The sequence below is a fragment of the Tannerella forsythia genome, from assembly GCF_001006485.1.
Taxonomy (GTDB): Bacteria; Bacteroidota; Bacteroidia; order Bacteroidales; family Tannerellaceae; genus Tannerella; species Tannerella forsythia.
In genome coordinates, this window is record NZ_JUET01000082.1 from 57,672 (window position 1) to 115,342 (window position 57,671).

Consider the following 57,671-nt stretch of genomic DNA (forward strand, 5'->3'; position numbering starts at 1 on the left):
TTAAAGGCCTGGTACGAAATCTGCAAACCGCCGTAATCGGCCAGTGTTTCGCCCAATGTAAATTTACCATTGGCATGCACGCCGGGGGCTACCTCGATGTTATCGAAGAAGTCGGACATGACTTTGGCACGCTCCTGGAACTTCTCGGCATCCGATGCCGTCCACCAGTCTTTGAGGTTGCCGTCCTTATCGAATTGACGTCCCTGATCATCGAAGCCGTGAGTCATCTCATGGCCGATCACAACCCCTATTGCCCCGTAGTTGAAAGCGTCATCGGCATTCATATCGAAGAACGGATACTGAAGAATCCCCGCAGGAAAGCAAATCTCGTTCGTGGTGGGATTATAGTAAGCATTCACGGTCTGCGGCGTCATATACCATTCGTCCCGATCGACGGGCTTCGCGGCCTTATCGAGCATCTCGCGCATAGCAAACTGCACAGCCCGTTCGATATTCGCAAAGTAAGAATCTTTTTTTATCTCAAGCGACGTATAATCTTTCCATTTGTCGGGGTAACCGATCTTCACATAGAACGCATTCAGTTTATCGATTGCTTTGGCTTTCGTCGAATCGCCCATCCAGTCGAGATTACGAATCCGTTCGGCGTAAGCATTCTGCAAGTTATGCACGAGGTTCACCATGCGCTCTTTGGCTTCGGGTGGGAAATATTTCGCTACATATAACTGTCCTACGGCTTCGCCCAGACAGTCATTGACACTGGCTTGTGCACGTTTCCAACGCGGTTGCATCTCGGTCTTGCCCGAAAGTACTTTCCCGTAAAACTCAAAGTTCTGCGCATAAATCTCGTCACTCAAGTAAGACGCAGCATGATCGATCGCTTTCCATGAAAGATACGATCGGATCGCATTCAATGGTTCTTCGGCAATCAGTTTATTCACCTCGACCATCGGCTCCTCTTGCGATACGGAAAGTTCTTTGATCTGAACATTCAGAGTAGCGAGGAATTTTGTCCAGTCAATGTTCGGAACCAGTTTCTGGAGTTCGTCGACCGTCATTTTATGATAGTTCGCATACGGATCGCGTGTTTTCACCTTGTCGAAATGTGATTTGGCCAGACGTGTTTCAATACGCATCACATCTTCCATTTGTCGTTGTGCCTGTTCGCCCGGAATCCCGAACAATTCGAACATCTTGACTACGTGGTTTTTGAATTCGTTGCGGATTTTCATTGTGCTTTCATCCTCTTCAAGGTAATAATCGCGTTGCCCGAGCGAGAGTCCGCCCTGATAAGTCGAAAAGATGTTCTTTTTACTATCCATCACATCCGCATCGACATACACGCTGAAAAACGGCGACATGCCCGACAGTTTCATCTCAGCCAGGAAGGTCGACAGTTCGGCTTTATCGTTGAGGGTTGCAATCTTATCAAGCCACGGTTTCAACGGCGATGTTCCGTCGGCATTGAGCTTGGTACTGTCCATGGCAATATTGTACAAGTCGCCGATCTTTTGTGCCACCGTACCGTGCTCATGTTCTTTTCCTGCAATTTCTTCGATCAGACTTTTCAGTTGCTCGCGGTTGTCTTCACTCAGTTTGTCAAACGAACCGAAACGCGAGTATTCGCCCGTGAGGGGATGATTTTTGATCCACCCGCCACAAGCATATTGATAAAAATCAGTCCCCGGATTGGCGGTTGTGTCCAGGTTTTCGATACGGATACCGGCATCGTCTGTCAAGGTAGCCATCTTCGGATTTGAATTACAAGCCATCATCAATGAAATTAATGCTACTGATAAATACTTCTTTTTCATGTTAAATTCATGTTAAATGTTTTCTTCGGGCAAAGGTATACAATTCTATAATCAACGGAACGTATATCGTTCTTTTTTTTGAGTGGCCTTTCCATATTCGATGACTCGGACAGGACAATGATGGATACATACCAGACATTGTGTGCAATTTCTGCCCCAGTGCGGCTTTTTATCGACCAGTGCAATATTCGCGGTAAGACACTGTGAAACACAAAGGGAGAAGCCTTATCATCCACGTCGAATCTGGAAAAAATCACCTACTCAAAGCGTCCCTTTGCCCACGTAAATACTTTCGGTTCCGTTTTGAAAAATTGCTTCGCTTTATCACGCATAGCAGTGTCAAGATAGTACAAGGTCGTATACTCGGCAGTCAACGTCTGCGCATCTTCGTTTAACCGGTAAACAAATAAATCCATATCAAGTGCCGCCATCACATCAAGAAAAGCAACATCGGTCGTATCAACATCCGGCAGAAGAAAGTCATCGACCGAGACAGGGCTATACAAGCCATCGTCAGGAAGCGGCTTCCAGTCTGTCGTAAAGAAATGAATACGACTATCGGATACGGGAGCCGAGACGGTGGTAACCATACAAATAATCCAGGTATGGTTGACTAATGGAAGGCGTCTCAGTTCAACAGTGCTTCGCCCGCTCGTCTGTATTTTCAGATAGTCGGGGGTAAGTTTCATCAATTGCGATGCGCCCTGCATCATGTTCTGCAGCTTGGCTTCTTTTCCTGCCCGGTACAGATTCACCAGATCCTTCCGCCACGCATCTTCCAACCCGATCGTATATTCATCCGGCATCTTCACAAACAGCTCGGCCATATCCTGCGCTCCGACACCTACTATTGTGCATGCTGCCAACAGCATACTTATTATCAATTGTTTCATCTTCCTTCTTTTTAACGAATGGAGGTTCAAAGGTAGGCATTTTTGCAAAAGAAGACAATTTTTTTTGTCATTGCTTTTGTTTGCACTACCTTTGCTTCTGCAAAGGTTTTTCGGTTCGTCATGCACGAAGTGAAATGAAAAGGGAATCCCGTGAGAATCGGGAACTATCCCCGTAGCTGTAAGTTCTATTTATGGAGCACAACCTCCGCCACTGGTGCAAAATCCGGGAAGGCGTGCTTTACGGAACAAGTCAGAAGACCTGCCTTTTGCATACAGAACGGACCACTTTCGGGTGAAAGAGCAACAATGGATAATAATAGAAATGAAAAAAAAATGGATTGTCTGTATCATGCTGATGTTATGGGCATCATGTCAGCAGACAGGCAAACGACAGACAGAGAAGAATACGGGAGATGCTACTGATAAAGAGCGAACGGAACAGATGCGCACTCGTTATGCACAAGGCTTCCGTATCACCTCTTCCGGTAAAATATGGCTTGTGGATATTCAAGACCCGCAAAAGGAAGAAGGCGCCTCATACCACTATGCTCTCGTCCCGAAAGCGGAAAAGGGACTACCGATTCCGGACAATTACGAGCCCATACCCATTCCTATAAGCAAAGTTGTTTGTATGACTTCGTTGCAACTATCGAATTTCATCAAGCTCGGCAGGCAGTACCTTGTGACGGGTATCACAAGCACACGCCATCTCTTCGACTCGAAGATGAACGAGCAGCTGAAAACAGGTCAAACACGCAAAATAGGAATCGAAGGGAATTTCGACACGGAGATCATCATCGGGATGGATCCGGAAATTATTCTGATCTCACCGTTTAAACGCGGAGGATATGAAGCCTTGAAAGAAACTGGCGTACCCCTGATTCCTCATCTGGGCTACAAAGAGCTGACCCCGCTCGGACAGGCCGAATGGATCAGATTGATCGGATTGCTTACCGGTTGTGAAGAAGAAGCGAACCAATGTTTCGACGAAATTGAACGAAAATACAATGAACTGAAGGCGCTGACAGCCCATGTTGAAAAGCGTCCCATGGTGTTCAGTGGCGAGATGCGGGGAGGTAATTGGTATGCTGTAGGCGGAAAAAGTTTTCTGGCACAGCAATTTCGCGATGCCGGGGCTGATTACTTTCTGAAAGACGACACGCATTCCGGAGGACTTACACTCGATTTCGAGGCCGTCTACAGTCAGGCTGAAGGTGCTCAATATTGGCGCATCGTGAACAGTTTTGACGGAGCATTTTCCTACGACGCTTTGCGTAAAGAAGACAACCGATACGCCGATTTCAACGCCTTCCGTAACAAAGGGGTTATTTACTGCAACTTACGCAAACAACCGTTTTACGAAAGCGCCCCTTCGCAACCGGAAGTCATACTGGCCGACCTGATCAGGGTCTTCCATCCCGATCTGCTGCCCGATTACGAACCGGTATATTACCAATTACTGAAATGAAGCGATACACGGTTCTCGTACTTATCTTCATCTCGGTATCGATCGTATTCTTTTTCTTCCTCAACCTCGTACTGGGTTCCGTACACATCCCCTTACGTTCGGTTTGGAACATTGTTTGCGGATCGGCGGAAGAACCCGTCGTATGGCAAAATATTGTCTGGAAGTCACGGGTACCTCAGTCAATTACGGCATTAGTAGCGGGAGCAGGACTATCCGTAAGCGGCCTGCAGATGCAAACCGTCTTTCGCAACCCGTTGGCAGGTCCTTCGGTGCTGGGTATCAGTTCAGGGGCAAGCCTCGGGGTAGCTTCGGTGATCCTGCTTTCGGGCAGTATCGGCGGCGTAGCATTGAGCAAATTAGGATACATCGGAGAGATTGCCTTGACCATCGCGGCTACGGCAGGCGCACTCTCGGTAATGACGCTGATCGTATTTGTCTCGCAAAAAGTCAAAGGAAGTGTGACTTTGCTGATTATCGGAGTGATGATCGGTTACGTTGCGAATGCGATTATCGGCGTATTCAAATACTTCAGTGTAGAAGAAGACATCCGCGCATACGTTATCTGGGGGCTGGGCAGTTTCGCACGTGTGTCGGGCAACCAGATGACGCTCTTCATCTACATTATGATCATATTGCTGCCACTGTCATTTCTGCTGATCAAAACCCTCAACCTGTTGCTTCTCGGCGATGGCTATGCCAAGAATCTGGGTTTGAATATCAAGCGGGCACGGTTGTATGTCATCTCCTGTTCGGGAATCCTTACAGCCATTGTAACAGCTTATTGCGGCCCTGTGATTTTTCTCGGGCTCGCTGTCCCCCATCTGTGCCGAGGTTTACTGCGTACCTCCGATCATCGCGTATTGATGCCCGCAGCCATACTTACCGGTTCATCACTGGCTCTGCTGTGCAACCTGATCGCACGCATGCCCGGCTTTGAAGGTGCATTGCCGGTCAACTCCATCACGGCGCTTATCGGTGCCCCGATCGTCGTGTATGTTCTTTTCAGCAAACGTAAAAACGAAATGAGCGAATGAAACAGACGACCATCAACATTCGGGATTTGAGTATCGGATACCCCGATAAACACGGCACGAAACTCGTGGCCTCCCATATTCAGGCCCAAATCAACAGTGGCGAACTGACCTGTCTTTTGGGCACGAACGGCGTCGGAAAATCGACCCTGCTCCGGACCCTCTCCGCTTTTCAGGCACCGATTGATGGGGAAATTGAAATCCTCGGCCGTCCGCTTTCGCAATATGACGACAAAAGGTTAGCGACGTTGATTGGTGTCGTACTGACAGAGAAGTGCGACATCCGCAACATGACCTCCGAGGAGTTGATCGGCCTCGGACGAAGTCCGTACACCGGTTTTTGGGGTACGCTGAAGAAGAAAGACAAGGAGGCGGTACAGGAAGCTATCGAGTTGGTGAATATCAGAGCACTTGCCCAACGCATGGTGCATACGCTGAGCGACGGAGAACGCCAAAAGGTGATGATCGCAAAAGCGCTGGCACAGGAAACACCCGTAATCTTCCTCGACGAACCGACGGCCTTCCTCGATTTTCCAAGTAAGGTTGAGATCATGCAGTTGCTGCATAATTTGACGCAAACGATTGACAAGACCGTTTTCATGTCGACCCATGACTTGGAGCTGGCTTTGCAGATTGCTGATAAAATATGGCTAATGGATAAAGTCAACGGTATCGTTACCGGTACACCCGAAGATCTTTCGCTCGAAGGCAAATTAAGCAGTTTCTTTTCGCGCAAAGGCATTACGTACGATACGGAGACAGGCTTCTTCCGTATCGACAATGTATTCCGTGCACAAATTCGCATCGAAGGACATGGAAATCGATACGCTATGGTACGCAAAGCTTTGCAGCGTAACGGTATTCTTGCACACCGTCATATAGATAGCGACACCTATATCAGGACGGACGGCGAATCATCCCGCAGATTCGTCATCCATCATCCCAACGGAAAAACGACGGAAGTACAAACGATTGAAGCGCTATTGGACGTGATCCGCTTGATTTTTCGATAAGCAGACAACGTAAAAAAACAGAGAATCTTAATCGGAACAGATTTTCTTGCTTTTCTTCCTCAAATACAACAGTAATCAAGTCATTTGTATTGTTTCTTCAACTTGTTAACGGCATTCTCTAGTGACTCGGTCGGTTCGATAATATTATATCCTCTCCAGAAATCCTCATCATAGAAGTTGCCCACTTTATCTGATAAAGAATGGCCGGATTTGAAGGATTCTTTGTAGGAGATTCGGGAAAAATCATCCTCTTTTCGATCGGTAACGACCATCTCGGAAAAAACCGTATAAGACGTCGAAAAAAGGCGACGCTTCCAGTCGCATTTAAAACGCACTTCATTACGCACATAATTCAGATAGCTACGTCCGTCATGCTGTTTGTAGGCGATGAGGAAGGTCATTTGCTCCGGCTTAAAACGCAGGCCGAAAGGCTTCTTGCGCAGCATGGCCCGAGTCGCTTTGGAACGGTCGTCCATGCTAAGGTTAAACTCTGCACGGGTGATTGCCATCGTTTCCTTATCGATATACAAAGAACCGAAATAAAGGGCATAAGGCAATAACAAACGCGGCTGAAAGTTCACTTGATGGTGAGGCCTGTTGTCTATCATAACCGGCTCTCCGAAACGAAACGAATAATTTTCCATCTCTGCCTTGTCCAGCAACAACTCCTTATTTTTTATCAGGTCAATATAAAGTGACATATTCGGCCCCCCCTCCAATTTAACAACCAACGTATCGCCCGCTCTCTGGCTAAGCAGCTTCCGCCCCTTGAAGACCCGCACTCTATCATACTCGAAACCAAACGCATAAGGAGTTTTAAATATCTGAACGACCGCTTCCGAAATATTGATATACCGTTTTCTTTTCTGAATCACTTCACGATAAAAGCCGGTCAGTAAATTCTCTTTTACCGGATAGTTCATTGCAATCTTATCTATTGCCTCCTCCACGATTCTGCGCGCATCGCCGCCCATCACCGTAACTTCAGCTAAAACGTTCGTATTCGGTATCAGGAAAATTTCAGCCTTCTCAACATCCTTCTTCGTAAGAGGATACAACATGTTAGCATATCCGATATGCGAAAATTCCAGATTTTTAGCCTGTAACGAATCTTTCACCTTAATCGAAAAATAACCATCGGCATTAGTGACTGTTCCGATATTCGTTTGTGGAATCGACACGTTGACCGACACCAGTTTTTTATTCGTCTGCTTATCCCTAACCACTCCATTTACTGTGATATAATTATTCTTGAATTCCTGGGCAAACAAAGAAACTCCGCCTGCGACAAAGAAAGCGCTCCATAAAATAAATCGAATGAAAGCATTTGTTTTCATAATTCCCATGTTGAATGATGCTCCTAAGATAGGAAAAATCCGGCAAACAGACCATAAGCAAAAATGTTAATTCTATTTAACCATCGACTAAAACGAAAAATCTCCGACAAAAGAGAAGAATCGAACACGCCGAAGTCTGCCGTATTCTGCGGAAATGCTTATCTTTGTCCGTTCAAAAAAACAAACCAAAGAATATCAAAAAATAAATATAAGACACATCGAAAAACGATACGAATGGATATATACGAAAAACTGGAACAGTTGAAGAAATTATTGGACGAAGGAGCGATTACACACGAAGAATATGAACGTGAGAAAGCAAAACTTCTCTTTCCGCCCGTTTCTTCGCCGGGACAACCTGCATGGGATTTGGGAATAGACGAACAGGCATTTGTAGGGCTAATGCATGCCTCGCAGTTTCTGTCGAGTTTCATCGTGCCATTGATCATTTGGTTACTGTATAAAGATAAAAGTGCAAAAGTAAACGAGGCGGGCAAGGAAATTCTCAATTTCGAAATCAGCTATACATTATATATTATTGTGCTATGTATAACGATCGTAGGCATTTTCATCGTCCCGGTCGTGGCCCTTGCTGCCTTTGTGATGATCATTATCGCTATCGTCAAGGTGCTGAATGGTGAAGCATGGAAATATCCGCTGACAATCCGTTTCCTGAAATAAACCGCACACCTGCACCTGTGGAGTAAAATGGAGAAGATGAAGAAATACTTGTTAGATATGACGGTGACATCGAACCAGCCGTTACACCATGATTATTGTTTGTTGAAATTGACGGCCGAGCAAACATTGCCCGAAATGATTCCGGGACAATTTGTGGATGTACGTGTTGACAACTCACCATCGACGTTTCTGCGTCGTCCGATTTCGATCAACTATGTCGACCGGATACAAAATGAACTGTGGCTGCTGATACGCCTGATCGGTGAAGGTACGCGGCGTATGGCGCGGTATAAAGCAGGCGAAACGGTGAATGTGCTGTTGCCTTTGGGGAACGGCTTCTCGGTACCGCAGAAACCGTCGTCACCCGAGCTGTTGCTGGCCGGCGGAGGAGTTGGGACGGCACCGATGCTTTACTTGGGTGAGTCGTTGAAGAAGGTTGGTTTTACTCCGGTATTCCTCCTTGGCGCCCGTTCGGGAAGCGACATCCTGCAACGCGAAGATTTTGAGAAGCACGGATCGGTATACGTTACGACCGAAGACGGATCGATGGGAGAAAAAGGATGGGTAACACAACATTCCATATTGAAAGAGAAAGCGTTCGGACAAATTTATACTTGTGGACCCAAGCCAATGATGATGGCTGTGGCGAAGTATGCGAAGACCTCCGGTATTCCTTGTGAAGTATCGCTCGAAAACAAGATGGCATGCGGTTTCGGCGTATGTCTTTGTTGCGTCGAGCGCACTACCGAAGGTAACGTATGTACTTGCACCGAAGGTCCGGTATTTAACATCAATCAATTGACATGGCAGATTTGACAACAACCATAGGAGGTTTGACATTGAAAAACCCGGTGATGACTGCTTCGGGTACATTCGGTTATGGGATCGAATACGCCGATCTGTTCGATATTGCGAGGCTCGGCGGGATAGTTGTGAAAGGTACGACACTGGAACTGCGCGAAGGAAATCCATATCCGCGTATGGCTGAGACACCGTCGGGGATGCTCAATGCCGTCGGGTTGCAAAACAAGGGAGCCGATTATTTTGTGCGTGAGATTTATCCGCATCTCAGCGAGATCGATACGAATATGATTGTCAACGTCAGCGGCTCGTCTATCGAGACGTATGTCGAATGTGCCCAAAAAATGGCAGCCCTTGAGCGGATTCCTGCCATCGAACTGAATATCTCCTGTCCTAATGTGAAGCAGGGAGGCATGTCGTTCGGGGTTTGCGCGTCGTCGGCTGCCGAAGTGGTGCGCGCGGTGCGCAAGGTTTATCCTAAGACACTGATTGTGAAACTCTCACCGAACGTGACCGATATTACCGAGATCGCTCGTGCGGCGGAGGCCGAAGGGGCAGATGCCGTGTCACTGATCAACACGTTGCTCGGTATGGCTATTGATGTAGAGCGTCGTCGCCCCTTACTGTCGACCGTAACCGGAGGATTATCGGGACCGTGCATTAAGCCTGTCGCTCTTCGGATGGTATGGCAAACAGCTTTGGCTGTGAGGATTCCGGTGATTGGTATGGGTGGAATTGCTTCGTGGCAGGACGCAGTCGAGTTTATGCTTGCCGGCGCAACAGCCATTCAGATCGGAACGTACAATTTCATTGATCCGACGGTTTCTGTTAATGTCATCGAAGGAATCGAGGCTTATTGCGACCGTCACGGGTTTGCCTCGGCTGCCGAGCTGGTCGGTGCATTGACCGTGGATTAAGACTTTATTCAAATGAGAAAAAATATTATTCTTCTTTTTGCGGCCACGTCATTATACGCCGGTGCGCAACATATTAGCATTCCCGATACAACCTTCAAAGCGTATCTGCTGGAAAACTTCGATACGAACAACGACGGTGAAATATCCGTCGAAGAGGCACGTACCGTGCGGAAAATTGAATGTACGGATAAACCGCTTACTTCATTGCAGGGAATCGAATATTTTACGGCTTTGGAAGAACTCGACTGTTCGTATGCCAACTATTTCCAACATGGCGGCCTTACCTCACTCGATCTCAGCCGGAATCAGGCATTGAAAAAGCTGCATTGCGATAATAACCGGCTCGATTCGCTCGACGTTAGCCAGAATGTGGAACTGACCGAACTGCATTGTCGGAATAATATGTTACGATCGCTGGATGTCAGTCGTCATAGAGTATTGGAAGAACTGCTCTGCGACAATAACCGTCTGACACAATTGCGACTTGACGATTGTCGTGCACTTGCTCTATTGCATTGCGGTACGAACCGCTTAGAATCGCTGGATGTAAGTTCGTGCCCGTCGCTGCGATGGCTGAACGGCGCGGAAAACCGGCTGACTTCGTTCGATGTGACACAGAATACCAATCTGGAGCATCTGTTTTGCAATAATAACATGCTGACAACTTTGGAATTGAAAAGCAATATCCATTTGTCGCAACTCTATTGCGGTCACAACAAACTGGATTCGCTCATTGTCTCTCACAATACGGCGCTGACTGATCTCGATTGCGGCAGCAACCGTTTAACGGTTCTCGATCTCTCCCGAAATACGGCGCTGACTGATCTGGAATGCAGCATCAACCGCCTGACAATATTAGACGTATCGCATAATGCGGCACTCAAAAATCTGTATTGCAATGCGATGCCATCACTTACTTCTGTCTACCTGATTAAAGACGCAGAGTATCAAAACCTGAGTTATCTGGCTGCTTCGGTGACGACCTATCGCGTAGATACGGAGACAGCAACGGCGGAGATTGAAACGTATATCGCTGCAACGGAAAAGACGAAGGAAGAAGAGATGACGAAAGCAGCTGAAGCTGCTGTAAAGAGCGGAGAAGAAGCATCCGCGGATCGTCCGCTTACCGCCCGTGAGAGGTATTACGATGAAGCCCGGCAGCAGGCCGAGTTGCGGAAACTGGAAGAAGAGAAGCGTATAGCGGAAGAACAACGCCGCACCGCCATACGGACATATAAGGGGAACATCACCGTACCCGATGCCGTATTGGCCGCTTTCCTGTTCGGACGGTATGATACGAATGGCGACGGTGAGTTATCGGGGGCGGAAGCACGTGCTGTCAAAACGATGGATTGCTCGCGACTGGGAGTGACGTCGGTCGAAGGACTCGAATATTTCTCATCGCTCGAAGAACTGAAATGTAGCGATAACCGTATCACAGTATTAGACATGAGTTACTTCCCGGCTTTGAAATCGCTGGATTGCTCCCGCAATAAACTTCACCGATTAGATGTACGTAGAAACCCGATGCTGACCGATTTGGAATGCTCCGAGAACAACCTTATCACACTCGATGTAAGCCATAATCCGTCGTTGAAGAGCTTGCACTGCAACAGTATCCGCCTTATCAAGCTGGAGATTGCTAAGAACCCTGCTCTCCGTGTGTTGAGTTGCCATAACAACCATCTGACGGCACTTGATATTACAAAGAACCAACAACTCGATACCCTGAACTGTGGGAAAAACAAATTGAAGATGCTTGTCGTATCGCAGAACAGCGGATTGAATTATTTGGATTGCAGTGCGAACCAACTGACGGTGATTGATGTGGTACGCAATCAGGCTCTGACCGGCCTGGTATGCAGTGAAAATCAGCTCACCTCGGTCGATGTTAGCCGTAATTCCGCACTCCGGATTCTCGACTGCGGACGCAACTCACTGGATCGTGTCGATGTTTCGCATAACGGAGCACTCATAGAATTGGCCTGCAACGGAAATGCGATCGATGAGTTGAACCTTGCGAAGAATCCCGCATTAGAGTCGCTCAATTGTTCGCATAACCGATTGAGTGATTTGGATGTCAGCAAGAATCCGATGCTCAAGCGACTGAAATGCATGGGCAATGGGTTAAAAGCGATCGACGTCCGCCAAAACCTTAAGCTCAAGTTTCTGGAATCTGCCCCGATGCCTGCGTTAGAAACGCTCTACTGTCCTCGCGAGGTAGTCTATTCAAAACTGGCTTACCCGATTAAAGCGCAGGTAAATTACCGGTAAATTTGCCGGTATGGGCGGAAATGCCTATTTTTACCGTGCTAAAAAACGGAGAACATGAAAAAAGAGAGGCTAATAAAATATCTGCTGGGATGGTTCATCGCATCGCTGTATCTGTTTACGGCCTGCGACGAAAATAATCCTTCGGTCATTACCGACCGACCGGATAACCCGCTCAAACCGGAAGAAGTCTCAGAAATAAAATGGAAGCTTTTAAAGGAATTTACGTTTGCCGAACTGAAAACCGCTGAAGAAGGGATGGGGCTCTCGTCGTTTAGTCTGATCGGTAACACGCCCGTCTTCGATGGAGACATTCAGTTACGTGCATTCAAAGTCATGTACTCCTCGGCGAATCCGAACGGATCTGACGGAAGAATTACTCTCTCCGGCGTGTTATTGGTGCCGCCAGCCATCGATTCGATGACACTCCATCGGCAAATACTCGCGCCTCCCTACACCTACGTACTCGACAAGCAGGCACCCACCCGCCAGTTGACGAACTACGATGCTTCCGCTCTGGAGGCATACTTAATCTTTTGGATGTGGCAGGCGTCGAGAGGCTATATCGTCATGATTCCCGATTATCCGGGGTTTGGAGATTCGTACGGGAAATGTTTCATTCCTTATATCGAGAAAAAAACGATGGTGCGTACAACGGTCGATTTCATTCGCGCCTCACAGAAAGTGTTGCAGGAGAATCATTATGCCAAAAAGAAAAATATGCTTGTCACCGGCTATTCGCTGGGGGGCTTCGTCGCAACACAAGTGGCACGGGAACTGGAAGTGAACCCGACAGACGGCCTTACGGTCGATCTACTACTGGCCGGAGGAACGCCTTGTCTCCTGAAAAACATTTCCGATGAGATAAAGACCTCGGAAACGATGCCGGAGCCCTATCTGTTGCCTCTTGCTATTTACGGGTATCAAAAAAACAGTTATCCCGATTTGGAAGTCACGCGCCTGCTGAAAGAATCGTATGCGTCAAAGTTGGCCATTTATTTTGACGGAAAGAGTCATACGTATAAGGATTTCCCTGACAAGACGCACGACTTGTTTACGGATGCGTTTATACACAATACGAATCATGCGAATGTGCAGATTGAGAGGATACTCGAAGCGAACAGCCTGGAACCTTGGGATAACCGGTGCGAATTTGTGCTGATTCACGGAAAAGACGACCGGACGGTTCATTTCGAAAATGCCCGGACATATGCGGCAAAGCATCGTGATTCCGGAGGTAATGTGAAGTTCATCGATGTTCCCGGCGATCATACCGGTGCAGGAATCTCTTATTTTATTTATCTGATATCGTACCTTCCCAAATACAAGTGAAACGATGGAGTGGTTGAATGAAGTGATAAACAGTACGAAGATCGATATATGGACTACCATCGTTCGGTTGATCATTAGTTTTCTGTTAGGTGCAATCGTGGGTACGGAGCGTCAGATGCGTCGTCGGGAAGCCGGTTTGCGCACGTTCACACTTATCTGCCTCGGCTCTACCATGGCTATGCTGATCTCGATCTGGATACCACAGATTTATCCGAATTTTTTAAACGGTGATCCGGGGCGTATTGCCGCGCAGGTGCTGACCGGCATCGGTTTTCTGGGGGCCGGCGCGATTATTCAGAGCCGCGGCAGTGTGTACGGGCTGACAACGGCAGCCTGCATCTGGGTGGTGGCTGTCATTGGGTTAGCCGTGGGGGCGGGTATGTTCACCGCCGCTATCATCGTGACGGCCCTTACCGTAACAATCCTGATATCATTAGAACGCTTCGAAAAACGGATGTTGCTCGATGGGGTGAATAAGATTCTGGTGATTGTCTGTTCGACGGCAGAGCCTGACTTGAAGCGGATGCGTAAGACATTAGAAGAACAAAACGTCTACGTCATGAGTAATTCTTATGAATTGAATTATGAAACCAACACGGCTGTACTCACGTATAAAGTGAATGTCAAACCGCGTTCTTCTTATACGAGCTTGTTCACGGCCATCCGCAAGAATAGTTACATAACACAAATTAAGATTTTAGCCTGACAAACATTTTCTTCTTTCTATCCGTATATCAATTGAAAACACGACATTATTGCATCTATTCGCAATTATTTCGATATAAACCGGTCTTTTGTAGCGCAAGAATGGCTCAGGAAGCCGATAAAATAAGAAAAGTCATTGCTTGTCGTGGATTTCAGGCCTGGCTTTCAGGCGTTAAGTAATATTAAATCCATTCCTTCTCAAAAATATTGCATTATCTTTGCATGCGAATTGAGGTAAAAGACCGGTCTTAGCGAAGGCAGTCTTTTTTTCTCACTCCTGAAACTCAGGGGGTCGAAGAATATAGAAGAAATAAGCGTTTCTTTTGGGCTGAATTTGCAGACAGGCAGGGCGAGTATTCCCGATATGCTTCTTCGATGTTTTTTTTCACCATAAATATAAAGTATGAAGATTGGAACTTGTGTACTCTCCGTCGCGGTGGTTTGGTTATTCTTATCGGCCGGGACGGATAAAGCAGGGATAACCGAAGGCTATCATTTGGGAGACCTTGCTCCGAGGATAGAGTCTTTGGAAAACAATCGAGGTATTGATTTCCGAAATCGTTCCGAAAGCTACACGTTAGTAAATTTCTGGGCGGCTTACGATGCCGATTCCCGTGTTCGTAACATAGCGCTTTGGAACAAAGTGAAAGATTGGGATTCGACACGTATTAAAGTCTATTCCGTTTCGATGGATGAAAAATTCTCCGTATTTACGGAGACCTTGAAAACAGATGGGCTGGAATCGGCGAATCAGTGGTACGATGGAAAGGGAAAATCGTCGTTGCTGTACAAAACGTACGGTTTGAAGAAAGGACTGAGAAACTTTCTGATAGACGGTAAAGGAGTGATTGTGGGTGTAGACCTGACTCCCGAAGCAGTATCCCGAATCGTAAACAAGAGTGTGTAACTACATTTATTTTAATCGCATTAGAAGAGGGTATGTCAAAACGCAATGTTTGGGCATACCCTCTTTCTTTGGGGATATTCGTTCGAAATAATTCCTCGCATATTTATCTGGAATGATTCTTTTTCCTCTATAAAACCGAAAAGAAATGTTTTTCCCGTGGCGATTGATGATGCATCCGCCGACTTCCTCTACAAGCACCTTGGGGTCGGGTAGCTGCCGATAGATACCGTATACCTATTATTATAATCATTTTATGATGGCAGACGGAAAGGGTTTTCGTACCTTTGCTGCCCGTTACGAAAGAAAGCAGACGTATGAATCGGTATTTTATCTGGTTGGCCTATAAGGGAACAAACTATTGCGGTTGGCAGCGTCAGCCGAACGGGTTGAGCGTGCAGCAGTGCGTGGAGGACGTCTTGGAGACGGTGCTTCGCCGTCCTGTGCCACTGACGGGCGCCGGACGTACGGATGCCGGCGTGCATGCGCGCCGTATGGCGGCACATTTCGATGTGCCGAAGGCCTTGGACGATACGGAACGGCTTGCGGGAAAGTTGAACCGTATGCTCCCCCAAGATATTGCGATAGCACGGATTGTTCCGGTACGTGCCGATGCGCATGCACGGTTCGACGCCCTGTCGCGCCGTTATCAGTATCTCGTGTCCGAAAAGAAAGACCCTTTTGATTACGAAACCGTTTGTTGCATGTCATTGCGCGGTATGGATTTCGGGGCGATGAATGAAGTGGCCAAAACCTTGTACGACTATACGGATTTTACGAGCTTCAGCAAGTTGCATACCGATGTGAAGACGAATAATTGCCGGATCGATGAAGCCCGATGGGAGAAGGATGGAACACGATGGGTGTTTACGATTCAAGCCGATCGTTTCCTGCGGAATATGGTGCGCGCGATGGTCGGTACCATGTTCGAGGTAGGGCGCGGTAAGCGCAGTGTCGATGATTTTCGCCGGCTGATCGAAGCGAAAGACCGTTGTCGGGCGGGTACGTCCGCACCGCCCGAAGGACTTACCCTGATTGACATCGATTATCCGGACGATCTTTTTACGGTTGACTGATGATGTGGGTCGCTTGGGCATTTCTTTCGGCATTCCTGTTAGGATGTTACGATGTAAGCAAGAAAATGGCCGTCAGCCGGAACGCCGTGATCCCCGTGCTGTTTCTGAATACGATGATTTCCAGCCTGCTTTTTTTGCCTTTCGTACTTCTTTCTTACAGGTCGGACATGCTCGACGGAACAATGTTTTACGTGCCTCGTGTTTCGTGGCAAACGCACGGGCTCGTGTTTCTGAAATCGGTCATCGTACTGACATCATGGATGGCCGGATATTTCTCGGTCAAGCATCTTCCGCTGACCATCACTGGCCCTGTTAAGGCCACACAGCCTGTACTGACGCTGCTCGGCGCATTGATCATTTTCAGCGAAAGGCTCAACCTCTATCAATGGATTGGGGTGCTGCTGGCCGTCCTGTCTTTTTATATGTTGTCGTCGTCGGGGCGTAAGGAAGGCATACGGTTTACGCATAACAAATGGATTCTTTATGCGGTGCTTTCTGTTGTTGCCGGTTCGATGAGCGGCTTGTACGACAAGTACCTGATGCGATCGCTCGATGTGATGACGGTTCAGGTCTGGTTCAATATGTATCAGTTCGCACTGATGACTCCCATCTTGCTGTTTCTCTGGTATCCGCACCGCAAACACACCACACCGTTCGAATGGCGATGGGGCATTCTGCTGATTTCCGTGTTTCTGGCGATAGCCGACTGGATATATTTCTACGCGCTAAGTTTTCCCGACTCGATGATCTCGATCGTTTCGATGATCCGGCGAAGCAGTGTACTCGTCACTTTTGCCGCCGGCGCTTTGTTGCTCCACGAGAAAAATCTCAGAAGTAAAGCCGTCGATCTGCTGTTGGTGCTGCTCGGTATGTTCTTCCTCTATCTCGGCACGCGCTAAGGGCCGGCGGGTTCTGCTTTCCACAAATCCATCACATCGTTTTCACCCCAGTACAAATGGGTATAACTTGCAATCACGTTCCTGTAACGGTAAACGGGCGTATCGACTTTCTCGTCCCTGACATTGTATTGTTGGGCGATCGAAAAGGGAATCGCGTCTCCTCCAACGATCGATGAATAATGAAACTCGTGTCCTTTCCATTCCGTTCCGTTCAGTGCGAAGCGGCGATAGCCGAGATGCAGACGCATACCACTCATAGTTGCCTCCTGTGCAAGCACGCCGACTAAAGGATAATTTACCCCGTCCATGCCCGTGATCGAGCGACCCAAGTACATCATGCCACCGCATTCGGCCAATAGCTTCCCTCCGTTTTCAACGTACGAACGGATCGCTTCGAGCATCGGACGGTTCGCGCTCAACTCATTCAGGTAGAACTCGGGATATCCGCCGGGAAGGTAAACGAGATCGGCCGGTGGCAGTGTTTGGTCTTTGATCGGGCTGAAATACGTGACTGTGCCCATTTGTTCGAGGCGTGCGATGTTTTCTTTATAGGTAAACGTGAATGCTTCGTCGCGTGCTACAGCGATAGACAGTCCTCTGTCCGGAAGTTGTGACGGTGGAATGACGGTCACTTCGGGCAGTACCGCCTGTCGGCAGACTTCCAACAGACGATCGATATCTACATTCGCAGCAATGGCATCTGCGGTTTTTTCGATCAGTTGTTCAAACTGAAACGAGGCATCCGTCGTAAGTCCCAAATGACGGGACGGTATCTCAAGGTCGTTGATCCTGGGCAGGCAGCCGAAGCATTCGACCCCGACGTCCGCACAGGCTTCTTTCAGATATGAGGCATGCGTGGCTGAGGCCGTGCGGTTAAATACGACTCCGACGATATGCACCTCCGGGTTGAAATGCTTGAATCCGTAAATCACAGGCGCTACGGAATAGGCTACGGAACGGGCATTGACAATCAGTACGACAGGAATATTGAGCAGGCGGGCTGTCTCGGCACTGCTTCCGTGCATCTTCACGTATCCGTCGAACAGTCCCATGACCCCTTCGACCACGCAGACTTCGGCCGGTGCTGCATAACGGTTGTAAAGGTATTGTACATGGGCAGGCGAAGCGAGCCAGCTGTCGAGATTCACCGACTCGCAGCCCGCCGACAACTTATGATAATGCGGATCAATATAGTCGGGGCCGCATTTGAACGGCTGAACGTTCATCCCCCGTCGTTTTATTAAGCGAAGCAGTCCGGCGGTAAACGTAGTCTTACCGCATCCCGAACCGGTTGCGCCGATCAGTAGTTGTGACTTCATCGTTCAAATGACGTCCGACTTCCGCTCCACCGTGTAGTTGAAGCCACAATCCTTACAGTTGTATCTTTGCCTTCCCCCAACCATGCCGTTCATTACATGGCAACCGCTTTTACATCTTGGACAATCCATGATTCCTCTTGTTTTTCTTTCACGGCATAAAAATACACATAATCTTCTATATCAGAACAACAAATCCAAAGAATAAGATATGAAGAGGTATTGTTTTAACAATTTGGATAAGAGCTGAACGCTGCATAACCATGGACGTGCAATTGTAAGGCCATTCCCATTGATTGAATGATTGCTGATGGCTGATGGCTGAAAACGGACGGCTAAACAAACAAAAAAACTTGCCCGGAACCTGCAAATGCAAGCCCGGGCAAGACGCTTATGGAAAAGATATGAAAAAACAAACCCGCAGACAGGCATCATGCACAAGGCATACGACTACCTTCCGGGGCTTCGAGATAGATCGTTGCTTTTGTTTTTATCCGTTTTTTTTCGATATGTTTTCATTCACGTATCTTTTTACCGTTGTTTCTTTTTTTCTTTGCCATCAATTCGTCTATGCGCACAAAGATATAGTTTTTTTGCTTCAATTCGTGCATCAGATCACTCAGAAAGTTGTAAAATTTATCCGTCCGTTTCGGATCGGTGCCGATATGAAGAAGTAAGATAAAGCCGTTCAGATCGTTTTCCGCCTCATACGCGAGGATGGAACGATAAATCGCTTCGGACGAACGATAACTCTTCATCTCGGGCGTCGTATAATCGGCGTTCGACCGTGTGCCGGGCGTGAAATTTACCACCTGTACATCCATCGCTTTGGCCCAGCCACTTATCTCATGATTATACCATTCGTAAGAAGGAATAAAGAACCGAGGCGTTTCAATCTTCAATCCGGCTGTTTGCATCGCGGCATAGTTGCCTTCGAGGTCTTGCTCGAAGACGGTGCGCGAAACGAGTGTCGAGTCACGCCGCTGCCAGTCGGCATAGAACAGATGCCTGTCGGAATGGGGCGCCAGATAATGTCCTTCTTTTTGCAGCCGGCGGGCTACGTCGGGAAATTTCCGGTAGAAATCGCCCGTCAGGAAGAAAGAAGCCTGGGCCTGATGCTTTTTCAACGTACGACGGATAACACCGGCTCCATCGGCATACTCGTGCCCGGTGAAAACAAGCGCGATCTTCTTCTCCGTCCGGTCGCCCCGTACGATTCCGCCCTGCACCGTCTCAAATCGATGTGCCTGAGCGCTCAAATAGCCGAGATAGTAACAAAGCGACGCCGTCCCGTCTATTGTCGGTTCATTCGTCGAATAGTCGGCATAATCATCGTGATAGACGACCACATCCGACTGAAACGGTGCGTACCGGTCTTCTTTCGAGAGATGTACCCCGATCAGGCTGCCGAAGATCGACGTATAGATGGGACCATCGACAAGCCCCCCGGTAACGGGCATCCCATGCAGATGGGTCAAGGCCGAGTGCGGATCGGACGGTGTGTCTCCATGTGCCAGATAGCCCACCATCATGCACTTTCCCCACGGGTTACAGCCGAACAGCCAGTCGCGCATCGCGGCTTCGACTTCGAGAAATGTTTTGTCGCCCGTCAGTTCGTGATACAGCCGGCACTGCGTGATGAACGCTACCGTGAGGTTGTTGGAGCACCAGATGAACGGGATGCCGTTGAGAAAGGCATCGCCCTGCGCCCGCTCTTTCACCCGTTGCAAACCGCTGCGCATATGGCGGATAAATTCCTGCTTCGCCTTCGGGTCATCTCCTTGTGTCGCCAATCGGTAATGGCCGAGGTTCACGAACGGATACCATTGATAATGACGAGCCGAATCAGCTCCCATCCATGGCGTTACAGGTTCCATCCGACCATATTGAACGGCCTGTTTCAGATATCCTTTTTTGCCGGAGAGCGCATACATCTCGGTCGCGGCCAGCTGCATATCGTCGGCCCAGTTGTCTTCTTCGTAGAAATAGGGTGCTCCGCACGGAGCCGTCTGGCATACGCCGGGATGTGCCGCCCCTCTGAGATAAGCCTGCTCCGACTTTTTGAGCAACAGCTTGGAAAATTCAGGGTCATATTCCGACAACACGCTTGTGCCTAAAGCGAACGATGAAGCATATTTTCCCAATGTCGAAGCCAGTCCCGTGCTCCGGTTCCGATATTTTTTCAATCCTTGCGGCAGCGAACTGCAAAAATATACCGGACGTGCTTTACCAGCCCCCCAACCGTAATCGACGCGTTGGTCGGCAGGAAGGGTAAAGCCCGCATGGTCCCGGTCGTCGGCCAACTGGTTAAAATAAGTAACCGAGTCGGGGTTCATCTTCACCAACCAGTCGATTCCCCATCTGGCCTCGTCCAGAATATCGGGGATGCCATTCGCGCCCTCGTCCCCATTGGCTTGATACCGGTCTCCAAATGCTTCGGGATGTTGCGAATAGGCGAAAAGCATCTGGTACACGGCATTGGCCGAGGTGGTAACGTATTGGAGATAATCGGAAGCATCGTGCCAGCCGCCGGAAACGTCGAAAGGGATGCCATTGCGTTTTCCGTCGGGATCACCTACCGAAACCACCCCATGCGTGTGGCATGAGTCTTTCAGACAGGGATTGTATCCGCATCGCTGCTGACGCATATACCGGAGTGGCATCTCCGCCGCTTCGGCATACACATTATACCCGATCCGGAACGGGACGGACTGGATGCCACCGGCACGCAGCACATACGTGCCGGGCGTCGTCAACTCCGAAAAATGAAGCCGTACCGACGACTCGAAAGCCGGCTGCTTTCCCGTATTTACGATCTTCTCTCCCCGATAGACCCTCTTACCGGTTTGTGCATCGGCCACCTCGAACGAATCGATCGTCTTCTTCTCCTTACTCACCCAGACAGCCACCTTGACATCGTCAGGCAGATAGCCGATCCGGTTCACACGTACCCACGATTGGGCATGCACTCCCCCCAAAAACAGCAATCCAACAGACGCACAAATTATTTTTCGCATAATGAAGATAAATTCTACCAAAGAGAAAATTATTCTCCAAAGAATGTCCTCTCTTTTTATAATTACCTAATTACTCCGCACTGTCCCACCAAACCGGTACGGACCAAATATCCAACTTATCGGCTTTCGGATTCGATGCTTTCCATTGTTCTGCATTGTAATTGACTTCATGAGAACAATGCATAAATCGTCTCCACCAATAATTATCCTCCACCTTCGAAGCTCCGGGAAATTTATCGGTCGTTGCAGATGCAGGCATAGCCTTGGGTCTTTCAAATCCGGGGTAAACAACCCCAAAGTTACCGATGTTTCCGGCCGAATAGTTAAATCGACGCATATCGTTCCAATTCTCGACTGTGAACGTCATGACAATAAATTTTTGCTTCATGATCTCTTCCATCGTCAGTTTCGCAGCATCCTGACACACCCCTTCGCTCTTCATGAAATCACTGATTTCCTGATCCGTCATCGGTTTCTTGCCGGGATTGTTCTTGTCTGCATACGCGTTCAATTTCTGATTCATCAGCTCCATATCTGCCAGAATACCGGCTTTATAGGCCTGATGTGCTCCTGCCCGATCGCCTTTCCTGAATAATACTTCGGCTTTAATGAAACACATTTCGGAGTAAGTCAGGAGATGGGTAGGAGCCTCCGGACGGGTATAAAAAGTTCCGGTAGAGAGAATGGTTCCGTCTTTATCCTTATACATACTCTCACCATCGGCAGAGCCTGTTACCGCACAGATAGAACGCAGGGTAACATACACTGTATCACCGCTTCTTTCGGCAATCGTGCTGCCGGCTTTGTAGGATTTGGTATCACTGTTGTAGTTGGAGATTACGGGCCCTGACTTCAAATGAATATCGGAATGTAATTCATCCACACCTGCCGTGATCATAAAATAAGAAGTTCCATCGGCATTGTAGTGTTGATTGGCCGGGAGTAAAGCATGCCGGCGAGGATCATAATGTGTCCTACCTTTTTCCGTGTATTCCAGTTTGTCCGTGTACCATTTTTGCAGACGGATATGATCGCTCCATGCAAATACATTGAAAAAATAACTTGTCTTAACCGGATCTCCATTTAAACCGGGTCCTACCAAATCGCCCGGAAGATTCAAATGGTGTACAACTGCACTCATATTATTCGTTGAAGGGGCTTTAGACAATGCATCTAAAACAGCATCAGGATTATACGACGTTTTCTTAGACGCTTTATTCAACCAGCGAGCTTTTAACCCGTATACCATTGCTTTCCATTTAGCAAGGTCTCCGTTATTCCAATTGTCTCCTTTAGATAGAGGAGGTGCAGTAGAAGGTTGTTCTTTATCGAAGTAGCTCAGCGCTTCATCCAACTTCTGCAGGCAACCTTCATAGATGGTCTTTCCGTCATCGTACTTAGGCGTTAATTGAGCGCCTACAGCCTCACGAAAAGGCATCTCGCCATAAAGGTCGGTCATCAGCATATAGCCCATTGCTTCAATCACAAGCGTTGCGGCCGTATAATGATAAGCCTGCGTCTCTTCCGCTTTCTTTTTCAGGTCTTCGATATTGGCCGCCGCACCTACAAACCACTGCTGATAAGGTGTAACGGATACTCCGTTACTCGGATTCCAAACAGGCATATACGTATGGGTACTGCCGGAACTAAAACCATTGCGTGAAGTAATGGTTCCATTGATCCAACTGACACGCATGCTGGCTGCACCATAAGCGTATCCGTAAAAATGCTGAATCCATGGAAGCCTTGTTTCGACACTTGCTACCGTATTGGTCGGAGTATTGGGGTTTTCGTTCACATCCAACCAGTCGTTGCATGAAACACATGCCAACAAGAAAATTAACTCCAATCCTAAATATTTTATTTTTTTCATCTTTCTGTTCCTTTCTCTTTATTTGAAGTATTAAAAAGTCAAGTTAACGCCAAACGACATTCCTATCGTGTTGGGCACTCCGCAATAATCTATTCCGGTCGAACTGGAACCGGTAACTCCCGACCCGGCGACACTGGCCTCCGGATCGAGACCTTTGTAATTCGTAAAGAGCAGAAGATTATTTCCCGTAGCTGAAACCGTACAAGCTTTTATAAAGCCGGTTTTTGCCAGCAACGATTTTGGAAGAGAGTATGATAGAGAGAGAGAACGTAATCTTAACCAATTCGTCTTTGTAATAAAATTCGCGGCTTCGGCAGGATAATATGTTTTGTAATACTCCTCTATAATCTCACGTCCGTATCGGTACGTTTTGACGGAACCGTCCTTGTTCAGGATATCATAGCGTTTATCTGCTTCAAATGTAAACGATTTGGGCTCAGAAACAAGCACTTTTTTAGTTTCTCCGTTTTCCGTAATTTCTTTTTCAGTCTGCACCACACCGTTTATCGTAAGTTTTTCTCTGTTTTCGGTTCGTTTGCTCCTTCCATTAACCGTCATGAAATAATCGGTACCGTTATAGATATCTCCACCAACTCTGAAATCAAGAAGGAAAGAGAGATTAAAATTTTTCCACTGAATGCTGTTGTTCCATCCTCCGATGAACTTAGGCTCACGGTTCCCCACATAGTTTGTTTGGGTATTATCATACGTAGGCATACCGGTGATGGCATCGAGAATCGGATTCCCTGCGTCATCGCGTTTCCACTTATTGCCGGTAATAGCCATAAAATCCCCTCCGTTGACGGATGCTGCTTTTACACCACCAATCTGAACATCGGTAACATAAAGTAACTTCATACCATCCAAAAGATTGTCGACAGTTCCTCTGTTACCTGCCAGATTAAGCGTCGTTGTCCATTGAAGGTCTTTTGTTTGGACAGGAGTGCCCGTAATAGAAAGTTCCAACCCTTTGTTATAAATGTTTCCTACATTCACTTTATAGAGAATATAACCGTTGGCCTGGCTCAGACGGGGAGAAACAATTTGGTTTTTACTGTTATTGGTGTAATAGGTCACATCAAACCCGACTCTCCCTTTCAGGAATCGCATCTCTAACCCTAACTCGGTAGATTCCGTAATTTCAGGTTTTAAGTATGGGTTTCCTCTTTCCCAACTGTTTCCTACTCCTGTTCCCGCAAGGAATTCCAAGGGGGCAAACAAAGACGTTGTCGTTGCATACGCATCGGTATCTTTTCCGACACGCGCCCATGAAGCACGCACTTTCCCGAAAGAAAATATGGTGTTTTCCGGAAACAATTCCGAAAAGACAAAACTGCTTCCGATCGAAGGATAAAAATATGATCTGTTATCCACAGGCAAGGTAGAGGTCCAGTCGTTTCGTCCCGTAAGTGTCAAATAAAGCAGACTCTTGTACGAAGCTCTGAACTCTCCATAGACTCCCATGAGTCTTTTTTGCGTTCTGTTCGACTGCAGCCGTTTGTTACCATCGTTAATGTTATCAAAGCTCGGAAAATCCGAAACAATAAATTTATAACCCGTACGACGATTAACCGTCGATTTCGTATCTTCTACCGATTGTCCCAAAAGGAGATTCAGATCAAAATCATTGACCCTTTTAGACGCGGTTAACATCAGATTCGAGTTCAGGTACTCATACGTTACGTCATTCTCGGACAAACGACCTTTCTGAAACTCCGGCGCTACGGCTCCGTTTTCTGCAATCACCGTTCTGTCAGTCATATTGTAACGGTCCATACCCATCCTGTAAGTCAACGTTAACCAGTCCGTTAATTTATAACTTGGAGTAACGGAACCCGATAAGCGAGTCGTTTCATCACCGATTCTGTTTTTATGGATGATCCAATACGGGTTTTCAATATCGTTATCCAATGATTGGTTTTGAGGATCTAATCCCTGAAATATACGATATTTACTTCCGTCCTCATTCAAATATTTCGACATGTTCTCGCTTCTGGGCCATAAATATACGGCTTCCATCGCCCCGTTACTGCTTGCATTGTAAAGCCCACCGGAAGTAAAGGTCTTCTGAGTGCTTGATTTGGAGAATGCCGAGTTAATCGCAATATTAAACTTTCCGTATGTTCTGTCTGCATTGAAACGAACGGTACTTTTATCATACCCGGTCTTAGGTACAATACCATCCTGATCATAATGTGAAGCGGAAAGGTAAAAACTTCCCGTTTGATTCCCTCCGGATATGGTTACAGTATTATCCCAGCTCGAACCGGTCTGTAGAAAATCCCGAATATTTTCATATTGAGTGTCATCCGGACCGAATACCTCTCCCCACGACGACATGATCCAATCTGTATTCAAATTTCCGATATTATTATAAGACCCTCTTTTATATCGGGTTTGTTCTTCCGGATAACGATTGACCCAATTGGACGTATAACGGAAGCTAAGTGTTACCTCCGTTTTCCCGTCGGTATTTCCTTTTTTGGTCGTAATGACAATGACACCGGCAGCCGCACGAGAACCGTAGAGAGCAGCCGCAGCCGCACCTTTAAGTACGGATACATTGTCTATATCTTCCGGATTGATGTCCATCACACGGTTCCCATACGTTGTAGAGTTTCTGGTGGCTCCATCAAAGCCGGAGTTTCCACCGACTGGGGTAGAGTTATCATAAATGACCCCATCTACCACAAATAACGGTTGATTGTCTCTTTCGAGCGAGGTTCCTCCACGAAGCACAATTTGCGCACCTGCACCTGCCGATCCGGAGCTTTGTGTAATATTGACTCCGGCAATCTTTCCGGCCAGAGAATTGATCAAATTCGGGGCTTTGTTTTTCAATAACTCCTCGCTCTTTACATCTTGCACGGCATATCCTAACGCCTTTCGCTCCTTTTTTATCCCCATGGCAGTAACAACCACTTCATCCAGCAATTCAGTATCGGATTGGAGAACGATGCGCAGATTGGAGGTGGCTAAGACTTCCTGCGTTTTCATTCCTATATACGATATGACCAACTTTGCGTTTGTAAGCACCGACAGACTGAAGTTTCCATCCAAGTCCGTAACTGTTCCCTGGTCTGTTCCTTTAACGAGGATCGAAGCACCGATGACCGGTTCGCCCTTTTCGTCCGTTACGTTACCCGTTATACGGGTCTGTGCCATTGCAACTCCCATACCCAATAAAAGTACGGAGAGTAATAGTTTCATTTTTCTTCCCATCATATCATTTATTATTTGGTATATAGCAATGCAGTAAAGAAGGAATGTAATTTTTATTCTACCTCTTTTACAATTTTACAATGCATGAAACTGTCTGACGGCAGACACGGGTTTTGCCGCACGCATGCCGGACAATACATGATGATATCGTCTACCTATATAGCCATCCTTATGATCTGAATAGCCGATAAACTTTCCATTTGTATTCATTACCTGCAATTCATCCCCAAGGTCACCAGAAGCATCTATCACTTTGATTCGGTAGTCTACTCGACATTTTCCCGATGAGTTAAAGACTTCTTTTTTCAGCTTTACCACTTGCCATCCGGTCGTTTCACCGAAAGCAACCGGTTTTCCGACATCAGCCCACTGACTTTTTTCCTTGGTCTTATAATCTAATGTGTATTGATACTGATACTGCAACTTCAGATCGGTCGGAACGCCTTCTTTTTCATACAGGAAATTATAGAACTTGACCCAGCAAACGGAATCCGTATTTTCCGATATATTCGTTACATACGGATGACCGTTATCAAACACCACAGGAGGTTTGTTAAAATCATACACAAAGACATTCTGCTTGCCTTTTTTCAGGGAACAGGCCTGATCATATACCAGGTCTAACTTCTTATCTTTATATAGTTTGATCTGATTTTCTCCGACCTTCGCTGTATAGAATCGACCCACAGAGCCATTAGGTACGGCATTGTATGTTGTCAGAAGAGCTGCATTATTGTTTACGTAAACGTCATGATTGATCTCAATCTTATAGATATAGTTGCTCGCTTTTGCATCGACAGGAACAAAATAGTGCAACTGAAATTCCGCCACGTCCGAGAGGTCGGTCGTATCATATTCCACTACATGCTTTTCGCATGCTACGAATCCCATTAAAAGAACCGTATAAAAAATATATTTAAAGACTTTCATAGCGAATAGTTATTATAAATGAATAAATTATTTGACTGCCGCAGGAACTTCACCCGGATAAGCAAACCAGGGTATCGAACATTGATAATTGTCGGCTGTTCCCGATACGGGTTTTAACGCCTCCAATGATGCCTTGTTCCACATATATTCCGAATTATAACGCGGACGGATTCTGTAACACGGAGAGCCCTCGTTCTTCACATTGTATGAACTTTTTCGTCCTTGCACCTGAGCCGGAGCCAAATAGAACCCTTTATATACTTTACTTGGATTCGTATCCCATTTCTGTGTAACGGTACTCACATCCCAACCGTTCCCTTTCGAAGGATATTCGCCGGTATACTCAATATCATAATGATATTTTCGCATGTCTACCCATGCTTCGTGAGCTCCCCACGGATAAAGAGCCACCCATTTCTGCATCATAATGTGAGAAAGAGAAAAATCGGTCATTGGAAGTTTCTCGACGAAAGGACCGGTCTGGTATTTAATCGCCAAATCGTTGAAAATTTTCTTGGTTATTTTGTCTCCTCCTTCGGCTTTGCCCACCGTGCCGGGCATAAGGTATCGGACTGTAAAATCGAGGTCTGCTTTTACTCCTTCTTTAAACGCTTCAAAAGCTTCATTCTTCTTGCCCATTTTCCAATAGGTTTCAGCCAGACAGAACTTAATTTCAGCGCATGTGGTTAAGATATAAGGTGCTTCGTCATGATAGAGCCAACGTCCTTTCCCGTCATGAATACTTCCCTGATATTCAGAAGCAATTCTCCGGCCGTAAAAAGACGGTGCAGTACCGATCGAACCACTTGCTCCGGTAAAAGACCCGCCGTAATACTTATACCTTTTTACACTGTCCGCATTATCGATGTTTTTATATTCCGGATCGCTCGTCGTCGCTAACTTGGCTGCCACCCTCGGATCGTAGTGTCCGGTTTCCGTTACCAGTGTGTCGCAAATGATTTGCTTATCGGCAAGCTCATACGGATAATAATCATTTCCTTCCGTTCGCACTTTTTCACCGGTTGCTTCATCGTATTTAGGCACAGTCCCCGTAAATACCTGCACGGCATATTCATGCTGGAAATAGTTATATGTAAGATTTTTTTGTGCCGTCCCCCAGAAGTTGTTATAATCTTCGTAAGGAGCACTTTGAGAGCCTCCGGCAATCTTTACAACCGCATCATCGTCAGGAGATTCGAACGATTTGCCGGCACATTGAATCAGCTCGGGAGCATAATCCGAAACAAAGTTTGTCTTATTCGATAAAGAAGCTAAATTGCGCACAAGGACCGCATAAGCAAACTTGATCCACTTTGCCTTATTTCCCTGATAAATAAAGTCATTCGCGCTAATCTTCGTACCATAATCTTTATTATCTTCTTTTTCAAGCAGTTCAATGGCTTTGTAAGCCCATTCACGCACTTGTTTATAAACGTCTTTCTGGTAATCGTAATCGTGCGATAGCAACCCGTCAACAAACGCCTGTTTCATGGGTAGTTCACCGTGTTCTTTCGTAAGCATATCCCACGAATACGCTTTAATAGCATATCCTATACCGGCAAGCGTCCATTCTTCGGCAGCCAACGACTGGTTAATCATATTTTCCAGATTCATGCCTTGATTCCAGTAAGTCATACGCCATATTTCACCACAGGCGTCACTTCCCTGTGCGTAATAATGATTAGCAAAATTTGTATATGCAGAAGTAGTAGTTCCCATCATTTGGGTCATCGGTCCAAGGCCTCTTATCTCATAATACACTCCCAAATAAGACTGTTGTATTCCGGCCAGATACAAATATCCTTCGACATGGTCGGGAGCATCCACATTTCTGTTCACATCCAGATAATCTTCACAACCGGTCAGGAAGATAAACAAGGATGCTACTATCATCGTTATTTTTTTCATCTCAGTAAGTGTTAAGTTTTTAGTTAAACGTTAAGTTGAAACCGATCGACATACCGCGCGGATTTGGAATGGACCACACATCGTATCCTTCGCCACCGGTACCACCGGCTGCCGCCGATACCGTATTCCCCACAGCATCGATACCTGAATAGTTCGTCCATGTAAACAAATCGTTTCCGGTAAGATGGATGCTTGCATCCGAAATTACTTTCGTTTTTCTCAGCCATTGGGATGGAATACGATACATCAGACGCAATTCGCTCAAACGAAGATAGTGTACATTCTTTTCAAGCCAGTCTTCATCACCTCCATTATAAACGGAAGAACCAAAGGTCGAATAATCTATTGCAATCGTATTCTTTGTGGGGTTATCCGATTCTTCTTTTCCGTCTTTCAAAACACCGTTGAAGATAACCGGCCCCCGTTCACGCAAATCGACCGATTCCCAACTTGTTCCGTTCTGCATCATCGAGCGTTTCGTTCCGTTTACCACCGTTGCTTTGTAACGGCCTGAGAACATGGCTGACAAGCGGAAGCCTTTATAGCTTAAACTCGATGTAATTCCGAAGCGAAGTTTGGGTTCTCTGTCGCCCAAAACGCTCCATTTGCTATCGACCATAGGAAGCCCTGTGGTAGGATCAATCAGCACTTGGCCGGCCTTGTTGCGTTGATACGCTTTTCCTGTAAGGGTCGTAATCGGATGTCCCATCATAATCCCGTTACGAATATTTCCGGAACTCCATGTCATCCAGTTATAATACTCGCTTACATTTTCAGGTAAAGAAACGACTTTCGAACTCGCATGCGACAGATTGACTCCCATATTCCAACGTAAGTTATCTGCTCCGCGGATAATATCCACATCCACATGGCTATCCCATCCCCATGTATCGAACGTTCCTACGTTCATGTTATTCAAAACAAATCCGGTCGCATAACTGAGACGGAACCCTTTCACGATCTGATCGGAACAATGTGTTGCAAAATAAGTAAAATCTGCCACGATACGATCGTCCAAGAAACGCCCTTCAAAACCGATCTCTCTGGAAGTTGTCATCTCCGGCTTCAGTTTTTTATTGGGGCCGGTGAATCCATATTTAAATCCACCGCCGGTCAACTTCGTAGCTTCCAATTGAGGATCGATTTCCAACGGTCCGGCATCTTTTCTCACACGGGCAACAGAACCTCTTATCTTAAGATAATTGATCATCCTGTTATCTTTAAGGAAAGGGAGTTCCGTCAGGATAAAGGCCCCTTCTACCGCCGGATAGAAATAGGAATTATTGGCTTTCGGCAATGTGGACGACCAGTCATTTCTTGCTCGAAAGGTTAAGAAAGCCATATTGTCATAACCGAACTCTGCTTGTGCCGAGAGCGCCTGAATACGACGTTTGGTCGTACGTTTTATTGACGATACGGTTGCAGGTTCACAATTATTAATCGACTGAAAATCTGGAATAATAAATTTCGATCCGTTCGTACTTAATCGGGTAATCCCATTCTGGAGTTGATGATATCCAAACTGCACAGAGAAGGTAAACTTATCATCCAAATATTTGTCATTATATCCGGCAAGTAAATTTAACGTCGGATCGGAAAAGTTCGATTTCGTCAAGACATAAGTTCCATCACCATTGTTCGTTTTGTAGTAATACGGATGTTTGGAAGTCTCAAATGTTTGCATACCGACATCCCACCCTACTTGTGCCCTGAAGAACGCATTCTTGATGGGAGTAATCGTTACGGAAGCATTCGAAATAAAACGATCGGATTCGTCGTAGAATTTATTCTTATACAGTCCGAAAAGAGGATTAAGCAAATCGGTATCGGTATAATAACGTGGATATCTCATGTGTGCACCATCAGCGGCCAAATATTCCGACATATTGTCGACCAGCGGCCACTTCATCGCTAAGAACAAAGGCCCGTCTACGCCACGCGGAACTTTTGTGTTTTGCGTGGAGGAATACTGCATACTGCCTTCAAATTTCAGCCATGAGGTAATTTCAGCTTTCCCTGATAAACTCAGATTAAAGCGAGAATAGTCGGTCGTTTTAATTACTCCGGTCTGATTCAGGTACGATGCCCCTGCTCTCAACGTAGCTTTGTCGCTTCCGGCTTCGACCGAAATATTATGTTTGTTACTGAATCCTGTCTGCAATACGGAGTTGAAATTATCATACAACGGCATCCCTTCGGGATAAAGCCCCCCGAAATGTTTTGTGTAAAAGTAGTTGGTCGTACCATAAGATCCGTTGGCATACTTTGTCTGGATATCCGGATAACCGTATGCCTTGTCCCAACGGAAGGTATTGCTGTAGGCAACACGTCCTTTTCCTTTTCTTCCCTTTTTCGTTGTGATAATAATGGCCCCGTTCGAGGCATCCGATCCATAAAGAGCCGCGGCCGCCGCCCCTTTCAATACGGTCATGGATTCGATATCTTCAGGATTGAAGTCATTGCCTCGCGAAGCAAAATCCAGATTTCTCGGAGAGAAGCCGCCTCCCACGCTTGTGGGATCGAAGGTGCTGTTGTTCATCGGAATACCATCTACCACATATAGTGGTTGGTTATTTCCGGAAATAGACGTTAAGCTGCGCAATACAACGGTATTGGAAGCGCCCGGTGCTCCCCCGGAAGAGCTGACGGTCATACCGGCCACACGTCCCTGCAACGCTGAAATAAAATTGTCGCGTCCCGATTCGATAATATCGGAGGCTTTTACATTTTGCACCGACGAACCTACGGCTCGAGCCACACGCTTCATCCCGAACTCAGCCGTAATTTCCACTTCGCCAAGCGCAGTCGCGTCTTCCTTCAAAACGATTGCCAGATTCGGCTTAGCTTCAACTTCCTGTGTCTTCATCCCCATATAGGAGATGATTAAATAGTTTTTTCCGCTTGAAGAGGAAACCGACAAACTGAAATTTCCATCCAAGTCCGTAACTGTTCCCTGGTCTGTTCCTTTAACGAGGATCGAAGCGCCGATGACCGGTTCGCCCTTCTCGTCTGTTACATTACCCGTTATACGGGTTTGTGCCATTGCAACTCCCACACTCAATAAAAGTACGGAGAGTAATAGTTTCATTTTTCTTCCCATGGTACACTTTCTTATCATGATACAATTTGTTTTTCAAGTTTATGTCCTGTAAAAAAGTCTTTATTTGTTTTTTGTCTTTAATTTTTAAGAATGTTCCTTTTTTTAAGATCGAGATGTTCGGAATAACCGACGTTCTACACATCAATATATCGAACATCTCTAAATAATGTTTTTGTTATTTCTATTCCTGCTTCATATTCATATTTTGCATTTTTGTACAAGCAAAGATATATTATAATTTTCACATCAAGAACTTTTATTCTGTTTTTTTATATATTAGGTTTAAATTTTAACAATTATATCTTTACAAACCAACGACAAAAGGCGGAAAAAAGAGATAAAAAAATCAGAAAATCAGCTTTCCGGATCATCCGGAGGGAAGGCATGGTATTTGATCAGTCCGCCCATAGGGGTTTCTTCTACCACGCTTAGCTCTACTCCGAACTCTTTTCCAACCTGATGCAGTAAATCCGCATAATTATATGCTACCGATCCGACAAAGCGAATAGGATAATTCAAATAGTCATATTGCATCACATTGCGCAGAAAAAAGCTCCGGAGATTGGAGAGCAGCAATCCTTTTACATAATCAAGACGAAGATAATCAGCCAAAAAACAAGACTGCTCCGCTAAAAAACGATTGGGAAACGGACGATTATAAACAACATCCATTACATCGTGAGGGGTCAAGTCATACTTTTCAAAGAAGTCATCGATCAGCACTTGCGGAGCCAATTTCTTCAAAACATCCGAGAGAAATTGCTTTCCTAAGGCTGCGCCACTGCCTTCATCGCCTAAGATATATCCCCCCGCGCGTACATTTTTAACTATGACATGACCGTCATAAAAACACGAGTTTGAACCCGTTCCGAGGATACATGCAATCCCCGAATCGTGCTGAAACAGCCCCCGGGCGGCTGCCAACAGGTCGCTTTCCACATAAGCCGGCGTTTTAAACTGGGCTACCAAAGAAGCTTCTACTACACTCTTCTTTTCGGCCGAAGTACATCCCGCCCCATAAAAAAAGACCTGCTCCAGTTTGCGCTTAAAAAAAGAGTCGGGCAACCCAAGCCTGATACTCCGACTGATTTCTCTTCTTGTTTGAAAAAAAGGATTAAGTCCCTCCGTAAACACACGCTGTATCAGATGCTCTCCTTCTACCAAAGACCATTCTGTTTTCGTTGATCCGCTTTCTGCTATTAATTTCATCCCGATTAAAGATACTGTTTCAAACACAAAGATAATAGTTTTTTTTACAATCATCTACAAGCCACTCTTTTCTCATGTATGTTAACCGCAGCCTGTTCATTGTTTTTTATCGGCACCGATGATTCACTCGGTTAATCACACATAGATTATCTTTATTTTCAAGTTGATATAAAGACCTTTTTTCACAAGTCTACAAATAATTTTCGTGCAAAAAAACGCCTGAAAAGTCGCGTTAGTCACAGCCTAACCACGAGCTCGATTTGCAAATTAATAAGTATAATTCAAAAATTATCGGAATCTTTGTTTCCGATATTAAAACAAAGACGTATCTTTGTCCGTAGTATAACAGAAAAACATATCCACCGTGTAAGAAGAAGCATGCATATTAATGCACAGTAAGAGGGATAATCACCCTCCTTTCAAACAGTGGGTATATCGAGAAGCAAATTTGATTATAGACAATAGACAGATGAAGTATAAAAAAACAGTCGGAAGATTCGGGCATAAGAGAATGTGTTTATGGTGGGTGCTCTGTTGTAGTCTTTTTTCACAGGCTATACAAGCGCAAACCTTTCCGAAGAACGTACAGGAACAAATAGGTAGCTATTTAACCGCTTTTTCCAAAAAAGAAGTTTCGATCGGCAAAATTGCGATCGACTCGGTCGATATCCGAAAGAATCGGATTGTCTTTTTTGCCAATACAAATTGCTCTTATCTCCCTTTCCGGGAAGACAATGTGGCTGAAATATACCGTAACATCAAAAGCCTCCTGCCAGAGGAATATAAAAAACATACTGTTCAGGTAAGAACGGAACATCACGCTATCGAAGAGCTTATACCTCTTGCGTTCAGAACAAAGAAAGACAACAAACAAAAGACATTCCGGCAGGTAGTCAACAAACCACTGGTAACCAGACTCTCCGTTCCTTACTCACCGAAATACGGATTGCAAAACAGGCACATAGCTCTTTGGCAAAGTCATGGGTTCTACTACGAGTCGAAGCTAAACCGCTGGGAATGGCAACGTGCACGGACCTTCCAGACCGTAGAAGATTTGTATACGCAGAGTTTTGTGTTGCCTTATCTGATTCCGATGCTCGAAAATGCCGGTGCGAATGTGCTGATCCCGCGCGAGCGTGACATACAGACAACAGAAATTATCATCGATAACGACGGATGCCGGAACAACTCGCACTACATCGAACACACGGCAACGAACGGCTGGCGCACGGGAGAAGGTTCCGGATTCGCTCACCTGCGCAAGCACTATGTCGATTTTGAAAATCCGTTTCAGGAAGGGACCTGCCGAGTGACGAAAAGTATCCGGAAAGGAGCTGAAAGCCGCGCCGAATGGATTCCCGACATCCCCGAAAAGGGCAGGTATGCCGTTTACGTCTCTTACCGGACTTTCGCAAACAGCACGACGGACGCACGCTATACCGTATATCACGGAGGAGCATGCTCCGAGTTCTCCGTTAACCAGCAAATGGGCGGAGGAACATGGATTTATCTCGGACATTTCGACTTCGACAAGGGTAAAAACGATGCCAATAAGGTGGTGTTAAGCAACCGCTCATCCGAGTCCGGCAAACTTATTTCGGCCGATGCCGTTAAGATAGGAGGAGGATACGGAAATATTGCGCGGGGAACCTCGCAGGATGCGACGGTAACAGCCAACGTCAAAAGTTCGGATACCCCGGCGGGTACGGACGAGATGCTCCCGGCCATCGACAGTCCCAACGAAATCAGCGGTTATCCGCGTTTCACCGAAGCGGCGCGTTACTGGATGCAATGGGCCGGTATCCCCGATACGATCTATTCCGACAGTCAGGGAAAGAACGACTATACAGACGATTATCGTTCACGCGGCAAATGGGTTAATTACTTGTGTGGCGGATCATCTCTCAACCCGAAAGAAAAAGGGCTGAATATTCCCATCGATCTGGCTTTTGCCTTCCATTCCGATGCCGGAACAACACCCGATGACTCGATTGTCGGTACACTCGGCATTTTCTTCACCGACGTATACGACGGACAATATGCCAATGGCACGTCACGCTATGCTGCGCGTGAGCTGACCGACCTGATCCAGAGCCAGATCGTGAACGACATCCGGTCGCTGTACGAACCGCGATGGAGCCGGCGCGGCATGTGGGACAAGCCATATTCCGAAGCACGCACGCCTCGCGTACCGACCATGCTGCTGGAACTGCTCTCGCATCAGAATTTTGCCGATATGCGCTACGGGATCGATCCCCGTTTCCGGTTTACTGTCAGTCGTGCTATCTACAAAGGCATGCTCCGGTTTATATGCTCGCAATACGCGCAAAAATACGTGGTACAACCCCTGCCGGTTGATCATCTGCGCTTGCAATTTGTCGGTCCGAATGAAGTCGAGCTCTCTTGGCAGGCCGTGTCCGACCCGTTGGAGTCCACAGCCGAAGCTCAACAGTACATTGTTTATACACGCATCGGCGATGGAGCTTTCGATAACGGCACGCTCGTCAAACGGAACTCCTTCCGGAACATACAGTCGCCCGGCATCATCTACAGCTACAAGGTCACAGCCTTAAACGAGGGAGGTGAAAGTTTCCCGTCCGAGATTCTTTCGGCGGCACGCGCTGTAAACGAAAAAGGAACCGTTTTGATCGTCAACGGATTCGACCGGATTTCGGCACCGGCTGATTTTACGGGCGACAGCATTGCCGGATTTACGGACTGGATCGATCACGGCGTGCCGTATCTTCATGACATCAGCTATGTAGGTCCGATGAAAGAATTTCGGCGCTCGACTCCATGGGTGGACGACGATGCTGCCGGGTTCGGCGACAGCCACTCGAACTGCGACACGTTAGTGATTGCCGGAAACACGTTCGACTACCCGTCGATACACGGAGCTTCCATTCTCAAAGCCGGTTATTCGTTTGTTTCCTGCAGCAACGAGGCCATCGAATCGAAACAGCTCTCTCTGAGCGATTATCCCATCGTCGACTTGATTCTGGGTAAACAGCGACAGACGAAAATGGGACGTGGAGGCGTTGTTCCCTTACAGTTCAAGACTTTCAGCACAGGGTTGCAGGAAGCCATAACGGCTTATTGTCAGTCGGGCGGTCATATCTTTGTATCGGGAGCCTACGTCGGTTCCGACTTATGGGATCATCCGGCAGCGACACCGGCCGATCGTGAGTTTGCGACGAACACGCTCCGTTTTCAGTGGCGCACCGGTCAGGCGGCCATCACGGGCGAAGTCAAAAGCGCTCCGTCGCCTTTTCCCGTCTTTTCAGGCCGATATGACTATCACCATCTGCTGAACAAAACGGCGTATGTGGTCGAGTCGCCGGACGGTATCGAACCGGCCGGAGAAGGCGGACACACGATCTTACGGTATGCCGAGAACAATATCAGCGCCGGAGTGGCTTATCAGGGCAAATACAAAACATGTATCCTCGGTTTCCCCTTTGAATCGGTTCGCACCGGCGAGGCGAGAGACCGGCTGATGCAATCGATACTTACATTTTTTAATCAGAAATAAGCACGAATAAAAAGCAAAACGATATGAAAACAAAGATAACCTGCTTCATCCCGATGGAAGATGAAGCACAAGTACGAGAAACGATTGCAGCACTGAAAAGCAGTCCCCTGACGGGCCCCATATATCTGCTTACCGCAGCGCCGCAGGCTTCGATAGACGGATGTGAAACGATAACGGCCGCATCGCTTTTCGGTAGTGAAACGATTCGGATGATCGCTGAAAAAGCCGAAACGGATTACACGCTTTTCTATACGAAACATTCGACCCTGGCATTAGGCTATTTCGCTCTGGAGCGCATGGTGCAAATCCTCGAAGATGCACAGGCGGGAATGGTGTACGCCGACCGCTATCAGACGGAAGGAACGACCCGAAAGCAGGCACCGGTCATCGATTATCAAATGGGAAGTCTGCGCGACGATTTCGATTTCGGGTCCGTATTACTGTTCCGTTCGGATGCCTTCCGCGAAGCTGCCGCACGCATGACGTCGTCCTACCGGTTTGCCGGACTGTATGACCTGCGGTTAAAGTTATCTCAAAAGAATCTGCCGGTACATATCAATGAATACCTGTATACCGAAGTCCTGTCTGACACGCGAAAGAGCGGCGAAAAAATATTCGATTACGTAGACCCGAAGAACCGTGACGTACAGATCGAGATGGAGCAAGCCTGCACGGAGCATCTGAAAGAGATCGGCGGCTATCTGGAGCCTTCGTTCGGGTCAATCGCTTTCGATGCCGGACATTTCGAATACGAGGCTTCGGTGATCATCCCGGTGCGCAACCGTGTGCGCACCGTCGAAGACGCGATTCGCTCCGTATTAAATCAGCAAACGACATTCAAATATAACCTGATTATCATCGATAATCATTCGACCGACGGCACGACCGAAGCCATCCGCAAGTACACCTCCGATGAGCGTGTGATCCATCTGATCCCGGAACGCACCGACCTCGGGATCGGCGGGTGCTGGAACACCGGCGTACATCACGAGGCCTGCGGTAAATTTGCCGTACAGCTCGACAGCGACGATGTGTACAAAGACGAACATACGCTGCAAAAAACGGTCGATGCCTTCTACGAACAACAATGTGCGATGGTTGTAGGCACATACATGATGACGGACTTCAATATGCAGATGATCCCGCCCGGCATCATCGATCACAAAGAGTGGACACCCGATAATGGCCGAAACAATGCGCTCCGGATCAACGGACTGGGTGCTCCGCGGGCATTCTATACGCCCCTGCTTCGCGAGATCAAAGTGCCCAATACGAGCTACGGCGAGGATTATGCGCTCGGGCTGGCTTTCTCGCGCCGTTATCGGATCGGCCGTATCTACGATGTGGTGTATCTTTGCCGCCGCTGGGAAGACAATTCCGACGCTGCACTCGATATCGCGAAAATGAATCATCATAATTTATACAAAGACAGGATACGCACGTGGGAATTACAGGCGCGTATCGCTATGAATAAAAAACGGAAGCCATGATGCAGGAGACCGTAAACAAGTTGTTTGACGAGCAGTTGGCCGAATGGCCTCTGGCCGGCAGCAATTATCGCGCCCTCGATCAGGTACGGACAAAATTGTTTGAAGACGGCAAAACCTTATATAAGGTGCAGTTCAATCCCGCACGCATCGCCTCTTCGTCGGCCAAGGTCGATACGCAATCTATCCGTGCCCGTGCCTGCTTCCTCTGTCCGCATCATCTGCCGGCCGAACAGCGGGGGATCGCCTTCAAAACGCGTTACCGGATATTGGTCAACCCGTTCCCGATTTTTCCGCGTCATCTGACGATCCCCGACATGCAGCATGTCGACCAGCGCATCGAAGGACGCATCGACGACATGCTCGATCTGGCACAGGAACTCGACCGTTATGTAGTGTTTTACAACGGTCCCAAATGCGGAGCATCGGCGCCTGACCACTTTCATTTTCAGGCAGGAAACAAAGGACTTTTGCCGGTAGAAGAAAACCCGCGACGCGGAATATCCGGCGAGGTTCTCCGATATAACCATGCCATCCTGTGGTATGCAGACCGGACACCGGCACCGGGATTACTCATCGAAGCGACTGAGAAAGCGGACGCCATCCATCTGTTTGAGACCATTTACCGTGTAATGACGCCGGACGAAACTTCCGGCGAACCGATGATGAACTTGCTGGCATGGTACGAACAGGGTAAATGGTTCATGTCCGTCTTCCCGAGGGCAGCCCACCGGCCGGCCTGTTATTACGCCGAAGGAGAGGGAAACCTCCTGCTCAGTCCGGGATCGGTAGATATGGGCGGAGTGTTGATTACGGTGCGGGAAAAAGATTACGATAAGATTACCTTGCCAACCATCCGTCAGGTGATGGAAGAAGTCAGCATCCGACCGGAAGATTTCCGCCGGTTGCAGCAACAGATTAAAGAAAACATATAAAAAAAGCTATGACAGAACCGAAAGTAAAAGTCGGCATCCTTTTCGAGCCGGAGATTGAATTTGTCTTACTTGCCCCGTATCGCATCGATGGGTGCGAAGTAAGCGGCGCGCAGACGGTGACCTGTAGAAACGGGCAAATCGTCTGGCAAGATCGTATGTACGATGAGCTGCGCTTCGAGCCGGTCGACGCGTTGTCGGGGAGTTTCGAGATCCGGAATGTAACGATCGGGATTAATTTTCATTGGGAGCGTAAGGAACATCAACGTTTTCAGGGGGCGTTCCATCTGATTGTCGAAAACGACAAACTGACCGGTATCAATGTGATCGGAGTGGAAGATTATCTGATCAGCGTCATCTCGTCCGAGATGAGTGCTACGGCTTCGCTTGAGCTGCTCAAAGCGCACGCCGTGATTTCACGAAGCTGGCTGCTGGCGCAAATGGAGAAAAACAAAACGCTTGCCGACGGACAGGATACGTACACGACATGCACACAGACGGATGAGGAGTTAATCAAATGGTACGACCGGGAGGATCATCTTCATTTCGATGTCTGTGCCGACGACCACTGCCAGCGTTATCAGGGAATCACCCGCGCTTCGACAGAGACGGTACGGGAAGCCGTAGCCGCTACCCGTGGCCAGTTGCTGATGTACGACGGAAAGATTTGCGACGCCCGTTTCTCCAAATGTTGCGGAGGCGTCTTCGAAGAATTCCGAAGCTGCTGGGAAGAAGTCGAGCATCCTTATCTGGCAAAACAGCGCGACAGCAAGACCGCGACGGAGTTGCCCGATCTGACCGTAGAAGCCGAGGCCGACCGATGGATACGTACATCGCCCGAAGCTTTCTGCAATACCGCCGACGCGAAGATTCTCTCGCAGGTACTCAACCATTACGATCAGGAGACAACGCAGTTTTATCGGTGGACGGTGACGTACGGGCAAGACGAACTGGCCGCACTGATCCGCGAACGATCCGGGATCGACTTCGGCCGGATTATCGATCTGATACCTATCGAACGCGGCACATCCGGACGGCTGATCAAGCTGAAAATTGTGGGTAGCAAACGCACGTTGACAATCGGAAAGGAGCTGGAGATACGGCGCACGCTATCGACATCGCACCTGTACAGCTCCGCCTTCGTGATCGATAAAGCCGACATCTCGGACGGAGTCCCGGGACGTTTCACCCTGACCGGCGCAGGCTGGGGGCATGGGGTCGGGCTCTGCCAGATCGGCGCAGCCGTCATGGGCGAGCGGCAATACCCTTACGATGAAATTCTGTTACATTACTATATCGAAGCATCCATCGAAAAAGCATACGATTAACTAAAACAAACAACAAATGAAAACGGGAAAGAAAACGAATGCCTGGGGATGGGTGCCGACGCTTTACTTTGCGGAAGGACTGCCCTATGTGGCCGTGATGACGGTAGCCGTCATCATGTATAAACGCTTAGGACTTTCAAATACCGAGATCGCGCTCTACACCAGCTGGCTGTATCTGCCCTGGGTGATCAAGCCGTTTTGGAGTCCGTTCGTCGACCTGCTGAAGACGAAACGCTGGTGGATCGTCAGCATGCAGCTCCTCATCGGGGCAGGGTTTGCAGGCATCGCTTTCTTTATCCCCACCGACTATTACCTGCAACTCACGCTCGCCTTCTTCTGGCTGCTGGCATTCAGCTCGGCAACGCACGATATTGCTGCCGACGGCTTTTATATGCTGGGGCTTACTTCGGGCGAGCAGTCTTTTTTTGTCGGCATCCGTAACACGTTTTACCGGTTGGCCAATATCTTCGGGCAGGGCATTCTCGTCATGTTTGCCGGATGGCTGGAAACCAGGCAGCTGTTGCCCGACACGCCTCTCCGCATACCGATGGCATGGAGCATTACCTTCTATCTTCTGACGGCCATCTTTATCGGACTGACGGTATACCATCAATTCATCCTGCCCAGACCCGACAGCGATGCGAAAAGAACAGGAGTTACTGCCGGTAAATTATTGGAAGACTTCTTCCGTACATTCACGTCGTTCTTCAAAAAGAAAAATCCGGGACTGATGTTCTTCTTCCTGCTCACGTATCGACTGGGAGAATCGCAGCTCGTTAAAATAGCGTCTCCGTTCCTGCTTGACAGCCCCGAGACCGGCGGACTGGAGCTATCGACAGCGACCGTGGGGATGATTTACGGAACCATCGGTGTCATCGCTCTGCTGCTGGGCGGCATATTGGGAGGGATCGTCGTTTCACGGCACGGCTTCAAACGCTGGATATTGCCCATGGCGCTGGCGATCAATCTCCCCGACCTGCTCTACGTGTACCTCTCGGCCGCCACGCCCGACGCGTGGCTCGTAATTATGTCGGTAGCCATCGAACAGTTCGGATACGGTTTCGGATTTACGGCCTATACCTTATACCTTATTTACATTGCCGAAGGCGAACATAAAACGGCGCATTATGCAATCGGTACGGGCTTTATGGCCATGGGGATGATGTTGCCCGGGATGGCAGCCGGATGGATTCAGGAACACATCGGATATACGAACTTTTTCATTTGGGTGTGCCTCTGTACCCTGCCGGGCATTATCGCCTCCCTCTTAGTCAGAAACAAAATAGCGCCCGGTTTCGGGAAGACAATCAAATCGTAATCGACGGATGAAACGGATTCATATCATTGTGTGGTGTTTGTGCACGTTGCCGGTACTGGCGACACAGGCACAAAAGATCACGATCAAGACAGGTCTGGAAGTACTGAAAGAGCAACGCTTCCAATGCCTTAAAGGCAAACGCACAGGACTGATTACGAACCCTACGGGAGTAGATAATCACCTTCGATCGACGATCGATATATTACACGAAGCGCCTGAGGTGAACCTCACAGCGCTCTATGGCCCCGAACACGGCGTACGGGGCGATGTGCATGCCGGCGATAAGATCGACAGCGGTACGGACCCGGCAACGGGTCTGCCCGTATACTCGCTCTACGGTGCAACACGGAAACCGACCCCCGAAATGCTGAAAGACATCGATGTGCTGGTGTATGATATTCAAGACATCGGATGCCGTTCGTTCACCTACATCAGCACGATGGGACTGGCAATGGAAGCAGCGGCCGAAAACAACATCGAATTTGTCGTGCTCGATCGCCCGAATCCTTTGGGCGGATTAAAAATAGAAGGCTGTATCGTGGAAGACGGTTTCTTCTCTTTCGTCAGTCAATACAAGATACCGTATATCTACGGCCTGACTTGCGGCGAACTGGCGCTGATGCTGAACGCCGACAAGCAACCCGGCAAGGCATGTAAACTGCACGTAGTAAAGATGAAAGGATGGAAGCGAAAGATGGATTATACGCAGACGGGGTTGCAGTGGATACCGCCGTCGCCCCATATCCCGCATGCACATTCGGCGTTCTTTTATCCCGTTAGCGGGATATTCGGCGAACTGGGTTATGCCTCTATCGGTGTGGGATATACCATTCCGTTCCAGATGTTTGCCGCACCTTGGATCAAGGCGGCAGAGCTGACCCGACGGATGAATGCGCTGCGCATACCGGGCGTCAACTTCCGGCCGATCCACCTCAAGCCGTTCTATGCAACGAACAAAGGCGAATTTATACAAGGCGTACAGGTGCATATCACCGACTATCGGCAGGCGTCCCTGAGCGACATACAGTTCCTCGTTATGCAGGAAATCGCGGCGCTCTACCCCGACCGCGCCGTGTTTGCGCACGCCGACTCCACCCGTTTCCGAATGTTCGATAAAGTATGCGGCAGCAACCGGATACGTGAAGGGTTCATCCGGCGTAACCGATGGGAAGATGTACGCCCATACTGGTATAAAGACGTTGAACAATTCAAAAAACAGTCGAAAAAATATTACCTCTATCCATAATATGAATTTAACAATCCATTCTTCATTTCCGGCTTCACACCGTCGATGTAATGACTCCCCCAACTCGAACCGGCGAGACGGCGGACTTGGCGCAACGAGACGGCCGTCTCGAAATATCGCGACGGCGGTCTCGAATCATCAAGACAACCATCCCGAATTGTCGAGACGGCAAGGCTGTCCGATCGGGATCGCCGGCCGGTAACACGAAGACCTCCGTCCGGAGGTGTCGGGTTCTCCGGCTTAGCGGCCTTCGTCCGTTCGGAACAACGTAAAACGACGGGAGGGACCGGGTTATGAGTCGCCTGCCGGATACCTCGTCCCGCCGTCTGCTGGCGCTCGATATCCTGCGCGGTATCACGATTGCCGGCATGATCATGGTCAATAATCCCGGATCATGGTCGTTCGTATATGCTCCGTTGGGACATGCGGCGTGGCACGGTTTGACACCGACCGACCTCGTATTTCCTTTCTTTATGTTCATCATGGGCATATCGACTTATATCTCGCTCAAGAAATACGATTTTACATTCAGCTATTCCGCCATGCGAAAGATCATCCGGCGAACGGCGGTCATTTTCGCCATCGGGCTCGGGCTTGCATGGCTCGGGCTGACGTGTCGCACGTGGCATGGTCTGGCCGACGGAGGACTGTCGTTCGGAGCGAGGCTTTGGCAATCGGTATCGAACTTCGGCCATCTGCGCATACTGGGCGTGATGCAACGACTGGCGCTCTCGTACGGAGCAACGGCGCTGATCGCTCTGGCCATACGTCATCACCGTATCCCGTATCTGATTGTCGCTTTACTGGGCGGTTATACCGTGCTGTTGCTGGCCGGGAACGGTCTTGCATACAACGAAACGAATATTCTTTCGATCGTAGACCGTGCCGTGCTTGGCGTAAATCATACGTATAAAGACATGGGCATCGAGCCGGAAGGACTGTTAAGTACCCTCCCCGCCATTGCACACGTACTGATCGGCTTTTGCTGCGGTCGGGCAATGTTCGGTGTGACGGAAGTACGCGACAAGATGCTGCGTCTTTTCCTGATCGGAACAGCCATGGCTTTTGCCGGCTGGTTGCTGAGCTACGGCTGCCCGATCAACAAAAAAATCTGGTCGCCCACGTTCGTGCTGGTCACCTGCGGCATGGCATCGGGATTACTTGCTTTGCTCATTTGGATAATCGATGTAAAAGGATATGCGAAATGGTGCCGTTTCTTCGAGGCCTTCGGCGTCAATCCGCTGTTTATGTATGTAGCCGGTACTGTTTTCTCCATTCTGTCAGGCAGCATTTACCTCACATACGGGGGCGATCCCGTTACGCTGAAAGGCTTCATTTACGACGTATGTCTGCGCCCGTGGGCCGGGAACTACGGCGGTTCGTTCCTGTTCGCCGTACTGTTCGTAGCTTTTAACTGGTTGATAGGTTTTATCTTGTATAAGAAAAAAATATATATCAAAATATGATACTGATTGCAGATAGCGGCTCGACCAAGACACATTGGAATGTGCTGGATCAGGGTCGGGTGATTGGAGAAATATTTACGAAAGGAATGAACCCCTTTTTTCAGACGCCGGAAGAGATGGGACGCGAGATTGAGCGTACCTTGCTTCCGCAATTGAACTCGAACCGTTTTTGCGAGGTGCATTTCTTCGGAGCCGGATGTATTCCGGAAAAAGTCCCCGTCGTGCGCAATGTGCTCAAAGGGTGTCTGGACGTGAGCAGTCTGATTGAAGTCGATACCGACATGCTGGCGGCAGCCAAAGCCTCCTGCGGACGATCGCCGGGCATCGTCTGCATCATGGGAACGGGCTCGAACTCGTGCTTTTACGATGGAGAGAAGATTGCGGCCAACGTATCGCCGCTGGGGTTTATCCTTGGCGACGAAGGCAGCGGGGCCGTACTGGGCAAACTGCTGATCGGCGATCTGCTGAAAAACCAGATGGGAGAAGAACTGAAAGAAAAGTTCCTCCGGCAGTACGAACTGACCCCTGCCAATATTATCGAACGGGTATACCGACAACCGTTCCCGAATCGTTTTCTGGCCGGCATATCGCCGTTTCTGGCCGAAAACATCGAACATCCGGCCATCCATTCGCTGGTGTTGAACGCTTTCAAGTCGTTCCTGACCCGCAACGTGATGCAGTTCGACTATACACGCTACAAGGCTCATTTTATCGGGTCGGTAGCGTATTATTACAAAGATATTCTGGAGGAGGCGGCCGCCGCAACGGGCATCCGTACCGGTACAATCGTTCGCAATCCGATGGAAGGATTACGCACTTACTATTCGACAGTTGCAAAAACCGTATGACATTTATCAAAATAACAGAACAGGATTCGCTGTACAGCGATTTAGAGCAGAAAACCGTCCGGCAGATTCTGGACGATATCAATCGGGAAGACCGGAAAGTGGCATTGGCCGTACGGAAAACCATTCCGCAGGTAGAGAAACTGGTCTCGGAGATCGTGCCGCGCATGCAGCGGGGCGGACGTATCTTTTACATGGGCGCCGGCACAAGCGGCCGGCTGGGAGTACTCGACGCCTCGGAGATACCGCCTACGTTCGGGATGCCCAATACGCTGGTGATCGGACTGATCGCCGGCGGAGAGACGGCACTCCGCAATCCGGTGGAGAATGCCGAAGACGATACGACACGCGGATGGGAAGAATTGCAGGCGCACCACATCACGCCGAAAGATACGGTGATCGGGATTGCCGCATCGGGCACAACCCCCTACGTGATCGGAGCCATGCGTGAGGCGCGTCGCCACGGCATCCTGACAGGCTGTATCACCAGCAACCCCGGCTCGCCGATGGCTGAAGAGGCCGACATCGCCATCGAGATGGTGGTAGGACCCGAATACGTTACCGGCAGCTCACGCATGAAATCGGGCACAGGACAGAAAATGATCCTGAATATGATTACAACAACCGTTATGATCAAGCTCGGACGCGTGAAAGGCAACAAGATGGTCAACATGCAGTTGAGCAACCGGAAGCTCGTAGATCGCGGCACACGCATGCTCGTCGATGAACTGGGGCTGCCCTACGACCAGGCTAACGCCCTGCTGCTGCTGCACGGATCGGTGAAAAAAGCCGTCGAGGCTTACCGCAAGCCGGGGCCTACCGCTTCTTCATAACACTGTTCACTACGCGAACGGACGAAACGAGCTTATCCGTCGAAGTAAAGATATCGACATTCCACACGTGCGACGAGCGTCCTTTATGGATAATCGTCGCCACGGCACGCACCGTATCGCCTTCGTGCGCCGACGAGAGATGATGACCGCTTACCTGCATGCCGACCATCATCTCGTCGGGTGCGCAAAGCACCATCGAGCCAAGACCGGCCACCGTTTCGGCCAAAGCCAGCGTGGCTCCGCCATGCAGGATACCGAATGGCTGACGGGTTCGTTCGTCAACGGGCATAGTCGCTTCGATACGGCCTTCCGAGGCATACGTGTATTGAATGCCGAGATTTCCCATCAGAGCGTGCTTGCCGGCCGCATTCAACCGGTCGAGCGGGATATCGGTGGGACGTATATCGGCAAGGATCGCTTTTTCGAGCGCCACAGCCACGCCGTCTTCTTCGTTTGAAAGAGTGATGACGTCGGCACAGGCCTTGACCGAGTCCTGCGCATTCCCCATGGCGATACCGAGTCCGGCCAGCTGGATCATGGTCACGTCGCACACCCCGTCGCCTATCGCCACGATATCGGCTGACGGGATATTGAGTTTTTCGAGCAGTACGCTGAGCGTATTCGCCTTATCGATAAACTGCGGCACGACTTCGAGAAAATAGGTCTCGGAACGAAACACATCCAAGGTGCCGGCCAATCGTTTCTTCCAATGCTCTTCGAGGCCGACAAGCGCCTTCTCATCATCGCTCGAAAGCATAACCTTCCACGGATGGAAACTGACTTCTTCCGAGAATCGGTCTGTCTCGCGCAACGGCATACCGTTGAGTCGCGCTTCCTGAAGAACACGTTCGTTCGACGCGTCGTTCGTCAACATCTCATCTTCACGATACGTAAAAATCGCAAAACCGTTTTTTTGTGCTTTCCGTTCGAGGTAAGGGATAAATCCGGGATCGATGCGTTTCTCGAAAAGCAGCTCGTTCGTCTGCACATTGATGATCTGTCCGCCGTTATACGAGAGGATATATCCGCCGTTTTTATCCAGCTCCAGTTCCTTAGCCAGCCCGACGACACCATACGTCGGTCTTCCCGAAGCCAGTACCACCTTGATGCCCATTTGCTGCACCCTGATCAGGGTCGCACGAGTCCGTGCCGTAACTGTTTTTTCGTTCGTAAGCAATGTGCCGTCTACATCGAGCACTACCATTTTGTACTTCATATCTCTTGATCGTTAACGGTTATTATTTCCTGTCAGACCGTTTCCGGACGAAGGGCTTCATGATAAAACCTGCGGCATTGGGCGCGGCTGATGGGTATTTCGTCGAACGAGGCTCTCGTCAGGTCGCAAACAAACAGTTCGCTTATTTGCGAGATGTACATGACGTCATATTTCAATACATTTCCTTCTTGCAGTTCCATGGTGTATTCCATCGTTGAGAAGACGGTATCGTCCGTCAGATTCTCTTTCGAAAAGATATACAGTCCGAACTTGCGGAAATGACCGTAGAAGCCATCGGCAACCTTACGCACCTTGCTCCTGATGATGCGCTGCAAAGGCAAAGCTGCCGCCCAGTATTCGTATTCCATTCGCCCGATGATCGTATCGTTGATGCCGTATCCGTATCCGTATTTCGTCATGTCTATCCAGTCTTCTTCCGAGACCTTCATGACCGGACGTCCGGCAATTTCATTGATCAGCGCATGCGCCACGTCGCGATCTTCACGGATGGCACGTGTCACCTCAATACCGATGTTGTGCGCCTCGTCCTGCAAATCCGGACGGTCGTAATTCTTTAATGCCTCGAAGCGGTCGTCCACCAAATCGATCAGCGATTGGCGGGCATACCGCTCGAAAAATGTCGTATCGTATTTCGTTCTTCTTCGTTCCGTCATGACACTGAAATCAAAATCAATCGGATTTCAAAGATACGGTATTTTTTTCGATTCCGCCCGTTATAATGCCGGAAGAAAAACTTGGGTAAATCTATGAAACGGCAGTCAAGGGCAAATATACCGTTTATCGAAAAAAAACGACCGTTCGTTAGGAAAAATGCTACTGTTCGTTAGAAAAGCGGAGTATAAATTGGAGCAAGAGGGAGAGGATGATTATCTTTGCTCCCGACATATTAAAATTTTATCGTATGAAAAAGTTGAAAAAATTAAGTTTGAAAAAAGAAACGATTGTCAAGTTGGAAAATTCTTCTATGTCTATCCTGAAAGGAGGATGTACAAATTCGGTATCATGTGGCAATCCAGGAACAGATAATTTTAACTGTATTACAAAAGGGGATTGTGACCTTCATACTATTGGACATGATGATGGTTCTAAATGTATTAGCAAAACTGATTGGGGATGGTGCTGGTGTTATGGACTATAACCCCTATGTGATACATGCTATCTATAGAAGATGTGTTATTGTTTGCTGATTTGTAGAAAAAGTCTCTTGGCGACGATGTCCAGATGCGGGGAGTATGATGGCAGAAAGAAAAGGAAGAGTACCGTCTCTCCCAGATCAGTCTGAATTCCTTAGACACACATACGGAAACAATGCTTCTCTCCTCGAGTGAAATTGTCTCTAAAGTTCGGGACACTACGCCCCTGTCAATTCCAAGACTCTTGTTTTTCCTATATTTAATAGAATAAGATTCTTTAATATTTGTTTTAACTAAATTGATTTGCTTAGTCAGATGAAAAAAAAACACGTGATTTTAAGTATTATTCTAATATTGGTTGCTATAATCTTATATTATCCCGTTAGCAGCTATACAAAAACACTAAAATTGTATTATAAATTTCATTCTTCAATATCTTTTGATAAAGATTCTATTTTTAAGGAGGATGTTTGCCTACAATCCTACATACCAACAGTGTTTAATGATACGACTCGCTTATTTTATCTGTGCAAAATATGGGGGTTTTTAAAATATCATTATGAAAACACGGATGGATATGTTCCTCCAATAGATTCTCTTTTGCTGTATTATATAGACAAAAGTACAAGCGATAAGCTTGCTTTTCAGTCAGATATTTGTGATCTAATATCAAAAGTTCAAACGACGGAGTTGACTGGTAAAAATCCGTACCCTAACATCAATGATTATCATTTGATCAACAATGATTGGATGAATGATATTATTTGCCTTAACAGTGAGATAAGCAGCAAGATAAAGTCTATTTTCGATCACAGAAGGGGATTGAAAAATCATTTTATATTTAATAAGTCTGTCGTAGGGAATATAAGATTGATGAATGAAATCGCATATAACGAAAAGGAGCTGCCGGATAAAAATATAAGGCTATTAGGCTTATTCAGATTTTGGAATATCATAAACTACTTTTATGTCAGTAAGAATCTGATGGATGATAATTGGGATAAAATTTTATATGAATCGATTCCTCTTTTTATCAATGCTAAGACTACACGACAATATCATTTGGCTATATACTGGATGATAAGCAAACTGAAAGACACACATGCTTCATATCCACATTCAATAGACCCAGTTATAACAGGTGGCTTCCGACCTAACTTTAGAATGTTGCTTATTGATAGTATGTTTGTTATCCATAAAATACGAGATTCAAACCGCAACGATAATAAATTTCAAATTGGAGATATCTTGTTGGAAATAGACGGACAAGATATCTATAGCTTGTATGACAGCCTGCAACAATATACTTGTGGTGGTAATTATTGGTCTAATCAATCTTTTGTTTGTAATGCCGTGCTATCAAGATTCGACACTATTTCTTCCGTTAAGTTAATACGTGACAATGATACGATAGAAGCAGTATCAAAAAACTATTTAGCCTATGACTTATTTCAGGCACAGCGAAAACAAGAACGATTGGAAGAAGATAGTGTCTTATATAAATGGATTAACGATAGTATTGCATATATGGATTTGACCTCTGCTACAGAAAAAAACTTTAAACGAAATTATGACGTTGTCAAATCTGCCAACGTAATTATCCTCGATTTAAGATGCTATCCAGATGTAGATTTAATATTACCTCTTACTAATACATTTGTTCCTCCCAATTCTTTCTTTGCTTACTCAACTTATCCAGATACAAGATTTCCGGGTATGGTAAGATTCCTAAAATCATCTTCTAATAAAATTGGTAGTAAAAACTATTATAAAGGGGAGATTATTGTTTTGGTTGATGAATGGACACAAAGCTATTCTGAATATATAACAATGGCTTTACAGAGGAATGCAAGAACAGTCACGATAGGCCGTTATTCTTCAGGGGCTGATGGGAACTATTCACTTTTTAATTTTCCCGGAAATGTGAAAACTATTTTTACTGGCATTGGAATATATTACCCGGATTTTACACCTACTCAAAGAAGAGGAGTAAAGATTGATTACATAGTAGAACCCAATATAGAGGATATAAAAAATAAGAGGGATGCCGTATATGAAAAAGCAATTGATATTGCCAAGCAAAAGATTACGAAGTGAAATCTTAATGAAAATCGAAGATATAGCTTCGTTTTTAGCAGCTATATCAGACAAAAAAGGGAATGAAACGATTAAACCAGGATTATTTTCGGGGTATGCAGGCGTTGCATTGTTCCTTTTCTATTATTCCAGATTTAAAAAAGATACTTGTATTGCAGATGTGGCTATGAATTATTTAGAAAATACTGTTACTAGCATTGAGAGTGCATTACGGCATAATTTTTGTGGTGGAATTAGCGGTGTATGCTGGTGTATACAGCATCTCTAATAAAAGGGGAATTTATTGATAGAGAAAATAGAGAAATATTAGACCAATTTGATCAATATATAGCAAGGTGTGCTTTACATGACACAGCATTGAATTATTTGGATTATTTGCATGGAGCTATAGGTTCTGCTGTCTATTTACTAAGCAGATTACGAAATAATTTTATCAGGAATAAAGAAACACAAATTATTGATTTTATAGATTCTTATAAAGTGGTACAAACAAATACTTATACATGGGAATATAAGATTGGAAACAAATATAATATAAGCTTATCCCATGGAATGTCAGGCACTTGTGTGTATTTAGCAAAAGCTTATTATCATGGTATACATAAGCAGAAGATAAAAGATATATTGAGTAAAAGCATTCAGTTTCTATTAGAACAAGAAATAAAAACTCCTCAATTATCTTTGTTCCCTACTTTTTGCACATCTTATGGAGATCAGGTTAGTAGATTGGGCTGGTGTTATGGAGATATTGGTGTCGCTTTAGCTATTTGGCACTATGCAATCGTTGTTGGTGATAAAAGTCTAAGAAAAAAAGCTATAGAGATATTCTTATTTTCATCTAATAGACGAGATTTGAAAGCAAATGCAATTATAGATGGGAGCATATGCCATGGTACAGCAGGTTTAGCATTGATTTTTAGAAGAATGTATTTGTATACTAATATCGAAGAATTTAAAGAATGCTCCGAATATTGGCTTGAACAAACACTCCTTATAGCTAAATATAAAGATGGTATTATTGGGTATAAATTCAATATGAATGATCTCTCAATTGATTTATTAAATGGTATTTCAGGAATCGGTTTGGTTCTTTTATCATTTTTGTCTGATGATCGTTCTCAGAGTTGGGATGAATGCCTTCTGCTTAGTTAGTCGTCCCTTAAGAATCCTTTTAATCTCTGATATTGAGTAAATTAGTTTTCGAAAAACCTTTGTTAAATCTGCAAGTTTTCTTATCTTTATAGCAAGAAACTTGCAGATTTTCATGATTAAAAAGTTCCATCATAGTCCTTCATTATTCAGCAGTCTATCAGACATGCTGAACCAATCTCACCCACTCTACAAATTGACCGACAAAATAGATTGGGAGAAATTCGATACGGCATTTTTTTCGATTCCGCCCGTTATAATGCCGGAAGAAAAACTTGGGTAAATCTATGAAACGGCAGTCAAGGGCAAATATACCGTTTATCGGGAAAAAACGACCGTTCGTTAGGAAAAATGCTACCGTTCGTTAGAAAAGCGGAGTATAAATTAGAGCAAGAGGGAGAGGATGATTATCTTTGAACCAATATTTTTATCTAAAATAGATTTGGTGTGAAATATATGTGAAGTATAAATGTGCGGTGTGCATGTATTATTCGTTAGATATGAGAAATGGTATAAGATATTTGAGCGTTTGATGATCGGTTTGAAAGAGTATGCTATTCCAATTTGATACAAGGTTAAGAATTTGCAGAAGACAAGTTTATCTGAAACCAAAGACAAAAGGCTAATCTGAATGACTGATCATGACAAAGCATCATATATAAATGGGGAGAAGCCGCCCCCCCCTGAAATATAGTAGGCAATAATATAAATAAACTTTTATCATGAAAGTATTGGGTAAAATAAGTTTACATTCATTAGAGGAAAAGTCTCTATCAGATTATTCTATGAGGGGCTTGAAAGGGGGAGCCACATGCACTTGTGGTTGCCACTACGCAAATGGTGGTGGTTCTTCGTCCGGATGGAATGATGCAACAAACTATTGTGATGGCAAGGAATCATATGGTGGAGGTTCTGAGTCTTGTGGCTGTTGTTCTTCCGAAGGCGTAAAACTCAGTGATTTTTGGAAAGGGTGATTATATCGCTCGAAATAAAGATGTCAAGACTTATTTTGTAAGAAGTTTGTTTTGACATCTTTTGCTTATATAATTACTTTTATTCATGATGAAACATGTATATGGTTACATTGCTGTACTATTTATTTTGATCGCTGTTTGTTGTAATAACCATACAAGAACAGGAAAAGTACAGACGACGACGCAAGAGCCTTACCTTAGAGAGGACTCCCCCATTGTGCTGTCGAATGATGAACCGGAAAGTAAAGATAGTATCTGTCTGACCGATATTGCAGACAGTCTCTTCTATATTTCGCTTAAAGAAGGAGGCTTAGATGTGCTTCAACTCTATTACTTCGACAGTTTGATTTTGCTGAGCAATAGAAGAAATCTATATATATTTAACGTAGATGGAGAGGTAAGAAACAAACTGCCGCTTTACAATGGCAGTTTTGATGTTTTACCTGACAGACAGAAGTTATACACCTATACATTCCTGACGAAAGAACTATGCGCTTACGATCTTAACGGGAATAATGTTTGGAAGACAAAAATCAAAGACTTGTCCTCTCCTCCGGAATTGGGATATTATGGCTATTCATTTTTAGCCGTCAACGATACTACATTTGCGATAGCGAATATCAACTTCGGGAATAATCACGACAAGATTGTTTTTGTCAATCAAAAAGGAAAGATCATACATAGCATCGCCAACAATGAACGTTTTACCCCCTCTCCGTCAATTTATTCCGCAAATAGAAGTTGGCAACGTATCTTGTTCAGAAGTAATGTTGAATTATGCTACCATGCGCCTTACAGTGATACGCTCTATGCTATTCATGGGCATACGTTGAATTTATCGCTGGTTGCCATAGAAAAAAAGCTTGCAAAAGTCCCTCTAAAAAAAAAGACTTGAATATACGGGAGAAAGAGTAGAGGAACTGCATAAATATTGTACGAACATGTATACTTGTCCGATTGGCTATAATGATATTTGGACGGACAGTAGCAAGTATGCTACTCGTTTTTTTGAGACATCTCGTTATTTGATTGTGGGTTATACGCATGGCTCATTGATGCTTCCTGCATCAAATTTTCTGATATATGATAAGAAAAAAAAAGTGTTAAGTCGTACGCATAACGACCTGCAAAAAAGTATCGGTACGAAACGCTTGCATTTTGGAATATTCAATGATTACGACGGTGGGTTAGCATTCGAACCGGAGCATTTGTCAGGAGAATATTTAATCATGGTCAATGCCGGAAAAAGTCAGGGAGGAGCAAAGGATCATCCAAAAAAACTTTATTTGGAAGGACGAAAAGTGGCCGAGAATCAATATACGGTGATAAGTAATGTTTATCGAAAAGAGAAATATAAAAAAAGAGCAGATGACTTTTTTAACAAAGAAGTGGGCGATGAAGATAAGAGCACGGTATTAACAATTATAAAGATGAAATCAAAATGAAATCAACCATTTTTATAGAATCGACGAAAGGGAATTTGTATTTATATGATTTTCTTAAAAAAGAAATTATACCATGTCATCCATTAATACAAGTTTTTGATTTATTGGATAGAAAGAATCTGTTAGATGATTTATATAGAATTATCGATGGAGAAAACAGTGATATGGCTGATAAATATAAAAGAGAGGATATTGATTATTATCTAAATAAATATTTGAATTATAAGAAGTGCGGATATTTCTCGTTTTTTAAAAAAAGAGAGGCTCTTGAATACGATGAACTTGTTATAAAAGAATCTCTGTGCAATATAAATAATATCGTTTTTGAAGTTACAGATGCTTGTAATCTTAATTGTGCGTATTGTACCTATGGTAATATGTATTATGATTATGATCCCCGTAAAAATCAGATGATGGGTTTTGATACGGTCAAAACAGTATTTGATTTTTTTATTCCGTTATGGAATTCTCATTCAAATAAATCTTCCTCTAAAATAACCACCGTAGGTTTTTATGGAGAACCTCTTCTTAACTTTGAATTGATAGAGAAAAGCGTATTGTTCTGTAATCGTCTAAATTTAAGTAATAGGATATTTAAATACACGATGACAACGAATGCAACTTTGATTGACAGGCATATATCCTTTCTTGTTAAAAATGATTTTCATATAACCATAAGCCTTGATGGTTCTAAACAAAATCAAAGTTATCGTGTGTTTCATAATGGTAAGAACTCATTTGACAGAGTGTTCAGAAATATAAAATTGATACGTGAAAAATATCCTGATTTTTTCGAAACAAATGTGTCATTTAATTCTGTGTTACACAATAGGAATTCGGTTGAAGAAATACATAAATTTATCTTTAATGAATTCGGGAAGGTGCCTCAGATCAGCTCGGTAAATAATTATGGAATAAAGCCTGAAATGATAAATGAATTTAAATCTATGTTTATCTTGTATCATGATTCTCTTGGAGGAAACGACTCTCAATTAATATCTGAAAGATTCACGAATGATCCTAACGTATTTCGCCTATGTCAATTTCTTTTGTGGTATAGTAGCAGTCAGTTTTTTGATTATGAATCATTTTTATATGTAAAGGATCAGTTGCCTAGAGCAATTAATGGTACTTGTGTTCCGTTTTCTCGTAAGATGTTCATCACTGTTAATAAAAAAATTATGGTATGTGAGCGAGTTGATTTTAAATATTCATGGGGCATAGTTGATGATGGAAAAGTTAATTTAGATTTAGATTATATCGCAGATAAGTACAATCGATATTATAAGAAGATGTTTAAGCAATGTCATGACTGTTATATGATAAATGGTTGTCATCAATGCATTTTTCAATTGGAAAACTTGGATTCTACTCCACATTGTTATGGGTATAAATCGGAGAAACAAATGATTGATTATATAAAAACATACATTGATATGTTGGAGAATAGAAATATTCCTTTCGAGGAGCTGTTTAATGATGTTGTATTTAGTTAAATCATTGATTATGAAATACAATACGGGTAAATATCTGTTGTATTTAGAACCCAGTGTGTTTGTGTTCAAGCGTAGAAGTCGGATATTGTTATACGATTCTGAATCATCAAAGAAAGTCATATTCGATTTAACAGAGCCACTTAAAGAGATCATCGATAATTTGTCCAATATTAATAATATGTATTGTGTTGTTCTTGATGATGAAGCTTTGTATGATGAGTCTGTGAGAGCGTTTGTTGCATTGTTGAGAGATCATTACATGGCAGATGTTATTCCAAATACCATAATGCCTCCTATTGTCATTCCACCAATAATGAAATGTCATGCAGATAAATCTAAAGAGGACATCATGCATATGCAGGGTACGGATGTTATGCAGATATTGAATGAAATAACTTTTCATTTAAATGGCGAATGTCATCAACAATGTGAATTTTGTCTTGATTATTACAAACAATTTAATTGCTGTTATAAAGATAAGGGAGAATTGCCTATTAAGGACGTGATTAGAATTATTGATAATGTCATATATGGCTCTATATCTAATAAAATAAATTTTAGTGGAGGTAATATCTTTCTTTATTCTAAAATTGAAGAATTATTTGAATATATAAGAAAAACAAAGATAAAATCAAATTTGTATTTTAATTATCTAAATTGGAATGAAAGATACAAAGAAGCAATTATTGACGAAAATTTCATCTTGCATATTTATATTTCTGCTCCAATAAATAAGGAGCAGATAAAAAGCATTATAGATTCATTTAAACAAAAGACGGATTGTTTAAACTTTTCTTTTATATTACGAAGCGAACAGGAATTGTCTTTTATATACGATATTATAGATATTTTTAACATACAACAGTATACTATGTTACCATTTTATGATTATAACAATATTGATTTTTTTAGACGAATGGTCTATACAGACGAAAAAGAATTAATTTCTGTCACTCCTACCAAACGAGATATCTATAAGAGACAGCATGTTAATTTATTTGATCTTGGTAAATTGATTCTATCTAGTTCAGGGAAATATTATTCTAACATAAATTTTACACCGTTGGGAAATATTTCAGATGATATTATTCAAATTGTTGGAAAAGAGTGGATGGTAGGAAAATCATGGAAAAGGATTCGGTCTGGATTTCCTTGTTGTGATTGTATATATCAATATTTGTGCCCTTCACCATCAAATTATGAATTGGTTATTGGCCAAAACAACTTATGTAATGTGGTTTTTGTGTAAACGAATGAAAATTAATAAACACATAGGGGTATAAATGACTGTACAAAAAAACTATTTCATAATTATCAGATGAAAATTAGTCTTGTATTTGCATTATTATTTGTTGTCTTGTGGGGGTGTTCAGACAAGCAAAAAAACGAAGCCCTATATCGGATAACTGACAGTGACACGGTCTATGTATGCGATGCTTCAAAAGTTTTTGAATTGAGAAGGATGAATTTAAGTGAAT

Annotated in this window: 45 protein-coding genes, 1 pseudogene and 1 riboswitch (2 of these 47 cut by a window edge); of the genes and pseudogenes, 32 read left to right on the top strand and 14 right to left on the bottom strand. The window is 45.9% G+C overall.

Features of this window, described 5'->3' with window-relative positions:
* Together Tanf_RS08190 and Tanf_RS08195 are read right to left on the bottom strand one after the other, a co-directional pair.
* On the bottom strand, positions 1 to 1,772 hold the 5' portion of the coding sequence (locus tag Tanf_RS08190; protein ID WP_046825514.1) for a M13 family metallopeptidase. 262 nt of this gene lie to the left of the window's left edge; 1,772 of the gene's 2,034 nt are visible here — the first part of the coding sequence; it begins with the start codon at positions 1,770 to 1,772; its stop codon lies off the left edge, out of view.
* A 257-nt stretch (positions 1,773 to 2,029) separates the two neighbouring features.
* Positions 2,030 to 2,665: a DUF3256 family protein gene (locus Tanf_RS08195; protein ID WP_014223501.1), complete on the bottom strand. Its 636-nt coding sequence runs from the start codon at positions 2,663 to 2,665 to the stop codon at positions 2,030 to 2,032.
* Between the two features lie 86 nt (positions 2,666 to 2,751).
* A riboswitch (cobalamin riboswitch) is annotated at positions 2,752 to 2,946 on the top strand.
* 41 nt (positions 2,947 to 2,987) lie between these two features.
* Between Tanf_RS08195 and Tanf_RS08200 the strand changes: the two genes are divergently transcribed.
* The 3 genes from Tanf_RS08200 to Tanf_RS08210 are packed head-to-tail and all read left to right on the top strand — an operon-like array spanning position 2,988 to position 6,177.
* Complete coding sequence (locus Tanf_RS08200; RefSeq protein WP_046825545.1) at positions 2,988 to 4,133, top strand: ABC transporter substrate-binding protein; 1,146 nt, start codon at positions 2,988 to 2,990, stop codon at positions 4,131 to 4,133.
* The gene (locus Tanf_RS08205; RefSeq protein WP_014223503.1) at positions 4,130 to 5,167 is read left to right on the top strand and encodes an iron chelate uptake ABC transporter family permease subunit; all 1,038 of its coding nucleotides are present in this window, start codon (positions 4,130 to 4,132) and stop codon (positions 5,165 to 5,167) included. Before Tanf_RS08200 ends, Tanf_RS08205 begins: the two co-directional genes overlap by 4 nt.
* The gene (locus Tanf_RS08210) at positions 5,164 to 6,177 is read left to right on the top strand and encodes an ABC transporter ATP-binding protein (protein WP_046825515.1); all 1,014 of its coding nucleotides are present in this window, start codon (positions 5,164 to 5,166) and stop codon (positions 6,175 to 6,177) included. Before Tanf_RS08205 ends, Tanf_RS08210 begins: the two co-directional genes overlap by 4 nt.
* Before the next feature lie 80 nt (positions 6,178 to 6,257).
* Here the strand turns inward: Tanf_RS08210 and Tanf_RS08215 are convergent, their stop codons facing one another.
* Positions 6,258 to 7,514, bottom strand: coding sequence for a carboxypeptidase-like regulatory domain-containing protein (locus Tanf_RS08215; protein ID WP_046825546.1), 1,257 nt, complete (start codon positions 7,512 to 7,514; stop codon positions 6,258 to 6,260).
* Positions 7,515 to 7,748: 234 nt separating this feature from the next.
* Between Tanf_RS08215 and Tanf_RS08220 the strand changes: the two genes are divergently transcribed.
* From Tanf_RS08220 to Tanf_RS08260, 9 genes are all read left to right on the top strand, one after another.
* Positions 7,749 to 8,195, top strand: a complete 447-nt coding sequence (locus Tanf_RS08220; protein ID WP_041590475.1) for a magnetosome magnetite crystal formation protein family — start codon at positions 7,749 to 7,751, stop codon at positions 8,193 to 8,195.
* A gap of 36 nt (positions 8,196 to 8,231) precedes the next feature.
* Entirely contained in the window at positions 8,232 to 9,011 is a 780-nt protein-coding gene (locus tag Tanf_RS08225; protein WP_046825547.1) for a dihydroorotate dehydrogenase electron transfer subunit, read from the top strand.
* Positions 8,999 to 9,913, top strand: coding sequence for a dihydroorotate dehydrogenase (locus Tanf_RS08230; protein WP_046825516.1), 915 nt, complete (start codon positions 8,999 to 9,001; stop codon positions 9,911 to 9,913). Before Tanf_RS08225 ends, Tanf_RS08230 begins: the two co-directional genes overlap by 13 nt.
* A 12-nt stretch (positions 9,914 to 9,925) precedes the next feature.
* A complete protein-coding gene (locus Tanf_RS13860; RefSeq protein WP_052449054.1) occupies positions 9,926 to 12,187 on the top strand; it encodes a leucine-rich repeat domain-containing protein in 2,262 nt (753 codons plus the stop codon).
* 54 nt (positions 12,188 to 12,241) lie between these two features.
* On the top strand, positions 12,242 to 13,516 hold the full coding sequence (locus Tanf_RS08240; protein WP_046825517.1) for an alpha/beta hydrolase family protein: 1,275 nt from the start codon (positions 12,242 to 12,244) through the stop codon (positions 13,514 to 13,516).
* A gap of 4 nt (positions 13,517 to 13,520) precedes the next feature.
* The gene (locus Tanf_RS08245) at positions 13,521 to 14,222 is read left to right on the top strand and encodes an MgtC/SapB family protein (RefSeq protein ID WP_014223511.1); all 702 of its coding nucleotides are present in this window, start codon (positions 13,521 to 13,523) and stop codon (positions 14,220 to 14,222) included.
* Positions 14,223 to 14,624: 402 nt separating this feature from the next.
* On the top strand, positions 14,625 to 15,128 hold the full coding sequence (locus tag Tanf_RS08250; protein WP_014223512.1) for a thioredoxin domain-containing protein: 504 nt from the start codon (positions 14,625 to 14,627) through the stop codon (positions 15,126 to 15,128).
* A gap of 314 nt (positions 15,129 to 15,442) precedes the next feature.
* Entirely contained in the window at positions 15,443 to 16,201 is a 759-nt protein-coding gene (gene truA / locus Tanf_RS08255; RefSeq protein ID WP_046825518.1) for a tRNA pseudouridine(38-40) synthase TruA, read from the top strand.
* Between the two features lie 2 nt (positions 16,202 to 16,203).
* Complete coding sequence (locus Tanf_RS08260) at positions 16,204 to 17,100, top strand: DMT family transporter (RefSeq protein ID WP_046825519.1); 897 nt, start codon at positions 16,204 to 16,206, stop codon at positions 17,098 to 17,100.
* Here Tanf_RS08260 and Tanf_RS08265 read toward each other — a convergent pair.
* The 9 genes and pseudogenes from Tanf_RS08265 to Tanf_RS08300 all read right to left on the bottom strand — a co-directional run bounded on the left by Tanf_RS08265 (position 17,097) and on the right by Tanf_RS08300 (position 33,675).
* Entirely contained in the window at positions 17,097 to 18,419 is a 1,323-nt protein-coding gene (locus Tanf_RS08265; RefSeq protein WP_046825520.1) for a cobyrinic acid a,c-diamide synthase CobB, read from the bottom strand. The two genes, Tanf_RS08260 and Tanf_RS08265, sit on opposite strands and share 4 nt — an antisense overlap.
* 15 nt (positions 18,420 to 18,434) lie before the next feature.
* Positions 18,435 to 18,548, bottom strand: a pseudogene (locus Tanf_RS15575) (transposase-like zinc-binding domain-containing protein); the annotation flags it as partial.
* A 383-nt stretch (positions 18,549 to 18,931) separates the two neighbouring features.
* Complete coding sequence (locus tag Tanf_RS08270; RefSeq protein ID WP_046825521.1) at positions 18,932 to 21,433, bottom strand: bifunctional glycoside hydrolase family 9 protein/polysaccharide deacetylase; 2,502 nt, start codon at positions 21,431 to 21,433, stop codon at positions 18,932 to 18,934.
* A 70-nt stretch (positions 21,434 to 21,503) separates the two neighbouring features.
* Positions 21,504 to 23,306, bottom strand: coding sequence for a SusD/RagB family nutrient-binding outer membrane lipoprotein (locus Tanf_RS08275; RefSeq protein WP_014223517.1), 1,803 nt, complete (start codon positions 23,304 to 23,306; stop codon positions 21,504 to 21,506).
* Between the two features lie 30 nt (positions 23,307 to 23,336).
* Entirely contained in the window at positions 23,337 to 26,531 is a 3,195-nt protein-coding gene (locus Tanf_RS08280) for a SusC/RagA family TonB-linked outer membrane protein (RefSeq protein ID WP_046825522.1), read from the bottom strand.
* Between the two features lie 72 nt (positions 26,532 to 26,603).
* Complete coding sequence (locus tag Tanf_RS08285; protein ID WP_046825523.1) at positions 26,604 to 27,458, bottom strand: hypothetical protein; 855 nt, start codon at positions 27,456 to 27,458, stop codon at positions 26,604 to 26,606.
* Between the two features lie 27 nt (positions 27,459 to 27,485).
* Positions 27,486 to 29,351 (bottom strand): SusD/RagB family nutrient-binding outer membrane lipoprotein, encoded by a 1,866-nt coding sequence (locus tag Tanf_RS08290; RefSeq protein WP_236684416.1) that lies wholly within the window; start codon positions 29,349 to 29,351, stop codon positions 27,486 to 27,488.
* A 34-nt stretch (positions 29,352 to 29,385) separates the two neighbouring features.
* Positions 29,386 to 32,484: a SusC/RagA family TonB-linked outer membrane protein gene (locus Tanf_RS08295; protein ID WP_046825525.1), complete on the bottom strand. Its 3,099-nt coding sequence runs from the start codon at positions 32,482 to 32,484 to the stop codon at positions 29,386 to 29,388.
* Positions 32,485 to 32,820: 336 nt separating this feature from the next.
* On the bottom strand, positions 32,821 to 33,675 hold the full coding sequence (locus tag Tanf_RS08300) for a hypothetical protein (protein WP_041590480.1): 855 nt from the start codon (positions 33,673 to 33,675) through the stop codon (positions 32,821 to 32,823).
* Between the two features lie 511 nt (positions 33,676 to 34,186).
* Here Tanf_RS08300 and Tanf_RS08305 point away from each other — a divergent pair.
* The 10 genes from Tanf_RS08305 (at position 34,187) to murQ (ending at position 46,662) form a co-directional block, all read left to right on the top strand.
* Positions 34,187 to 37,207 carry a golvesin C-terminal-like domain-containing protein gene (locus tag Tanf_RS08305; protein WP_046825549.1) on the top strand — a complete coding sequence of 1,007 codons (3,021 nt, stop codon included), beginning with the start codon at positions 34,187 to 34,189 and terminating at the stop codon, positions 37,205 to 37,207.
* Between the two features lie 23 nt (positions 37,208 to 37,230).
* Positions 37,231 to 38,697, top strand: coding sequence for a glycosyltransferase family 2 protein (locus Tanf_RS08310; RefSeq protein ID WP_046825526.1), 1,467 nt, complete (start codon positions 37,231 to 37,233; stop codon positions 38,695 to 38,697).
* Positions 38,697 to 39,629, top strand: a complete 933-nt coding sequence (locus tag Tanf_RS08315; protein WP_046825550.1) for a DUF4922 domain-containing protein — start codon at positions 38,697 to 38,699, stop codon at positions 39,627 to 39,629. The genes Tanf_RS08310 and Tanf_RS08315 overlap by 1 nt, the downstream gene beginning before the upstream one ends.
* An 8-nt stretch (positions 39,630 to 39,637) precedes the next feature.
* Positions 39,638 to 40,954, top strand: coding sequence for a SpoIID/LytB domain-containing protein (locus Tanf_RS08320; RefSeq protein WP_046825527.1), 1,317 nt, complete (start codon positions 39,638 to 39,640; stop codon positions 40,952 to 40,954).
* A gap of 16 nt (positions 40,955 to 40,970) precedes the next feature.
* Positions 40,971 to 42,272: an MFS transporter gene (locus Tanf_RS08325; RefSeq protein ID WP_046825528.1), complete on the top strand. Its 1,302-nt coding sequence runs from the start codon at positions 40,971 to 40,973 to the stop codon at positions 42,270 to 42,272.
* A gap of 7 nt (positions 42,273 to 42,279) precedes the next feature.
* Positions 42,280 to 43,518: an exo-beta-N-acetylmuramidase NamZ family protein gene (locus tag Tanf_RS08330; protein ID WP_046825529.1), complete on the top strand. Its 1,239-nt coding sequence runs from the start codon at positions 42,280 to 42,282 to the stop codon at positions 43,516 to 43,518.
* 1 nt (position 43,519) lies between these two features.
* On the top strand, positions 43,520 to 43,720 hold the full coding sequence (locus Tanf_RS14815; protein ID WP_140230586.1) for a hypothetical protein: 201 nt from the start codon (positions 43,520 to 43,522) through the stop codon (positions 43,718 to 43,720).
* Positions 43,721 to 43,811: 91 nt separating this feature from the next.
* Positions 43,812 to 44,984 carry an acyltransferase family protein gene (locus tag Tanf_RS08335; protein ID WP_046825530.1) on the top strand — a complete coding sequence of 391 codons (1,173 nt, stop codon included), beginning with the start codon at positions 43,812 to 43,814 and terminating at the stop codon, positions 44,982 to 44,984.
* Positions 44,981 to 45,832, top strand: coding sequence for an ATPase (locus tag Tanf_RS08340; protein ID WP_046825531.1), 852 nt, complete (start codon positions 44,981 to 44,983; stop codon positions 45,830 to 45,832). The genes Tanf_RS08335 and Tanf_RS08340 overlap by 4 nt, the downstream gene beginning before the upstream one ends.
* Positions 45,829 to 46,662, top strand: a complete 834-nt coding sequence (gene murQ / locus Tanf_RS08345; protein ID WP_046825532.1) for an N-acetylmuramic acid 6-phosphate etherase — start codon at positions 45,829 to 45,831, stop codon at positions 46,660 to 46,662. The genes Tanf_RS08340 and murQ overlap by 4 nt, the downstream gene beginning before the upstream one ends.
* Here the strand turns inward: murQ and Tanf_RS08350 are convergent.
* Both Tanf_RS08350 and Tanf_RS08355 read right to left on the bottom strand, forming a co-directional pair.
* Positions 46,646 to 47,878 carry a Cof-type HAD-IIB family hydrolase gene (locus Tanf_RS08350; RefSeq protein WP_014223532.1) on the bottom strand — a complete coding sequence of 411 codons (1,233 nt, stop codon included), beginning with the start codon at positions 47,876 to 47,878 and terminating at the stop codon, positions 46,646 to 46,648. The two genes, murQ and Tanf_RS08350, sit on opposite strands and share 17 nt — an antisense overlap.
* A 32-nt stretch (positions 47,879 to 47,910) precedes the next feature.
* Entirely contained in the window at positions 47,911 to 48,552 is a 642-nt protein-coding gene (locus tag Tanf_RS08355; protein WP_014223533.1) for a hypothetical protein, read from the bottom strand.
* Positions 48,553 to 48,800: 248 nt separating this feature from the next.
* Between Tanf_RS08355 and Tanf_RS14310 the strand changes: the two genes are divergently transcribed.
* The 10 genes from Tanf_RS14310 to Tanf_RS08405 all read left to right on the top strand — a co-directional run.
* The gene (locus Tanf_RS14310; RefSeq protein ID WP_157755257.1) at positions 48,801 to 49,037 is read left to right on the top strand and encodes a TIGR04149 family rSAM-modified RiPP; all 237 of its coding nucleotides are present in this window, start codon (positions 48,801 to 48,803) and stop codon (positions 49,035 to 49,037) included.
* 310 nt (positions 49,038 to 49,347) lie between these two features.
* Entirely contained in the window at positions 49,348 to 51,129 is a 1,782-nt protein-coding gene (locus tag Tanf_RS08365; RefSeq protein WP_046825533.1) for a S41 family peptidase, read from the top strand.
* Positions 51,130 to 51,136: 7 nt separating this feature from the next.
* Complete coding sequence (locus Tanf_RS15800; RefSeq protein WP_046825534.1) at positions 51,137 to 51,397, top strand: lanthionine synthetase LanC family protein; 261 nt, start codon at positions 51,137 to 51,139, stop codon at positions 51,395 to 51,397.
* Entirely contained in the window at positions 51,373 to 52,281 is a 909-nt protein-coding gene (locus tag Tanf_RS08375; RefSeq protein WP_046825535.1) for a lanthionine synthetase LanC family protein, read from the top strand. Before Tanf_RS15800 ends, Tanf_RS08375 begins: the two co-directional genes overlap by 25 nt.
* Before the next feature lie 719 nt (positions 52,282 to 53,000).
* Positions 53,001 to 53,252 (top strand): TIGR04149 family rSAM-modified RiPP, encoded by a 252-nt coding sequence (locus Tanf_RS14315; protein ID WP_074449228.1) that lies wholly within the window; start codon positions 53,001 to 53,003, stop codon positions 53,250 to 53,252.
* 85 nt (positions 53,253 to 53,337) lie between these two features.
* Positions 53,338 to 54,147, top strand: a complete 810-nt coding sequence (locus tag Tanf_RS08385) for a hypothetical protein (protein ID WP_046825536.1) — start codon at positions 53,338 to 53,340, stop codon at positions 54,145 to 54,147.
* A 46-nt stretch (positions 54,148 to 54,193) separates the two neighbouring features.
* Positions 54,194 to 54,697, top strand: a complete 504-nt coding sequence (locus Tanf_RS08390; RefSeq protein ID WP_046825537.1) for a hypothetical protein — start codon at positions 54,194 to 54,196, stop codon at positions 54,695 to 54,697.
* A complete protein-coding gene (locus Tanf_RS08395) occupies positions 54,694 to 56,193 on the top strand; it encodes a radical SAM peptide maturase (protein WP_052449055.1) in 1,500 nt (499 codons plus the stop codon). The genes Tanf_RS08390 and Tanf_RS08395 overlap by 4 nt, the downstream gene beginning before the upstream one ends.
* Positions 56,194 to 56,203: 10 nt before the next feature.
* The gene (locus tag Tanf_RS08400; protein WP_014223541.1) at positions 56,204 to 57,442 is read left to right on the top strand and encodes a TIGR04150 pseudo-rSAM protein; all 1,239 of its coding nucleotides are present in this window, start codon (positions 56,204 to 56,206) and stop codon (positions 57,440 to 57,442) included.
* Positions 57,443 to 57,511: 69 nt separating this feature from the next.
* A protein-coding gene (locus Tanf_RS08405; RefSeq protein WP_041590485.1) for a DUF4934 domain-containing protein crosses the window boundary here: on the top strand, positions 57,512 to 57,671 show its 5' portion. It continues 992 nt past the right edge of the window; the window shows 160 of its 1,152 coding nt (coding positions 1-160); the start codon lies at positions 57,512 to 57,514; its stop codon lies beyond the right edge, outside the window.

Excerpts from the sequence above, each read along its gene's own strand:
- Tanf_RS08195 (WP_014223501.1), bottom strand. The coding sequence starts at position 2,665 with ATGAAACAATTGATAATAAGTATGCTGTTGGCAGCATGCACAATAGTA.
- Tanf_RS08200 (WP_046825545.1), top strand. The coding sequence starts at position 2,988 with ATGAAAAAAAAATGGATTGTCTGTATCATGCTGATGTTATGGGCATCA.
- Tanf_RS08205 (WP_014223503.1), top strand. The coding sequence starts at position 4,130 with ATGAAGCGATACACGGTTCTCGTACTTATCTTCATCTCGGTATCGATC.
- Tanf_RS08210 (WP_046825515.1), top strand. The coding sequence starts at position 5,164 with ATGAAACAGACGACCATCAACATTCGGGATTTGAGTATCGGATACCCC.
- Tanf_RS08215 (WP_046825546.1), bottom strand. The coding sequence starts at position 7,514 with ATGAAAACAAATGCTTTCATTCGATTTATTTTATGGAGCGCTTTCTTT.
- Tanf_RS08220 (WP_041590475.1), top strand. The coding sequence starts at position 7,749 with ATGGATATATACGAAAAACTGGAACAGTTGAAGAAATTATTGGACGAA.
- Tanf_RS08225 (WP_046825547.1), top strand. The coding sequence starts at position 8,232 with ATGAAGAAATACTTGTTAGATATGACGGTGACATCGAACCAGCCGTTA.
- Tanf_RS08230 (WP_046825516.1), top strand. The coding sequence starts at position 8,999 with ATGGCAGATTTGACAACAACCATAGGAGGTTTGACATTGAAAAACCCG.
- Tanf_RS13860 (WP_052449054.1), top strand. The coding sequence starts at position 9,926 with ATGAGAAAAAATATTATTCTTCTTTTTGCGGCCACGTCATTATACGCC.
- Tanf_RS08240 (WP_046825517.1), top strand. The coding sequence starts at position 12,242 with ATGAAAAAAGAGAGGCTAATAAAATATCTGCTGGGATGGTTCATCGCA.
- Tanf_RS08245 (WP_014223511.1), top strand. The coding sequence starts at position 13,521 with ATGGAGTGGTTGAATGAAGTGATAAACAGTACGAAGATCGATATATGG.
- Tanf_RS08250 (WP_014223512.1), top strand. The coding sequence starts at position 14,625 with ATGAAGATTGGAACTTGTGTACTCTCCGTCGCGGTGGTTTGGTTATTC.
- truA (WP_046825518.1), top strand. The coding sequence starts at position 15,443 with ATGAATCGGTATTTTATCTGGTTGGCCTATAAGGGAACAAACTATTGC.
- Tanf_RS08260 (WP_046825519.1), top strand. The coding sequence starts at position 16,204 with ATGTGGGTCGCTTGGGCATTTCTTTCGGCATTCCTGTTAGGATGTTAC.
- Tanf_RS08265 (WP_046825520.1), bottom strand. The coding sequence starts at position 18,419 with ATGAAGTCACAACTACTGATCGGCGCAACCGGTTCGGGATGCGGTAAG.
- Tanf_RS08270 (WP_046825521.1), bottom strand. The coding sequence starts at position 21,433 with ATGCGAAAAATAATTTGTGCGTCTGTTGGATTGCTGTTTTTGGGGGGA.
- Tanf_RS08275 (WP_014223517.1), bottom strand. The coding sequence starts at position 23,306 with ATGAAAAAAATAAAATATTTAGGATTGGAGTTAATTTTCTTGTTGGCA.
- Tanf_RS08280 (WP_046825522.1), bottom strand. The coding sequence starts at position 26,531 with ATGATGGGAAGAAAAATGAAACTATTACTCTCCGTACTTTTATTGGGT.
- Tanf_RS08285 (WP_046825523.1), bottom strand. The coding sequence starts at position 27,458 with ATGAAAGTCTTTAAATATATTTTTTATACGGTTCTTTTAATGGGATTC.
- Tanf_RS08290 (WP_236684416.1), bottom strand. The coding sequence starts at position 29,351 with ATGATAGTAGCATCCTTGTTTATCTTCCTGACCGGTTGTGAAGATTAT.
- Tanf_RS08295 (WP_046825525.1), bottom strand. The coding sequence starts at position 32,484 with ATGATAAGAAAGTGTACCATGGGAAGAAAAATGAAACTATTACTCTCC.
- Tanf_RS08300 (WP_041590480.1), bottom strand. The coding sequence starts at position 33,675 with ATGAAATTAATAGCAGAAAGCGGATCAACGAAAACAGAATGGTCTTTG.
- Tanf_RS08305 (WP_046825549.1), top strand. The coding sequence starts at position 34,187 with ATGTGTTTATGGTGGGTGCTCTGTTGTAGTCTTTTTTCACAGGCTATA.
- Tanf_RS08310 (WP_046825526.1), top strand. The coding sequence starts at position 37,231 with ATGAAAACAAAGATAACCTGCTTCATCCCGATGGAAGATGAAGCACAA.
- Tanf_RS08315 (WP_046825550.1), top strand. The coding sequence starts at position 38,697 with ATGCAGGAGACCGTAAACAAGTTGTTTGACGAGCAGTTGGCCGAATGG.
- Tanf_RS08320 (WP_046825527.1), top strand. The coding sequence starts at position 39,638 with ATGACAGAACCGAAAGTAAAAGTCGGCATCCTTTTCGAGCCGGAGATT.
- Tanf_RS08325 (WP_046825528.1), top strand. The coding sequence starts at position 40,971 with ATGAAAACGGGAAAGAAAACGAATGCCTGGGGATGGGTGCCGACGCTT.
- Tanf_RS08330 (WP_046825529.1), top strand. The coding sequence starts at position 42,280 with ATGAAACGGATTCATATCATTGTGTGGTGTTTGTGCACGTTGCCGGTA.
- Tanf_RS14815 (WP_140230586.1), top strand. The coding sequence starts at position 43,520 with ATGAATTTAACAATCCATTCTTCATTTCCGGCTTCACACCGTCGATGT.
- Tanf_RS08335 (WP_046825530.1), top strand. The coding sequence starts at position 43,812 with ATGAGTCGCCTGCCGGATACCTCGTCCCGCCGTCTGCTGGCGCTCGAT.
- Tanf_RS08340 (WP_046825531.1), top strand. The coding sequence starts at position 44,981 with ATGATACTGATTGCAGATAGCGGCTCGACCAAGACACATTGGAATGTG.
- murQ (WP_046825532.1), top strand. The coding sequence starts at position 45,829 with ATGACATTTATCAAAATAACAGAACAGGATTCGCTGTACAGCGATTTA.
- Tanf_RS08350 (WP_014223532.1), bottom strand. The coding sequence starts at position 47,878 with ATGAAGTACAAAATGGTAGTGCTCGATGTAGACGGCACATTGCTTACG.
- Tanf_RS08355 (WP_014223533.1), bottom strand. The coding sequence starts at position 48,552 with ATGACGGAACGAAGAAGAACGAAATACGATACGACATTTTTCGAGCGG.
- Tanf_RS14310 (WP_157755257.1), top strand. The coding sequence starts at position 48,801 with ATGAAAAAGTTGAAAAAATTAAGTTTGAAAAAAGAAACGATTGTCAAG.
- Tanf_RS08365 (WP_046825533.1), top strand. The coding sequence starts at position 49,348 with ATGAAAAAAAAACACGTGATTTTAAGTATTATTCTAATATTGGTTGCT.
- Tanf_RS15800 (WP_046825534.1), top strand. The coding sequence starts at position 51,137 with ATGAAAATCGAAGATATAGCTTCGTTTTTAGCAGCTATATCAGACAAA.
- Tanf_RS08375 (WP_046825535.1), top strand. The coding sequence starts at position 51,373 with ATGCTGGTGTATACAGCATCTCTAATAAAAGGGGAATTTATTGATAGA.
- Tanf_RS14315 (WP_074449228.1), top strand. The coding sequence starts at position 53,001 with ATGAAAGTATTGGGTAAAATAAGTTTACATTCATTAGAGGAAAAGTCT.
- Tanf_RS08385 (WP_046825536.1), top strand. The coding sequence starts at position 53,338 with ATGATGAAACATGTATATGGTTACATTGCTGTACTATTTATTTTGATC.
- Tanf_RS08390 (WP_046825537.1), top strand. The coding sequence starts at position 54,194 with ATGTATACTTGTCCGATTGGCTATAATGATATTTGGACGGACAGTAGC.
- Tanf_RS08395 (WP_052449055.1), top strand. The coding sequence starts at position 54,694 with ATGAAATCAACCATTTTTATAGAATCGACGAAAGGGAATTTGTATTTA.
- Tanf_RS08400 (WP_014223541.1), top strand. The coding sequence starts at position 56,204 with ATGAAATACAATACGGGTAAATATCTGTTGTATTTAGAACCCAGTGTG.